Genomic DNA, 57,671 nt, shown 5'->3' on the forward strand with positions numbered 1-57,671 from the left:
ATCCTGCTTGCCACGAGACTGCGCTTGTCGATGTGGACTTGGTTGAACGGTATTTTTATCGCCATGGTGGAATCGGTCAGCACTGCACACGATGTAACTGCTCGTTGGAAGCAAAGCTTGGTCCCTATGGTCTCTATATTCAATGTTGTGGAGTATCACACCATAAATATAAGCTAGATGAAATTTGATTTGCCCTAAACACAGCAATAAAGAGAAACAATTGGTTAATGTAAGCTGGCAAGGTGATGCTCAACAGAAGTAACGAGCAAAGGGGAAGATTGTATGTTTTCTGCATAAGTTCCTTTTGGAAAACTACGACAGAGAATCTTTTTTGAAAAAGAGAATACTTGAATTTGATCACATCGCTGACAAAACTGTGACAGAATATAGCTGGGGCGCATAAGTATAGTACTTCGGACCCAATTGGTCCAAAGTCACAACCTAACTTCCCGACAAGTTGTCGGAAAGTGAAATCTCCACCAATTTATCTGGGATAAAATAATGGAACTCACATTCCGTTCTCGTTATATAAATTCACTTCAGCACAACTTGAGCAGAAGTTAAATCTGGTTATTCTCGGGAGAATCCCCAATTCTGTGTAAACGCTGTATAACAGTGTAGAAAAGAACGATATTTTATGATGAGGGAACAGCATATTTGCTGTTCCCTTGCTCACCCTATAACGGCAATTCCGTTCTGGTGTCAAGGGCAGCGATGTATAGTGGCTCAGTTGTCAAGACAAAAATCTAAGATTTTTATAATGAACTGATATAGTGGACAAGTTACAAGGACCATGGGGAGAACAGTGGAGCACTCCCCAGATTCAATATATGCTAAGCTACATATGGCATCAACATTGCCGGATAGTAGCATTCAGCCGGTGTTTGGTAATCAAGTGCAGAATGGCGCCGCTCAAAGTTGTAGATGTGGATATACTGTCCGATAGCAACTCTTGCTTCCCTGATGTTGTTGTACTGTGTCAGATAGGCTTCCTCATACTTGAAGCTGCGGAACCAGCGCTCAATCATGATGTTGTCTGCCCAGCGACTTTTTCCATCCATACTCTGGCGGATGCCGTTTTCCTTTACAAAGTCAATGTATTGCTGACTTGTAAACTGACAACCCTGATCTGAATTCAGGATTTGAGGTTTTGCTACTTTGAAAGCTTTTTTCAGGGCACTGATAATCATTCTGGTATCAAGTGTGTCATCCACTTCCCAGCCGACAATACAACGGCTGTACCAGTCGATCACGGCTGTCAGATACAGAAATCCGCGCTTGATCGGGATATATGTAATGTCAATAGACCATGCTTGATTTGGCTTGTCTATGACCGCATTACGAAGAAGATATGGACATACTTTCGCCCGCTGCATTCGCTTGGAAAGATTCATCTTTGGATAGATCGGGTAAATATCCATCTCATTCATGTAGCGTCTTGCCTTGCGGCACCCAACCTGGTAACCACGGGCTTTTAACTGTGCAGACATTTGTCTTGCGCCCCAAGTGGGATTATCTGTATGGAGATGATCAATGATCTCTTTGCAGGCCAGTTCCTCATCTGAAATAGGGGCGCCCTTGTAATAAATGCTTGTACGGTTGATGTCAAGCAACCTGGCACCAACGGAAGCCGGAATTTCCTTAGTCGTCAAAAGGTTTTGGACTAAACTTACTCTCGTAGTCAGGTCCACAAATTTCTTCAGATTTTTTTTTGAGCCAGTCAACCTGCATGGTTAACTGACCAACCTTTTTGGCATACTCCGCTTTCTCTTTTCGCTCTTCGGCAAGCTTTTCTTTGAGGTTTTCCTCGCGCTTGTCGTCGAACACAACCGAAGCATTGTTCAGGAACTCCTTTTTCCAGTTGCGGAGCAGATTTGATTGGATGCTATTTTCAGCTGCCAGGGTATTGAGATCTTTCTCACCCTTAAGCAGCTCAATTACAAGGTTTGACTTGAATTTGGCACTAAAACTTCTTCTTTGTCTGGACATGATAATGGATCCTTTCTTACATACTGGTTTATGTATATCAGATTCATTAAAATCTGTACGAAAAAGTGTCTTAATTTATGAGACCATTATATTTGAAGCCTTTACGGAACTGTATATTAACGATGTGAAAAACCGTCTGAAGGAAAATACTTGGCTGACAAAGGAGCATATCATTCGCACGAAGATACTGCCCTACTTTGGCAAACTGAAAATCAGCGAGATTTCCACAAAAGAGATTATCACTTGGCAGAATGAAATGCTTGCTTACCGTGACGAGAAGAAAAAACCGTATTCACAAACCTATCTGAAAACGCTGCACAATCAGTTGTCAGCCATATTCAATCACGCTGTACGCTATTATGAATTGCGGTCAAATCCTGCGGCAAAGGTGGGAAATATGGGAAGCGAGGAACACAAGGAAATGCTGTTCTGGACGAGAGAAGAATATAAGAAATTTGCCGATGAGATGATGGATAAGCCAGTTTCCTTTTACGCCTTTGAAATGCTGTATTGGTGCGGTATCCGTGAAGGCGAATTATTAGCCTTGACCGCCTCCGATTTTGATTTTGACAAGGGAACGGTAACGATTAGTAAATCCTATCAGCGTTTACACGGAGAAGATGTGATTACTACACCGAAAACAAAAAAGAGCAACCGAATAATCAAAATGCCGCAGTTTCTCTGTGAGGAAATGCAGGAATATATCGGTATGCTTTACGGTCTGAAAAAGAAAGACCGCATTTTCACGGTAACAAAAAGCTATCTTCATCACGAGATGGACAGAGGGGCGAAAGCCGCAGGCGTGAAGCGTATCCGCATTCACGACTTGAGACACAGCCATATCAGTTTACTGATTGATATGGGATTTTCGGCGGTGGCGATTGCAGACCGTGTAGGACATGAAAGTATTGAAATCACTTATCAGTACGCCCACCTGTTCCCGTCCAAACAGACGGAAATGGCAGAGCGATTAGACGATTTAGGGAAAGGAGATTTTTAATATGTCAGCGAAAAACAGGGACAACAAAAACCGTTGGAGAAATATCACGGTAGGGTTTCGGGTATCGCCCGAAGAAAGCGAGCAGATAGACAGGGCAGTACGACTTTCGGGGCTTACCAAGCAGGACTATATCACAAGACGGCTCTTATGCCAAGATGTGGTTGTGCAGGGCAATCCGAGAGTGTATAAGGCACTCCGTAATGAGCTTGCTGCCGTCCTTGCGGAATTACAGAGGATTGAAGCAGGAAACGGTATTGATGATGAATTGCTTGACACAATCGAATTGATTGCCGTTATTCTCGGCGGGCTGAAAGGAGAAGATGGGAATGGAGAATAAAAAAGAAATGACTGCCCTTGATGTATCTGCGGCAACAGATACGGAGCAGCCAATTTCAAAATGTACTGACAATAGTATATCCGAAAAAGCAGGAAAAATCAACGACCTTGAAACAATTTCTATGACAGAGCTTTACGACACCGTATATCCAAGCAAGCCGCCGCTGATTGACGGCTTGCTCTATACTGGCACTTATCTCTTTGTCGGTGCGCCGAAGCTCGGCAAAAGTTACCTGATGGCGCAGCTTGCCTATCATATCAGCACAGGCACACCGCTATGGGATTATACCGTCCGAAAAGGAACGGTGCTGTATCTTGCTCTTGAAGATGATTACCGATGCTTGCAGGAACGGCTATACCGAATGTTCGGAACAGACAGCACAGACAATCTTTTCTTCTCTGTTTCAGCCGACAGTCTCGGTAATGGATTGGACGCTCAGTTACAGCGGTTTATGCAGGAACACACCGATACAAGCCTGATTATCATTGACACGCTCCAAAAGGTCAGAGAAGTCGGCGGGGATAATTACAGCTACGCAAACGATTATGAAATCATCACACGGCTGAAACAGTTTGCCGATAAGTACGGCATTTGTATTCTGCTTGTTCATCACACGAGGAAGCAAACAGCGGATGATAAATTTAATATGATTTCGGGAACGACAGGCTTGCTCGGTGCGGCGGATGGGGCGTTTCTTCTGCAAAAAGAGAAACGCACAAGCAACGCCGCCACGCTTGAAGTATCGGGCAGAGATCAGCAAGACCAAAAGCTGTACCTCAATCGCAATACCGAAACTTTGCTGTGGGAGCTGGAACGGACAGAAACGGAGCTTTGGAAAGAACCGCCCGAACCTTTGCTTGAAAAGATAGCGCAATTGCTTTCTTCGGGCAGTAATGAATGGACGGGGACGCCTACGGAGCTTTGCTCTATTCTTCAGCTTGATATTCAGCCTAACGCTCTCACACGAAAGCTGAATATCAATGCGGGGCGTTTGCTAAATGAGTATAAGATTTTCTATGAGAACAGCCGCAGTCGAAGTGAGCGAAAAGTAAAGCTATCCCGATTGGAGCAGGCGTGACGATATGTGACGGTGTGACGATGATTTTAGGGGCGGGTGCGGTATCAAAAATACCGTCACCATCGTCACACACCGTCACAAAAGTTTAGACGGGGTTGTAAGGGTGTCCTTTTCAAAGGACAGCCCTTACCTCTCGGAGAGCGCAAAACCTGCTTGCAGGTTGCATTTTTGTTGGCGAAGCTGACAAAAGTGCTTTTGCGTTACTCTTGGCAAGAGTAACAGAACCACTAACCGAAAAGAAAGGGCGTGATAAAATGCAAAGAACAATTAGTGCAATGGTCGGAAAGGGCTCGATCAATCACAACAGCCGAAAGTTTACAGCAGAGAATGTTGCTCCAGAGCGCACCCACTTGAATATAGATTATTGCAATGAGAACATCGAAAAAGTATATCACAAACTATTTGATGAAGCTCTGAAACGATACAATGATAAGCAGACAAGGGCAGACCGAAAGATAGAAAACTATTATGACAAAATCCGTACAGGCAAACAGGAAAAGCCGTTTCACGAACTGATTTTACAGATTGGCGATAAAGATAATATGAGTGCAGAAAGCGAAAACGGACAGCTTGCAAAGCAGATTTTGGATGAGTATTACAAGGGTTTTCGAGAGAGAAATCCAAACTTATATGTGTTCTCTGTTCATCTGCATATGGATGAAGCAACACCGCATATTCACATTGACTTTGTACCGTTTACAACAGGTAGCAAGCGAGGTTTAGATACAAGAGTGTCGCTAAAACAGGCTCTTGTGGCGCAGGGATTTAAGGGCGGTACTCGTGGCGATACGGAATGGTCGCAATGGGTACTTTCTGAAAAAGAACAGCTTGCCGCCGTTATGGAACGGTACGGAATTGAGTGGGAGCAGAAAGGCACACACGATAAGCATTTGTCCGTTCTTGATTACAAAAAGCAGGAACGGGAAAAAGAAATATCGGCTCTTGACAGTCAGATTGCCGAGAAAACCGATGTGGTGAAATCTCTTTCAGACCGAGTGCAGAATTTTGATGACGGTATTGAGCGATTGCAGGCAATAAGCGATAGCTTAGATACTGCACCTGAATATAATCTACCCGAACCATCGGGGTTAATGACAGCCAAAACCTATAAAACAAAGTTCGCCGAGCCGCTTATCAAGAGGTTAAAATCGCTTATTAAAACCGTATTTGCCCGATGTTTTGAAGCGTGGGACAGTTATCACAGGCTGAACGCAACAAACGCAAGTCTGTATCGTGAAAACCAAGTGTTGAGCAGAAAAAACAGCAGTCTTAACGCTGAAAATGCTGAACTGAAGGAGCAAAACAGGGATTATAAACTACTCCGTAAGGTATTCGGCAGCAAGCAAATTGATGGACTTTTAGAGCAAGCCAAACAGTCTAAACAGCGTGATAAACGCTTTAGAGATAATCAAAATGAAAGGTAGGAATACACAATGACAAAGACGATTTTTGAAGAAATGGGCGGCACTTATATACGGGTTGGAGATTATTTTCTCCCCGATTTGAAACTGCCCGAAACAGAAACACAATCTATCGGCATATGGGGACAGCGGCATAAACGCTACTTGAAAGAGCATAAACGGCTGTTTTATTCTAATTTGTTGACAAGCGGAAAACTGAACAGTTACCTTGCTGATATTGATCGACAGGCAGAGGAAATGTTTTCTCGGCTGGTAAAACAGATGGCAGAATGTGAGGGCGTGACAGAACAGCTAAAGGCAGAAAATCAGCTTGAATGGGTCGGGAAAATGAATAATATTCGTAGCAGAGCAGTAGAGATTATAGATGTAGAATTGATTTGTGTTTAGGAGGACAAAGCGGCAGATATAATGTTAAAAGGTGGTTGCGTGCGCACGCATATTGTGTTATAATACTGGTGGTTAGGAGGAATATATCTATGAAACTATTAAAATGGCTTTCAGTAACAGACCGATTTTACAAAATCTATTTGGACAAGCAACTTGCCCCCTATGGAATCAACAACAGTCAATATATGTTCTTAATCAAAATCTGTCGTTCGCCCGGTATTCTACAAGATTCTTTGTTGAATATGTTCTATGTTCATCCAAGCAATATTGTACGGACGGTTGCGACATTGGAAAAGCAGGGAATGATTACACGTTCTCCCAATGATAATGATAAGCGGACATGTAAATTGTATCCTACAGAAAGAGCATTGTCTATTATTGACGAGATACAGATGATATGCGAAAAGACAGAAGCTCTTTTATTGCAGGGTATGAGCGAATCCGAGCAGAACCTTTTTATGGATTTCTTAATACAGGCGGGCAGAAATATCACATCGGAACTCCATATAGAGAGAAAGGGGGAGGAGTTCAATGACTGAAAATCCTCTGGGCTATGAAAAAATTCCAAAGCTGTTGAAAAATTTTGCTGTTCCCAGTATTGTGGCGTCTCTTGTCGGTTCAATCTACAATATTGTGGATCAGATTTTTATTGGTCAAGGGGTCGGTTATTTGGGAAATGCAGCAACCAATGTTGCCTACCCGTTTTCTACCATCTGCCTTGCCATTGCACTACTGGTCGGAATTGGCAGTTCTTCCCGTGTTTCCCTCTGTCTTGGATGCAAAGAGCCGAAAGCTGCCGCCAAAGCAGCGGGAAATGGTATTGTTCTGATGGGAATTTTCGGAATTATTTATTTGCTGGTTGGAGAAACTTTTCTGCCTTTGCTCCTAAAGGCATTTGGGGCAACGACAGCTGTATTTCCATATGCAAAGCAGTATGCCAGCATAACATTGATTGGAATGCCGTTTCTCATTGTAACGAATGGTATGAGCAATTTGATTCGAGCAGATGGAAAACCAAAGTATTCAATGGCCTGCATGGTTGTGGGAGCTATTATCAATACCATTCTTGACCCCATTTTTATTTTTGTTTGCGATTGGGGAATTGCCGGCGGAGCTTGGGCAACGGTTATTGGGCAAATTTTTTCTTTCACACTCGCACTCCGTTATCTATGGCGTTTCCAAACAATCCATTTTGAAAAAAAGTCGTTTTTATTTGACATTAAAGAAAGCCTGAAAATTTGCAGCATGGGGATAAGCAGCTGCTCAAATCAGATTGCAATTACCGTGATTCAAATCATTCAGTACAATTCGTTGACTTATTACGGCGCATTAACAAAATATGGAACGGATATTCCCTTGGCAGCTTGCGGAATTGTTATGAAAACAAATGCCATAATCCTTGCGATTGTTACAGGAATCTCGCAAGGGATGCAGCCGATTATCGGTTTCAACTATGGAGCAAGGCAATATCATCGGGTACGGGAGGCTTACATGCTTGCAATAAAGTGGAATCTTGTTGTTTCCACTATTGCTTTTATCGCATTTCAATTTTTCCCGCGATCTATCATTTCACTATTCGGAGACGGGGACGAGCTGTATTTTGAATTTGCTGTTTTGTTCATGCGTACCTATATTTTCATGGTGTTGGTAAATGGTGTGCAGTTGCTTTCTTCCGACTTTTTTACCGCAATAGGAAAAGCGTTAAAAGGTGCTCTGTTGGCATTAACAAGGCAGACCTTTTTCTTGATTCCGCTTACCCTGCTGCTCCCGCTTCGTTTCGGAATTATGGGAGTATTGCTAGCGGGGCCTGTTGCTGATTTTTCAGCGTTTGTGCTATCTGTTGTACTGGTCGGTATAGAATTTAAAAAACAAAAAAAACTCGCTTATAATTTAAGCCATAGCATATAACTATTATCCACAGCTACTGAGCAAGTGTTATCAATACCGATAACAAAATGATAACATTAGCTTATATAGGCAGGATAATATGGATATATCAAATAATCAAAGGATTTACATACTCGGCAGAGAATAAATTCTAAACAAAATCAGTTAGGAAAAGTCGAATTTGAACAAAGGAACGGTGAGAAATCATGGCAAGAAGCTACGACAAACATTTTAAAGAAGAAGCATTGAAGCTCTCAGATGAAATCGGAGCAAAGAAGGCGGCGGACCAGCTTGGAATCCCCTACAATACAGTCACAACCTGGCGAGGTAAGCGAAAGAAATACGGAGATCAGGCATTTGTAGGAAGTGGACATAAACAGCTGACGGCAAGCGAGCAGGAACGAAGAATGCTTGAACTGGAGAAGGAAGTCAAAGAGCTCCAACGAGCTAACGATATACTTCAGGAGGCTCTTGTTTTTTTCGCAGCGCGCCGAAAGAAGTCAAAGCGCATGAGCGATACCGCTTTATCCACTCTATACAGACAGATTCACATAAAGAGTGGAGTGTGGAACTATTATGCAGAATTCTTCATGTAAGCGAATCCGGATATTATCGATATCTGAAGAATCTCAGTAAGCCGTCTAAGCACGCGCTTCTTTCGGCGGCAATAGACAGGATTATGAATGAATCCGATTATAATGACAATTATGGAGTGAAACGAATGCAGCTTGCTTTGGCGCAGAACAGATTCCACACAGGAAAACGTAGAATCAGGCGAATTGTGCACGAAAAAGGTCTGATTCACGGCAGACCCAGACGTCCACATGGTTTAACACACGCTGCCACCGAAATTCAAGAGAAGGAAAATCTGATCAAGCAGGATTTTCAGGCTGATGCTCCGTATCAAAAACTACTGGCGGATATCACGCAGATCGGCTGCCTGGACGGAAAACTCTATATTTCCCCGATTATGGATTGCTTTAACGGTGAGATTCTTTCTCTTCAGATGGATGACAATATGCGAAAAGAACTCTGTATCAATACACTCAAGGCAGTTGCCTGCTGGTATCCGATTCGAGGCGCGATACTTCATAGCGATCGCGGAAGCCAGTATACCAGCGAGGCGTTCAAGAAAAAACTCTCTGAATATGGTATGCTGCAGAGCTTAAGCGGTGTGGCACACTGCTACGATAACGCCCGAATGGAAAGCTTTTTCGCAACTTTGAAGAAGGAACTGCTCTATAGAATTCCTACTTACCGAATGCCAATGGCGGAGGTTAAATCTATTATCTTTCGATATGTGTTTATCTACTATAATCGGAAGCGAGTATATACGTCGAATCCCTTAGGACTTCCACCCGCTGTTTATAAGACACATTACCACAATATGTATCATTCATCTGCTGCTTAAAATTTGTGAGTTTTTAGACTGCACTTTTCTTGACAATTCCACAGGCTGACTTGAACGATTAATGTCAAACTTACATTTTGGATTGTCCTTGGGTAAATGGATACCAGAATGATTCAGTCTGAATTTATTGATATAAATATGAGGAGAAAATATTATGTTGCGATTCAAGCCAACAGAGCACCTGACCGGTGTTACCATTCAAGGAGACTTACAGGATTTCTATGAGCTTACGGAATCTATCTACCGTATAACAGGGATAGTAGATGATCCGACTTCTGCATATTATGGAGTGAGGAATACTCTGCTGGCGATTTGCTATGATATTCGTCATGCTTATATGGGCGATCGCGATATTTTTACGGTTGAAAATGGAATGAATCAGGAAATAATGCGATGGCATAAAATGATTACTCCAACCAATAATGTTTATTACAGTGTAAATGTGCTGTTTCCACTGGCAATTTTTGCTGCTGTCTCTATGCAACAGGCGTTCCCAAGTGCAAGGAAGTTTTATGAATCGAAGAATATGAAAGAGGGAGAACATTTGCCGCCGTACTCTGATTATGTTCATGATAAGGCATATCTGAATCAGTTTGCTGCGGGAGTCTGGCAGGCGTTAGGTGAAGTAATCGGTGGCCTTGAATTAGAAAAGATCATTCGTTCATGGGAGAATTCTTATGATAGTTATGCCTGCTATGCGACACAGTATATTGATAAATGCAACATAGAATTATTGAAAGCACCGTTGGAAAAACGCAAAGATAAACTACGTAATATTGCGAAACGATTGGTGAAAGCACCACAGGCATATTATACGTTATTAAGAGATTTGCATGCTGCAGCGAAAGAGTATAACACAGATATTTATTCTCTCCATGATTCCAGACTGGAATATCCGGAGGAGATTGAGTGGTAACTGCAGTCAGTACAGGATTTTACATATACTGATATTACTCTACTGTGGTTAGCATCAGGAAAATACAGGCATATTTTTATGCGTGTCGACATTCCAGCGGAAAGAAGAGTTCACTTTTGAGACTACGAATATCGTTAATAGATATGGTGGTATTCGCAATTTGAAGGTAAATGCTCAATAATCACCCGTTTCACTAAAAATGCCGGATGCGCTCAACTGCACACCCGGCATCATAATATTATATTGTAATCAATCAAATGTCCGCTGTTTCATTTAATGCCTGCATATTCGGATGCCATGGCATCAGCGTTTCCAGCTTCTCTGCGGCAGGTGTCTTGCCAAAACAAGGCAGCCATGTCAGAATGCGCAGCAAATAATCGTATGGCTCCAGTCCGTTTGCCTTAGCTGTTTCGACCAAAGTGTAGATAATTGCACTGGAATCAGCGCCCTTTACACTATCGCAGAACAGCCAGTTCTTTCTACCCACAACAAAAGGACGGATTGCATTCTCCGCCAGATTATTGGAAATATCCACTTCTCCATAATCCAGAAATGTATACAGGCTGGCTTTCTGGTTTCTTGCATAAGTAACAGCTTCCTCAAGTTTGCTGCCCTCTTCCGGATTTACGGTGTTCAGCCACAGATAATACTCTTCGACCAAAGGTTCCAGCTTCAGCTTTCGGAATTCCTTCCGTTGTTCATTGGAAAAATCTTCACATTTCTTCTCCCATGCGAAAATACGGTTGCAATAGGAATATCCAACTGCAGATTTGGAGTTCTTTACGGTGGCACCATCCGGCATAGCTTCACGCCATTTACGCTTCATATGTGCCCAGCAACCACAGCGGATTACTCCCTCAACCTTGTTATAGCCGGAATATCCATCGGTCACCAGACAGCCTTTGAAGCCCTTCAGAAAGGTCTTTGCTCTGTCGCCGGAGCGATCCGGCTGGTACTCGAAACAGCGAATTTGCTTTGAGCAGCGCTTGCCACTGGCATAAACCCACATTCGGGATTCCGAGGTTGCCGGTTTACCTTCTTCGCCGTGTACCTGTACCACTGTTTCATCTGCATGGATGACATTCTGCTCCAGCAGATGCTTCTTCAGCTGTCGATATAGCGGCTTCAGCCAGTTCTGTGTTGTTTGAATCACCCAGTTTGCCAAAGTCGCTCGGGAAAGCTCCAGACCATGTCTCTTCCATATCTTTTCCTGTCTGGCAAGAGGAAGACCATCTGCATACTTCTTCACCATGACATCTGCAACGGTAGAAGGAGATGCAAGACTGTGCTTCATAAGCGAAGGCGGAGCTGCAGCGCAGCGTATCGTTGCATAACCGGTGTCCTTCTCACAGGATGGGCAGGCATAGGTATACGTATAATATCTCAAAATTTTTACTGTTTCAGGAATTAAAATCAACTCGGATTTTACATATTTTTTGCCGATTCGTTTCAGCTGCATGCCGCACTTGGGACAGTTTTTCTGTTCCTCAGATAAGTCAAGAAAGACTTCTTCTTCTGGAAGAGCTTCCAGAAGTTCATTGTAAGTACGTTTTGCCTTCTTTCTGCGCTGATGCATGGCAACTGTAACAGATTCCTCTGTTGGTTCCGGCGCCTTTGGATTTTGCTCAGTTTCAGCTTCATTGAAGAATGACATCTGTTTTGCATTCTTCATGACATATTTCTGCTTTTCACTGGACTGACCAAATCTGGCACGCTGTGCATTTACCAGAAGCTCAGTCAGGCGATCCAGACGCTGCTCCAGTTCCGCAATCTTTGCATCCTTCTGCTTCAATGCATCTTCCAAAGCCTGAATCTGCGCTCTGTTATTCTGTTTTTGAGCAGCACGGTTAGCCATGGCAATCCTCCAAAGGAAAACTTTTATTAAATTAATTATACTATAAATCTAGATAAAAGTACAGAAAACCACATATTTTCTTTAAAATAAATCCTTCTTTATCCCTTTTCGTATTGCTTTGGGCTGTTCAATCTGTAATCCTTCCATAAGCCAGCGGAAAGACTGCGGATCCAGTTTCTTCAATTCTGCTTCGGAACGAGGCCACTGAAAATTACCATTACTGAGACGCTTATACAAAAGCACATATCCGTCTCCAGACCAATACAATGCCTTGATCCGGTCTGTACGTCGTCCGCAGAATAAAAACAGGCTGTCCTCTCGTAAATCCATTCCATATTGGAGTTGGACAATACCTGCAAGACCATCTATTCCCCGGCGAAGATCCGTATAACCACACGCAATATAATAGTTGGTTACCTTGCTCAGATCAATCATAAGGATTGCAGAGATCGCAGGATTGCTATGACAGCTTCGGCATCTGTATTACCCGGCAGATCCAAACGAGCAGAACGGAATTGAATATGAATCATATCATCTATTCTGTTACATTCATCCGTCGTTGACGTAAGCTGTACCAGCGAAGGCTGATTCTGATGCATTGCCGCCTCGCGAAGCTTTCTCAGCCAGTAATAATAACTCTTTATCGATACTCCGTTTTGCTCACAAAATTCCTTATTGCTTAAACCACTCGCTTCACATTCCTGAATAATCTTTGCCCATTCCCGCATTCGATACTGACTGCGTACCTGTATCACTTCTGACATGCTGATCCCTCCATACTTTAATTACTTGAAAAACTCACCTGGAGTTTTTCGACTTTTTAAAGTATTATCCCACGATTTAGAGTCTGGGAATAGGCGTGCGATTATTTTGCACTTACTATCAATGGTCATGCAATGGCATTTGCAGACTTGTCTGGAATGATGTCGGTTTGTACTAAGACTGGTGATAATTCGAGAGTTAATGTACTGAGTGCCTTAATGTCCTTCTCCTTGGCATTAGATGCTGCCAAGGATCACGAAGTTGGTATTATTACTCCGTATCATGCACAATCTCGCTTGCTTCATGCAATGGCACGAGATGTGGCAGATGCGAATCCGGAATTAAAGCCGATTACCTGTGCTACGGTTCACCAATTCCAAGGTTCTGAAAAGGATGTTATTGTTTACGATGCAGTTGACTGTTATCGTATGCCATATCCGGGGATGCTACTTACTTCAACCGGAAACAATTATGCCAACAGACTTTTCAATGTCGCTCTAACCAGAGCAAAGGGTAAGTTTATCGGTGTGGCAAATATCGCCTACATGGACAACAAGAACCTATCTAGTAGCCTTATGTTTGAGCGTATGATTGAAGGGCAACGAAAAAAACCAAGCTGCCTGAGCGGGCAGGAGCTTTCTCAGAGGCGCTCTGCTATCAGCGGAAGCACCATGAGTTTCTTTGATAATGATGATGGAAATCGTCGGTTCCTTAAAGATGTATCTGAAGCCCGACGTGAAATTAGAATAGATATTCCAGACAAGCCTGTGGAAGATGCGTTTTCCGGACAGTTGGCCACAGCGTTGAAGACTGCCATGGGAAAAGGCATTAAGGTTTATCTCAGAGCAGAAAATAAGCAAGGATTGTCTTCTGCTCTGAAGCCCCTTGCAATAGAGAACCCATTTGTCACAAATCCGGTGGTATTGATTGACAAGAAGATTGTGTGGTTCGGTATGCCAAGCTCTGATGCGAAATTCAAATCAGAGGGAAGTATCCTCCAGACAAGATACCGTCCAGTTATCCGCTTTAAGGGTTCACATACAGTGGCTTCTCTCTATGGCTTTATGGAAATGAGTAGGACTGTAGATCAAAGTAAGACTATCAGTACCGATAATGAAGGAAAAATAACTGATACTTTCGCAAGCTATGTGCTGGCAAATAAAAAGTGTTCTTCCTGCGGTAAACCGATGAAGTTGCAAAAAAGTAAGAAAGGCAAGTTCTTCTTAGCCTGCACGGGTTATCCTGCTTGCCACGAGACTGCGCTTGTCGATGTGGACTTGGTTGAACGGTATTTTTATCGCCATGGTGGAATCGGTCAGCACTGCACACGATGTAACTGCTCGTTGGAAGCAAAGCTTGGTCCCTATGGTCTCTATATTCAATGTTGTGGAGTATCACACCATAAATATAAGCTAGATGAAATTTGATTTGCCCCAAACACAGCAATAAAGAGAAACAATTGGTTAATGTAAGCTGGCAAGGTGATGCTCAACAGAAGTAACGAGCAAAGGGGAAGATTGTATGTTTTCTGCATAAGTTCCTTTTGGAAAACTACGACAGAGAATCTTTTTTGAAAAAGAGAATACTTGAATTTGATCACATCGCTGACAAAACTGTGACAGAATATAGCTGGGGCGCATAAGTATAGTACTTCGGACCCAATTGGTCCAAAGTCACAACCTAACTTCCCGACAAGTTGTCGGAAAGTGAAATCTCCACCAATTTATCTGGGATAAAATAATGGAACTCACATTCCGTTCTCGTTATATAAATTCACTTCAGCACAACTTGAGCAGAAGTTAAATCTGGTTATTCTCGGGAGAATCCCCAATTCTGTGTAAACGCTGTATAACAGTGTAGAAAAGAACGATATTTTATGATGAGGGAACAGCATATTTGCTGTTCCCTTGCTCACCCTATAACGGCAATTCCGTTCTGGTGTCAAGGGCAGCGATGATGAAGTGCCCCCAATAGTTGGACGGTTTTCAAGCGACAGAGCCAGCCTGAATAAAGCAATATGCATAAATGCGTCTAAAAAATCTGGTCTAAATTCGGGTCTATTCCGCCAAAAAGTATGCACGCATTTATGTATATATTTTGCGGAAATAGTTCCGAACGAATTTCCAAGGACAACCAGACACACGACAGCAGGAATTCCGGCCGAAAAGAATAAACGCCAAAATTGTTCAGAAACTACACTTCTGATAGCAATTTTGGCGTTTTAACGTGAAAATTATTTACTTGTTCTCACGAGCAGAGCGACAGTCTCGACGTGGCTCGATAGGCTGGAATTGATGTCTGATTTTCCGCGTGTCCGTGGAAACTGCTCTACACCCGAAATAGGCGAGATAAGCCTGACATCAAATCCGAGGTCTAGAACGCGGCAGTTCTTGGGAACGGTTCTGAACCACACTCCCACTACAATATAATATCGGCAGGGGGGAAGGGGGAGGAGCGCCATTGTTTCGACTCTGCCTTTCTGTTTAGGGGATAAGTCCACGGTGACTTATTTCCGCGAACGCCTTATGCACTCAATCCGCAGCAAATGATGTTCCAAGGCTTATTCCTCGATTCTGGTTGATTGGAGATAAAGATAAGGATAACTCTCGATACACATGTAGGATCTATAAAGACGTAATCTTTGATACAAGCCCGGTCGCCGGGAAAGTGTATAAAAATAGCGAAAACCGCAGGAAACAAGGCGTTTCTTGCGGTTTTCGCTGTATTTGTCGGTGTTCAATTTGTCCCATCAGAGCACAGCCGAGGTGCCCCTGACACTGGCATCTGGGCTCCAGCGCGGCTGGCTCAGGGAATAATTAAAAAGTATGCCAAAATTAAATGGTTTGGGCAAAATTAAAAAGTGTTGATGGCTACCTTTCCAAGATGTTATATTTTTGGAACAGTCGAACAAAGAATTCCTTCAGATTTTTGAGCAGTTCTTGCTTTTTGCTGTCTGACTCTGTAGCATTTATAAATTCATATCCGCCAAATCGATACACGTCATAACCATAAAGGCTCATTTCTCGTTGTGCTTTGACCATCTCGCTATAAAGCCTTGGGGACGCTCTATCTCCATCAGCGTAGTGCTGCTTCCCGTCGATTTCGATAACCACCCTATTGCGATGGGAGAATATCATAAGAAAATCCATTTTCTGATGCTCAAATAGCTTATAGCCACGCTCTGCCTGAGTCAGCGGGTCATAGTAAAGGTATACTTGTGGAAGTAGAGCCGGAAAATCCTTACCACACGTTTTCATTAATTCATAGTATGCCTGCATCATCCACGTTTCTGGGCCTGACTTAGCACCGGCAGCTTTAAAGCTGTCATCCAAGCTATCACAAAGTCTTCTGAGTAAACGGTTTTCTACATTGTCAACGACATCATATTTAGCAGCAAACCATTCTACAAGCTCACTCCAAAGAAGGCCATTTTGCGGGATTGACCTATCATATATGAGACACTTGTCGGCGTTTCTCGTGATTCGGATGTCATTGTTGAGCGCATCATCGAACACGATTTCTGGTTTGTATTTTGCAGCGAAAATAATGTTTTTAACTGTTCCCTGAACCCCAGCCCTCATTGATACACATTGATAAAAATCTTTGTCCCCGATGCTATCCTTGATTTCAAGTTGATATTCATCGTGGGCAAGGTATCTATTAATCACTTCAACGAGTTCAGAATTGTGAATTGGCCCTCGGCGCTCTTCTTCCGCACTCCATCTCCAGTGATGGATATTAGGATTGACATATTGTTCAAGAAGAAAGCAAAAGCCCTCATCGGATAGTTGCAGATAATCTATAACTGTATCCAGCAAATAGCTTTCTGGCCAATCATCAAACCTATCCATGTGCCTTGCTATTTCAGAGATTGTTCCCTCACTCAATGATGGGCAAACTAACTTTGCAAATTCATGATACTCCTTATCACCAGTCAGGCTCCCCATAGCGAGGAGGGCATCAATAATAGACCGGCGAGTCTCATCGATAATTCTATGTTCCTGTTTCGTCTCAGAAGACAATTTCATTTCAACACCTCTCAACGCAGTAGCAGTTGCCTTCCCTCGAAAGCACCGGCTTAAGAAAAGTGCTCATCCACAATCGCATTTAGCTGTGCAGCAATCTCAGAGAACTCTCGGTTCAAATCGAGTGTCCGGACGCTGACTTTATTTCCGCTCATGTGGTAGGTGTTATCCGGCTGGATGAGCTCGTCTGTCCGGGCATACAGTAGCATGCCAGAAACCTCATGCGGACGGTCTCCAAATTCCATATCCTTGTTTTTCACATAGGTGAAAATCTGGTACAGGTTATTCGAGTGAAGCGTATGGACATCATATTGTGCCTGCATCGTGTGCGTGTAGTATTTTGCGTCGATAATCAGCACCCGGTTACCCTGCGTGAGCATGATGTCACTCTGCATCACCGGCAGTAAGGTTCCAACGCCATCGTCCAAGGCCCACGGGATTTGTGAGGCCGTTGCTTTTATCTGTGGGCATTCCTTTGCGTAGTATTCGAGAATGAACTTCTCATACAGCCTGCTCATCCGCTGCTCGTCCACAAAGGAGGCCAGCCGGTACTCGCCGCTGTCAGTGCTCATGAGCATTCCTTCCAGTACCAATTGGCACAGGCTGATAAGCATCCGGTAGGTATTATTGTTGCGATGAAAGCGGATGGAGCTCCATCGAATTGAAGCAGGGTCAATGGTGTCCACATTGGAGAAAAAGAGCATCTCTTTCTTCAGGTCGGTTTTATAATCTTCGCTCACCCGTGCATGCCGCAAAAGGAGCATGACCGTCGTTTTCAGAATTTGATTGAGCAGATTATTCTCCGACAGCTCATCGTATTGGCAGGTCAAGACTTGCTTGCGGGCAAGGCGATTCTGAATAGTACCCGGCATATCGATTTTTCCGCGCACAACAGGAAGCGTTTCTGTCCGGTTCATGTACTCCCGGTATAAGCCCTGCTTCAGTTGTCTTCCGATACCTTTGGCCAGTATTGCGGCAAAAAGATTATGGAGATTGTCGAAATCCTCGGTCGCAACATTCTCATAGCCATCCTGATTCAGCGTGGTAAACGCATAGGACAGCATATAGTAAATGTTTTTGATGAGGATGCTCTTATGCTTGTTTGCGCCAGACTGAGACACGTTGCTTCCAGTGATTGGGGTAATAAACGATATCTCAACATGGAGCACCTTAGATCAATGATCATCTCTGCGGAAGAGAATGATATAGCTTCCTAATGCTGGGAAGCGGCTCAATTCTATAGACGAACTATGCGCTTACCGCCCACTGCATGCTACCAGTCTGCCCATTGCCCGTCAAGGACAGGCGTTGTGCGAGCATCCTTGACGGGTATTGCCCAGCCAGGTACATAGCAGTCAAGGCGGTTAAGCTTAGGAATGAATTTGCGAAAAACTATTGACAGCATCTGACAACTTCCGGTGACGTTACACTTCACGTGCCTCGCCTTAAAGGTGTATCCTTTGAAACAGCCTTTATTGAGCGGTATCGCCATCGGGAGAGCAGCGTAGAAGAAGCCCTTATTGAGATGTATCTGGCCGGTGTTTCCGTGCTCCGAGTGGAAGATATCACTGAGGCTATGTGGGGTAGTAAAGTATCCTCTGCCACCATCAGAGAACTGAACAAAAAAAGCCTATGTTCATATCGAGGATTGATATAATTAGGCAGTGCTGTTACAAAATCCTTCAACACAACATTGTTTCTGTTTTATGGCAAACAGCACGACGGAATAAAGATACTGCAATCTGGAACTCAGCAATAACTGTGCTAAGAGGAGCATATCAAGTATTTTCGTGTTTTTGTTAAGTCTACGACATTAGCGGATCAATTGATAACTTTGATTGTCAAATATAATTGGTGGCATTATAGGGAAATATTGATTACTGGCAGTGAATAAGAACATATTTTATATCAAAAGAATTTTTTGTGGACTATTGACAAAAACAGCTCTTTGTGGAATAATGAAAATATAAAAAATATGAAATGGGGAATAAGGATTTGAAATATTGCGCTAATTGTGGGAACCCAATGGAAGATAATGATATCTTTTGCACAAACTGCGGTGAACAGTTCCCTGATGCCATAGTGGAAAATACAGTTTCGCATGAACAGCATACATCCGACAGTGAACCGGAAGTTCGCAAAATCAATTACGAAGAAGAATGGAATTCTGTAAAAGAGAATATTTCTAATACAGCTGGGAAAGCAATTTCAGGAGCACAGGATATTGTCGCCCAGATCAGTCAGAAGGTTGAGGATCGAAAGCAAAGTATTCAGGTTCAGGTTGCGGAAGAAGTTCGTCAGCAGGAAGAAAAGAAAAAAAGCCGGAAATCTGCAACACTATATGGAAATGTTGGAAACAACTATATGTCCTCCACGGAATTATGGAGTTGGCTAAAGAAGGATTCAAAACGTCAGAGGTTTTTCACTGAAGATTTTTCGGAATTAACAGAAGAAGAATTTATGCATAAAATTGCGGATAAGATCAAGGAAAATGGCGTACCGGCTCATGTTGAGAAACGACCGATTCAATGGGATCGCAGCAGTCTGCGAGAAGAGACTTATTTTGTTGAACCGGAAACAACTGCCGTTAATCCCCTGTCTTGTTTGATTCAATTTAATCATATTGGCAAGTTTACTTTTGTAGAGGAGAAAACTTTTATTACACCTCCTGATTTGCCGGAAGTACCCATGAGCCCGCTTTCTGTAGATCCTACTTTGTTGAAAAAAGCTGGCTATCTGATAATGGGTATACTATTATTGATCGTCAGCGTTTGCTTTTTCATGTTAAATGCAGCCGTTGGAATGTTTGGCTTTTTAGCGGTTGTCGCATTTTTAGCAGGAGCGCTGTTAACATTTATTGGATTTAACTCATCTACAAAGCTTAAGGCTATTCGTGAGCATAATCAGAAATGTGAAGAACAAGAAAAAGCATGGAATGCAGCATGGACAAACTGGCAGAATTCGATATTTCTCCATTCCTTTCAGGAAGATATAAATGGCCACCTGAGCCGAATCTTTGATTCTGTATTTGACTGTATTAAGCAGGTAAGTGATGAAGAATTCAAGGGAAGAGTTTCCCAGGAACACGAAGACAGTAATAATATGAACGAGCTTGAGCAACTGATTGCAAGGCGAAAAGAGGACTACAGATAAATATTAAAAGATACATTTGATGCAAGGTAAATGTTTATTATGTGGGAAAACAATAATAGACATTTACCTTTTGTTATGTGATGAGGGAAATACGATGGCAAGACTTCTCAACTGGGAATCCGTAGATAAAACGACATGGTCTTATAAGCAGGAAGATAAATATTGTACCTATTTGGCTTATCAGCTGACAAAACTGCCGAATTTTACAGATCATCGGTTTCTATATTTATGTAAAGAAGTAGATGGACGGGCGATGGAAGTTGCTAAGAAACAGTTTCTTATGATTCGTCAATTCCACAGTCTTGGTACAAAATGGGCGATAAGCCTACGATTACTCAAAGCAAATGACCGTATTACTCTGTATCTCTTGTTTAGATATGCAGACGTACGTCCGATTTCTGAAGCAGAACTGAATCAGTCAGATAGTCGTATTCGAAATGCTCTGATGAACAATGAGTATTCTTTTCGGAAGATAGACACTATGGCAGAAACAGAACTCTGCCTTGACACCTCATGGGCAACCGAAGTGGCAGAAATAATTAAAGATGAACAAGAATATCAGGGAGACGAGTATCCGACTAAATCTGGCGGACATCTTTCCTTTTATTCTCCCAATATGTGGACAGCCGCCGACAATAATATGGAACATATCTGTCGGGCGTTGATAAACCATAAGGGTACGGCAACTGTTGAAGTTACTATTCAGCCGACAAGCTATCTGGAGGCAGAAAAGCAATGGATCAATGTCAGCATAGGTAATCTGAAAGAATGCATGAACGGCGAGACGCTGAAACATCCAGAGACTGGGAAGATACTTTGGAGAGGGAAAAAACTTCCGATACTGAAAACACCGATTGACAATTTTGAAAAACTGAACAAACAATATGAAACAAGCAGGATTTTTCTGACTTCTGTTCGGGTATTTGCAGAGGAAAATGCAGAAACACTGGCACAGGCATTTCTTGCTAACAGTGTAAAAAATGAAGGACGAACAATCCTTTTTCGCAAGCCATTCGGAAAATACCAATATTTGGAGGAATGTTACAGGTATGCTGTAGCTTCGGCAGATATTCATACTCCGTATTGGAATAGGAACAGAAATAATGCACCATTTAGGGCACAGCGCCTTTGCCGGATTGCTAGCGTGGAGGAAATTGCAAACTTTTTCCGTATTCCAATTCCAACAAGATCAGGATTTCCAGGATTTCTGCTTGATACCGGGCTGGAAGGTTCTGCAACGAGAAAACCAGCAAGAAGTGTCATTCGTCTGGGCAATTATATGGATGAAGCAGGAGATAAAAAAATTCCAGCAGAATTTGACAGTCAGCAGTTCGCAAAGCATGGTTTAATTGTTGGTGTGCCGGGAAGTGGCAAGACGACAGCGATGTTTAATATTCTGTATCAATTTTGGGCTGTACCGGAGGAACAACGAATACCGTTTATTATTTTAGAACCTGCAAAGACAGAATATCGTGCATTGAAGATATTGCCCGAGTTCAAAGATGATTTGCTGGTATTTACATTAGGCGATGAAGGGGTAAGTCCTTTCCGCTTTAACCCTATGGAGGTATTACCGGGAATTAAGATTGAAAGTCATATTTCTAAGTTGGAAGCCTGTTTTATAGGTGCATTTGATTTATTTGATCCACTGCCGCTTTTTCTTGATCAGGCGATTCGGCGCACATACAGAGAAAAAGGATGGTATGATGATAGCTGCGGCGGCGAAGAAGGACTTGAGACTCCTACATTATCTGATCTTTGCCGCAATGCGGAATACATTGTGGAACATACAGATTTTGATGCCAGGATGAGAAGTGATTTTAAGGCATCGTTATTGGAACGACTGAACTCTCTGCGAAGAGGCTCGAAGGGACGAATGCTTGATACGCCGCACTCAATCCCGATGGAGGATTTAATGGGGCGGCCTGTTGTGTTGGAGCTTGACAGTTTGAATGGAGATGAAAAATCTCTCATGATGATGTTCCTGTTGAGTTATGTTTATGAATATTGCAAAGTAAAGAGAAAATCTGGTTCTCCGTTGAAGCATATGCTTCTGGTTGAGGAGGCACACAATCTAATTGGTTCACAGGGAAACAGCAATGACAGTCGGGCAAATCCCAAAGCGCAAACGATAGAACTTTTCACAAATATGCTGGCAGAAATGCGTGCACTTGGTCAGGGCATATTAATTGCAGATCAACTTCCGACGGCAATTGCACAGCAAGCGGTAAAACAGACGAATGTAAAAATTCTGATGCGCGTTACTGCAAAGGACGACCGTGAAGAAATCGGAAATACAATGGATCTCGATGAAGAACAGATGCATCAGGTAGTCAATTTTAAGACCGGACATGCATATCTGTACCATGAAGGTGAGGATCGTGTCAGAATGATTCGCATGGTAGATTTTAAGGGAGAGCACGATGTGGAGGAACCTCCATCTGATGATGAATTAAAGGACATGATGTGTCTCTATCAGCAACTACATAGTGAGATGTATCTTCCGTATCCGGAATGCAGTGGAGTGTGCGTAGTTTGCAACAGACGAGCTCGCAATCAGGCAGAGAATTTTGTACATCAGATTCTTCTGGAAAAAGGCGCAGATCCATATATGTTGGCGTTCCCACCGGCAGATAGAGAGACTTTCAGAAAGACGCAGGGAATTGCCGGTGTTTGTAGATTACTCGCAAAGCGAGAATCCATGCGTATTCGGAAACGATATGGTAAATTGGGCGAATGCTTTGGTCCCTGCGTGTATATACATATGCTGAATCAGGCATCAGATAAGCTGGGTGCCAGCACCAATGAAAAACAAAAGACTGAAAATATAGAAAAATTTAAACAGATTAGCAAGTAAAGGGGAAATATACGATGGCAAGATTGGAACAACTGGAACAGTTTACAGAAGAAATTGAATCCAAGGAAACAGAGGTTGAAGAAACAGACCAGAAACTTCAGGAGGCGAATGAGCGTCTGAGCAGCCTGGAAAGTGCAGTTAATCAGTTATCGGAGGATCAGGAGGTTTCCGAGTCGCTGGAATCCAATAAGCAGGAAGCAGAACAGGAGAAAACAGAAGTTGAAGAAAAACGCTCCCAGTTGTCAGAGAAACTGCAAAGTATGCAGGGCGAAATGGAAGATCTGAACGAGATCAATGAAAATTCTGCATCTGTTCTGAGCGAATTGGCAGAAATCGGAGAGGATATAAGCGCATCTGAATCTATTATAGAAAATAGAAGGAGTCAGATATCATCGTATCAGGAAAAGATTCAAGAACTTCTTGAGAGACTGCAATCACAGGGATAAAACTCAAAATGAAAATTGAACTGAATGAACTGGCTTCCCGAATGGAAGAAATAGAGCAGGATGAGGATCGCTTAGAACAAGAAAAGGAAAAAACAGAAAATCGGGAAAAAAAACTGCAATTAGCAATGCTTAAACTGGAGACAGATGTTCAAATTGCGGAACAGTTAAAGAAAAATCAGGAAGCTGCACAGGAGGATGTGCGGAAACTGGAAGCAAGAACAGAAAACTTACGGGCAAAATGGAAGATCATGCAAGAGGAATTGCTGCAGATGCTGGAACAGGACAGAGCCAGTATGCAGGTGTTGAGTGAATTGGAGGAGCTGGGGGAGGATGTATCTGAAAGTAAGACAATTTTGAAAGAGCGTAATATCATTATGGGGGAATGCCGCAGACAGCTGAATGCTCTGGCAGAGCGCCTGGGTGTCAACAATACAGACAGCGGGTCTGCTGACCTCAAACAAATTGATTTTGAACACACAATGAATACTCCTTCGGAATTGAAAATATTGGAGGAAATGCGAGCTTCCGATGGACGGGAGGACGAAGTATTGGAAAATGATATCAAGGAACCGAAGGAAAGAAAACCGCGGCTTCCATCTGGAAAGCATGGACGATTGTTAACCAGGGAAGGCAGACTGGAGTATATACCAGATGATCCTGAAGTGCAGAGACTCTTACAGGCATATGGAAGGGGCTCTGTAGAATATAAGGACAATTATCCTGATTTTTCACCATTTATAATGCATGAATTTCCGGACAGTATAAAAATAAACTGTCAAGTGAAAATTGGATATATGGGAGTTTATCGTGAAAACCCTGGATGGGAGATAGGACGCCGTAATACAAAGGACAGCTATAATTTGTCGGCTGAGCTTGGAAACTACAGGCAGGCTGATGTGGCGCTATGTGATCTTATTTTGAAACAGAATCCTGAGCTTGCCCGTGAATGGAATACAGAAGAACAAATTCAAATCGGAAGATTGGATTTATGCAGAAGGATAACGAAATATCGTCAGATCAATCATCTTACATGGCATGAATGTGAAGATGGGGTCACCATGCAGCTGATTCCGGCAAAGATTCATGATGCATGTGCACACAATGGCGGTGTTGCATGGCAGAGATTTGTTTTTGACTGTATTGATTTTGATGATATCCAGGGAGAACTTTATGAGAAGTGATATTCATTCGGAAACAGAATTGCTGGAACAGAAGACGGAAGAGGAAGAACAGGAAAAAGAAACGCTTGAAAACAGGGAGATTATTTTAAGGACTGCGCTTGGACAACTGGAAGAAGATATTCAGGTTTCAGGTATTCTTGAGAAAACATTTGAGTCTGTCGAAAAAGACAGACAGGGAGTGCTCAAAAAACTAGAAGAATTCAGGGAATATGTGCAGAGCTTGCATTTTCAGATGAAAGAAACTGTAGATGAGACACAACGAAGTTGGAAAACCATTCAGGAATTAAAGGAATTGGACGAGGATGTTTCGGAAAGTGAAGGCATTCTGTTAGATAGAATGGTTCTGCTAGAGGAAACACATAAACAACTGGAAGATGTTGCGGTACGTCTGGGCATGCAGTTGGATGCGATGGAGTGTAGCTTTGAAACAGATGTTTCCGGAAGAAAGGTATCTCAACACATGAAACCAAGGCATACAATTGGAGATCTGATAGCAGGGATATTTGGAAAAAAAGAACGCCAGGAAAGTGGTAAGGAAAAGCAGGAAAATCAGCGCAAAATACAAGATTTTTCAGGGTTTGTTGTTGCAGAGATGAGACCGGGACAGTGGAATATTATTGGAGGAACGGGGTTTGAAGCATATTCTGCCTATGATAAGAATATTGACCAATATACTGTAGATGGTACTGGATATGAGAACGATGTTGTTCAGATGGTGGATATCAATTCAATAGAAGGAATCTATTTATGGCAGGATGATATAGATAACCCGGAAAGATTTTGGAGTCAGCATCATTCGGAGGGAACGAAGGAATCTTTTGTAGAAATTGCTTCTCATATTCCAGAAGTGCAGGAGCAACTGAATTGTGGGGTCCCGCTCTATAAACTGCTTGAGAATGAGCGACTGGGAGCGTGTGCCTCTTTATATTTTGATCCGTTGCGGTCAAATGCTCCAACTCTTTTGCAAGGAGACGGATTTTATGTATTTCAGTCTAATGGTCGTCATCGAGTTCTCGCTGCAAAAGAGTTGGGGTACAGCTTTCCGGTGCGGATTACAGGAAGACTGATCAAAAAAGATTAAACAAATATTGAGGTGGGGAAGATGCTTTGCGAAAAGCAGGAATGCAGCTAAATATTGCTCTAAACGGATAAAACATAGGAGAATACAATGTATTGCAGAAATTGCGGACTGGAATTAAGAGATGGTGCCAAATTTTGCCCAAAGTGTGGAGCACCACAGAGTGAGCGGGTGGAAAAGAAAAGTCGAAAAACGAGGTGGTATGTGGTTGCCTCAGGTCTTGCAGCATTAGCGCTTATTGCCGGTTCTGCTATAGGACTATTTGAACGGCGAAGTTAGTGCTGCTGATGCGCATAATAATATGCTTGAATGGGTAATTGAAATAAATCCAGATTTTATGAATGACGAAGATGAAACTGAGATAGATATGCAATTGGCGGAATATACCCATGATATCGCAGACCATATTCTTGAGGAACTGGATCAACCAGAGCCAGATATTGAGCAGATTAGGAAATATAATGATACATTGAAGAAGATACTCGAAGAGGAATTGAATAATCAAGAATATGCAAATATTCTTGGAAGATGGAGTATAATGGTCTCATAAATTAAGACACTTTTTCGGACAGATTTTAATGAATCTGATATACATAAACCAGTATGTAAGAAAGGATCCATTATCATGTCCAGACAAAGAAGAAGTTTTAGTGCCAAATTCAAGTCAAACCTTGTAATTGAGCTGCTTAAGGGTGAGAAAGATCTCAATACCCTGGCAGCTGAAAATAGCATCCAACCAAATCTGCTCCGTAACTGGAAAAAGGAGTTCCTGAACAATGCTTCGGTTGTGTTCGACGACAAGCGCGAGGAAAACCTCAAAGAAAAGCTTGCCGAAGAGCGAAAAGAGAAAGCGGAGTATGCCAAAAAGGTTGGTCAGTTAACCATGCAGGTTGACTGGCTCAAAAAAAAATCTGAAGAAATTTGTGGACCTGACTACGAGAGTAAGTTTAGTCCAAAACCTTTTGACGACTAAGGAAATTCCGGCTTCCGTTGGTGCCAGGTTGCTTGACATCAACCGTACAAGCATTTATTACAAGGGCGCCCCTATTTCAGATGAGGAACTGGCCTGCAAAGAGATCATTGATCATCTCCATACAGATAATCCCACTTGGGGCGCAAGACAAATGTCTGCACAGTTAAAAGCCCGTGGTTACCAGGTTGGGCGCCGCAAGGCAAGACGCTACATGAATGAGATGGATATTTACCCGATCTATCCAAAGATGAATCTTTCCAAGCGAATGCAGCAGGCGAAAGTATGTCCATATCTTCTTCGTAATGCGGTCATAGACAAGCCAAATCAAGCATGGTCTATTGACATTACATATATCCCGATCAAGCGCGGATTTCTATATCTGACAGCCGTGATCGACTGGTACAGCCGTTGTAATGTCGGCTGGGAAGTGGATGACACACTTGATACCAGAATGGTTATCAGTGCCCTGAAAAAAGCTTTCAAAGTAGCAAAACCTCAAATCCTGAATTCAGATCAGGGTTGTCAGTTTACAAGTCAGCAATACATTGACTTTGTAAAGGAAAACGGCATCCGCCAGAGTATGGATGGAAAAAGTCGCTGGGCAGACAACATCATGATTGAACGCTGGTTCCGCAGCTTCAAGTATGAGGAAGCCTATCTGACACAGTACAACAACATCAGGGAAGCAAGAGCTGCTATCGGACAGTATATCCACATCTACAACTTTGAGCGGCGCCATTCTGCACTTGATTACCAAACACCGGCTGAATGCTACTATCCGGCAATGTTGATGCCATATGTAGCTTAGCATATATTGAATCTGGGGAGTGCTCCACTGTTCTCCCCATGTTTCTTGTAACTTGTCCACTATATCAGTTCATTATAAAAATCTTAGATTTTTGTCTTGACAACTGAGCCACTATAGAATGTCCAAATGCTGTCTGGTGTTCCGATATTACCTATATCTGGACAAGAGATGGTTTTGTATACCTGACCAGCATTATGGATTTATATTCCCGAAAAATTATGGCATGGACACTTTCCGATTCCATGGATGTATCCTGCGTAATTGAAACCGTAAATAAAGCTAAAATCCGCCGTAAAATTGATCAGCCTTTGATTATTCATTCTGATCGTGGCAGTCAGTACATATCCAGAGAATACAAACGGGTTACTGCTGGAATGCAGCGCAGTTATTCAAAGAAAGCATTTCCATGGGACAATGCCTGTATCGAATCTTTTCACGCTATTATCAAGCGTGAATGGTTGAATCGTTTTAAAATTCTCAACTATAACCACTGTGAAACCGGCTGGTTCTGTCTTGCCTCCACAGGATATTTTCCCTATAATAATGGTGTAGAGGGAGGCTTGACACTATGGCTGTAACACTGAAAACCCTTGCCGAACACACTGGCTTTTCCATTGCCACGATCTCCCGTGTCCTGAACAATGACCCGACCATGACAGTCAGCGAGGAAACACGGCGTATGATCTTTGATACGGCACACAAACTGGGTTATACCGGCGGTTCCGGCCGCCGATCCCAGCGTATTGTCACGGATACCATGGTGATCGGCATTGCCGAAATGCTGTCTCCTGCGGAGCAGATGACCGATCCCTATTTTCTCTATTTAAAAAATTTCGTCGAACAGACCTGCTTTGAGCAAAAGCTGCAAAACGTCACCCTGCGGGAGGATGCGGATGGCTACCATGCCCTGTCCCCCTCCGGGGTTGACGGCATCATTGCTATCGGTTATTTTTCCGATCAGCAGATTGCGTCCCTGCAGTACCTGAGCAGTAACATTACCTTTCTGGATTCCTCGCCAAACGAGCTTCTGTATGATTCCGTCGTGCTGAATTTCGAGCTGGGCATCCATCAGGCGTTGGATTACCTGCGTTCTCTGGGACATGCCCGCATCGGCTTTCTGGGACCCAAGCGCCTGGGAGATGAACACCGGCGCATTGTCCTGGAGCCCCGGCGGCGGTATTTTGAGCATTATATGCGGGAAGCCGGCCTGTATCGCAGTGAGCTGGTTGTAGAAGTCCCCATGCGTGACCAGTTGGCTGTGGAAGAGGAATTTTTCATGCGGATGCGCACCTGGAATCCCCAGACCATGCCCACCGCAGTGGTAGCAGTCAATGAGGAATGCGCCATCGGTGTCATCCATGCCCTGCGCCGGCTGCAGCAGCAGGTTCCGGAGGATATGAGTATTGTCAGCTTCAATGATACTGTCATGTCCTCTGTGGTGGAGCCTGCCCTTACCAGCATCAGCCCCCATCTGGATTACATGGCGGCAACCGCTGTCCGCCTGGTACAGCAGCGTGCTTCCACCCCGGCCCACCAGCCGGAACGCCGGTTCCCCCAGAAGGTTGTCATACCGCCCACGCTAACCGTGCGCCGCAGTACGGCAGAATGCCGCGAAATCATGGAATAATAAAAAACCCGCCTGTTTTCCCGAAGCTTTTCCGGGTACAGGCGGGTTTTTTATATGGATATTTTGCGTTATCTGTCTTATCTGCCGCTGCGCAGATCTCGGATACTGTCAGTTGCAGCCCGGTTCTTCTGCATGCCGGTATGCAGCATAGTGCTGCACAGACACAGCGCACCGATTTCCTTCCAGGCATTGTTTTTCATGCTATGCGCCTCCTTTCCGGTCTCTGCCGGTTTGGTTTTCCTGTTTACAGGCACAGTATAACGCAACATTCCTATGAATACAATCGCCAAATCCATCGAAATCATCCCCGGGTAAACCCAGGTAAACTGTATCTGTTCCCTTTTACCATAATCCCTGTTTTGTTTGTCTCAAACAGGGATTTTTACCAAAGAAACCTCTTGATTCGCGGGTAAAATACCGCTTTAATCTAGTAAAATTTACTAAAATTATATAAAACAGTGAAAATCTGCAATTTTATTTTTATTTCCAGTTAACATTTTCACTGGTATTTGGTGCAAATCAGGCTGTTTTCTTTTGCAGCAATATTTTATACTATGTAACAGAAAAAGGGGATAACGTGCACGAAACTCCTTCTATTCGAACCAAAAAGTTCACTAACATGGAGGTAACGAATTATGGCAAATGAAAACAATACCGGCAGACTGCCGGCCCGCCAGAAATATGCGTTCGGCATCGGCGCAATCGGCAAGGATGCAATCTGTAATCTGGTAGGCGCATTCCTGATGCTGTATTTCACCGATACGCTGGGTCTGAATCCGGCATTCGTCGGCGTACTGTTCGCAGTTGCAAGAATCTGGGACGCAATCAATGACCCGATGATGGGTATGATCTGCGACAACACCCGCACCCGCTTTGGCAAATTCCGTATCTGGCTGACCATCGGCACGCTGGTCAACTCGGTATTCTTTATTCTTCTGTTCACCACACTGGGCATTGAAAAAGGCTCCACCACCATGTACATCTACGTTTCCGTTATGTACATCCTGTACGGCATGACCTATACCATCATGGACGTTCCGTACTGGTCCTGGCTGCCGAACCTGTCCTCCAATCCCCACGAGCGCGAAAGCATCTCGGTTATTCCGCGTATCTTCGCTTCCTTTGGCGGCTTTATCGTCTGCACCTTCGGTCTGCGCTTTATCAACATGTTCAACAATATGTTCGGCGACAACTCCGTTATGCAGGAGCAGGCTGACGGTTCCTTCCTGAACATTTCCGAAACCGGCTTTACCGCAATTGCTGTCTGCATCGTTGTTCTGTTCATCGTGTGCATCGGCATCACCGTATTCAACGTAAAGGAAAAGCCCACCACCGGCGCCGGTACAGCAAACAGGACCGGTCTGAAGGAGACCTTCTCCATCATCATCCACAACGATCAGCTGGTTGCCTTCATCGGCCTGCTGCTGACCTTCAACCTGGCTACCCAGCTGCTCAAGGCATTCTCTGTTTACTACTTCAAGGAAGTGTGCCTGGCTGCTGACCTGTACTCTGTATTCGGCTTCACCATCATCTTCGAGATGATCGGCCTGTTCCTGTTCCCGGTTATTGCACGCCATCTGGCACGTGAAAAGGTTTACTTCCTGGCCTGCGGCCTGCCGGTTATCGCAATGGCTGCCCTGGCAATCTGCGGCTACATCTGCCCGACCAGCTATGCTGCTGTTATCGCATGCTGCGCATTCCTGTTCTTCGGTTCCGGCCTGTCCCTGGGCACCACCACCTGCTGCATCGCTGACGTTATCGACTACGGCGAAGTGAAGTTCGGCAAGCGTAACGAAGCAATTACCTGCTCCGCGCAGACCTTCCTGATGAAGGCTGCACAGGCTGTTACCGGTCTGTTGTCCGGTGTTGGCCTGTCCCTGGTTGGCTACAACGCAGCCATGGCCGGTCATCAGTCCGCCGGTACCATTCTGGGCATCCGCGTCCTGATGTTCGTCATCCCGATCATTCTGTGCGTCATCAGCTTCCTCATCTTCAAGTGCGTTTACAAGCTGAAGGGTGAGAGACTGTCTGAGCTGACCAACGAGGTCAACGCTCTGCACGCTGCTCAGCCGGCTGCTGAATAATTTCATTCACCAACCCGTTCCTATCTATCCATACATAAGGCTTTGGGAAGGGCAGAACATGCCCTTCCCGGAACCGAAATAAGTCAGAAGAACAACTTTTTTGTAAAGAGAGAGGCGATCCCATGCAAATCCTGTACCATGAATCCAGCCGCACCTTCCATCTGTGCAACAACAGCATCAGCTATATCATCAAGGTTCTGCCAAACGACCAGCTGGGAAACCTGTATTTTGGCAAGGCCATCCGTGACTGTGAATCCTTTGACCACCTGATGGAGATGAATCATCGTCCGATGACCTCCTACGTGTTTGAAGGTAACAAGACATTCTCACTCGATCATATCAAGCAGGAATACCCGTCCTACGGTACCACGGATTACCGGCACCCCGCATTGGAGATCGTGCAGCCCAACGGCAGCCGCATCACCAACTTTACCTATATCTCCCATTCGATCACCCCCGGCAAGCCGGCGCTGGAAAACCTGCCGGCTACCTACACCGAACAGGAGGATGAGGCACAGACCCTTACCTTCCATCTGCGTGATGCGCTGCTCGGTGCAGAGCTGGATTTATACTATACCCTGTTCGCTGACCGTCCGGTGATCACCCGCAGCGCCCGTTTTGTCAACAACGGCAGCATGGATCTGCATCTGACCACTGCCATGAGCCTGAATCTGGATCTGCCGGATTCCAACTATGATTTCGTACATTTTTCCGGCGCATGGGCACGGGAACGGCACATGAAAACCCGCCATCTGGAGGCAGGCATCCAGAGTGTGGAATCCACCCGGGGCACTTCTTCCCACAACCACAATCCCTTTATCATCCTCAAGCGCCCGGAAACCACGGAATTTTCCGGCGAAGCCATTGGCTTCAGCCTGGTATACTCCGGTAACTTTCTGGCACAGGTAGAGGTGGACAGCTGGGATACCACCCGTGTTACCATGGGCATCAATCCCTTCCAGTTCGACTGGAAGCTGGAACCGGGCGAGCATTTCCAGACCCCGGAGGCTGTCATGGTTTACTCCACCGAAGGCCTCAACGGCATGAGCCAGACCTTCCACAAGCTGTATCAGAAGCGTCTGGCACGGGGCTACTGGCGTGACCGTCCCCGTCCGATTCTGATTAACAACTGGGAAGCTACCTACTTTGATTTTACCGAAGATAAGCTGGTCAAAATCGCAGAAACTGCCAAGAATGACGGCGTGGAGCTGTTCGTTCTGGACGACGGCTGGTTCGGCGCACGCTGCAACGACTTCGCCGGTCTGGGTGACTGGGTTGCCAATCCGGATCGTCTGGCAAACGGCATCACTGGCCTTGCGGAACGCATTGACCAGTTGGGCTTGAAGTTTGGTTTATGGTTTGAGCCGGAAATGGTCAACAAGGATTCCGACCTGTTCCGTGCCCATCCCGACTGGCGCATCTGTACGCCAAACCGCCGGGCTTCCCATGGCCGCAATCAGTTTGTCCTGGATTTCACCCGCCAGGAGGTTGTGGATGCCATCTATGAGATGATGGCAAAGATCCTGTCCGAGGCAAAGGTATCCTACATCAAATGGGATATGAACCGCTGCATTTCTGAAGCCTTTTCCGCTTCCCTGCCGGCTGACCGTCAGGGTGAGCTGTTCCATCGCTATATTCTGGGTGTTTATCAGCTGTATGACCGTCTGACCACCCGTTTCCCTCATGTGCTGTTTGAATCCTGTGCATCCGGCGGCGGACGCTTTGATCCGGGTCTGCTGTACTACGCACCCCAGGGCTGGACAAGTGATGATTCCGATGCCATTGAGCGTCTGAAAATCCAGTACGGCACCTCCATGTGCTATCCCATCAGCAGCATCGGCGCACATGTTTCCGCCGTTCCGAATCATCAGATTTTCCGCACCACGCCCATTGACACCCGTGCCAATGTGGCGCACTTCGGCACCTTTGGCTATGAGCTCGATTTGAACAAGCTCTCCGATGAGGAGCGGGAAAAGGTACGTGAACAGATCAAATTCATGAAGGAATATCGTGAAGTGCTGCAGTTCGGTACATTCTACCGCCTTATCAGCCCGTTTGACAACAGCAATTTCGCTTCATGGATGGTTGTCAGCGAGGATAAGAAAACCGCACTGGTAGGTTATTATAAAATTCTCAATCAGGTCAACGCAGGCTATCACCGTGTCAAGCTGTGCGGCTTGGACCCGAATCTTTGCTACAACGTAACGGGCTACCGTGAGAACCCTGCATCCTGTCATTATGGTGACGAGTTGATGCATGTAGGTCTGCTCACCACTGACGGCGCATCCGGTCAGCCGGATGAAAGCAAGGAGCATGTCAGTCATGATTTCGACTCCTGCATCTTTGTGCTCCGAGCACAGTAACAATTGCTTATCTCTCTTCTTTCTATTTTTTCTCTCTTTTTAGATGCAAAACCGACACAGGAAACTGTGCCGGTCTTGCGTCATCAAAATTGTTTTTTTCTGCGCATCTGCTCAATACTCATGTGCTGAATTTCACGGGTCGTCTTGCGGTACTGGGATGGTGTCATACCGGTTTTGAGCTTAAATGCCTTGGAAAACACCAATGGGTCACGATACCCGCACATACTCGCAATGGTCCCGATAGGCAATGCCGTAATGGTCAGCTGTTCTTTGGCACGGGTCAGACGGAAATTGGCCAGATATTCGCTGGGCGAGGTATGCAGGATAGTCTGGAACAACGTGGACAGGTAATTCCGGCTGATCTCCAGATGCTCTGCAATGTCCCGTACCCGGATATCCTCCGCATAGTGCTCCTGAATGTATTCCACCGCCGTGCGTACATAATAATTCTGCTGCTCCGGATAAACCATATCCCGCTGTCTGGATAAATCCCGTGCCAGATGGGCAAAAAAGCGGTACAGCAGGGACTCCATCTCCAGCATGTCCGGCAAATCCTCTGCCTCACAGTGCAGCATGGATTTCACCACATCCAGCAGCTGCTCCCCGCAGTCCCCATGGAAGGTGGGCATGCTCACGGTCAGTCCCATTTCCTCCAGCAGCTTTTTGGCACGGGTACCGTCAAAGCCAATCCACAGGTATGTCCATGGATCGGCTTGATCAGCTTCATAGAACGTCATGACATTGGGTTCAATCAGAAAGCCCTGATCCTTCTCCAGTTCATAGGTCCGGCCGCCGAGCTGATATCTCCCTTTTCCCTTTAGTACATAATGCACAATATAATTGGGACGGACCGCCGGTCCGAAGCTGTGTCCCGGCTGGCACAGGGAATACCCGCAAAAGCACAGATACAGCTCCTGATTCTGTCGTTTCCTTTCCATTGTCCGTACATAGGATTCCTCCACCGGACATCCCTCCTATCCCCAAAATCGTTTTATTATATAGTGTAACATAAACCCTTGATAAAATCTACCTGACAAAAAAACGAGGTGAATGGTCTTGATTCTTTTGGAACAAGCAGAACTTACTTTACGAACCGGCGGCATGGATGCTGCCATCAGCAGCGTGTATGGCTGCAGCACGGAGGCGGTAGACCCTTACCGCGGCCGTCTGCTGCATGTCATCGACGGCTATCGTACTGCTTTCGGACGCACGGATGAAATCGAACTGTTCAGTGCACCGGGACGTACCGAGCTGGGCGGCAACCATACTGACCACCAGCACGGCAATGTGCTGGCGGCAAGTGTCAATCTGGACATCGTCTCCTGTGCAGCACCCAATGACAGCATGGTCATCCGTATCCAGTCGGAAGGCTATCCGGCAGATGAGGTAGATCTGACCGACCTGACGCCCCATCCGGAGGAAACCAACCGTACCGCCGCCCTGATCCGTGGTGTTGCGGCAGCAGCCCATAAGCGCGGCTTTGAAATCAAAGGCTTTGATGCCTATATGACCAGCAACGTACTCAGCGGCTCCGGTCTGTCCTCTTCTGCGGCATATGAAACCATCATCGGTGTCATGATTAACCGTTTCTTCTGCGGCGGTGAGCTGACTGCTATTGATATCGCCAAAATCGGACAGTATGCGGAAAATATTTACTTCGGCAAGCCCTGCGGTCTGATGGATCAGATGGCATCCTCCGTGGGCGGCATTGTGGCAATTGATTTCCAGAATGAAGCAGAACCGAAGGTGCAGCGCATCAGCTATGACATGCATGCCAGTGAGCATTCCCTGTGCATCATCGACACCGGCGGAGACCATGCAGAACTGACCAGCGATTATGCCGCTATCCCCCGTGAAATGGGCGAGGTTGCCGCAGCCTTTGGCAAAACCGTCCTGCGGGATGTACCGGAAGCGGATTTTGTCCGTTCCATCCCGTCCCTGCGCCGTCAGCTGGGTGACCGTGCCGTCCTGCGTGCCATGCATTTCTTTGCGGAAAACCGCCGTGCCGTAGCGGAAAAGGAAGCACTGGAAATGGGCAACTTTGAACGATTCCGCCAGCTGGTTCGCCGTTCCGGACGTTCCTCTGCCATGTACTTACAGAATGTCTACACCGGTGTCAATCCGGAGCATCAGGATATGTCCATTGCACTGGCACTGGCTGAAACCATTCTGGAAGGCCGTGGTGCAGTACGTGTCCATGGCGGTGGTTTTGCGGGTACCATTCAGGCCTTTGTCCCCAATGACATGGTACCATATTTCAAGGCAACCATTGAAGCGGCACTTGGGAAAGATATGTGTCATATCCTGACCATCCGTCCGGCAGGCGGCGTAGTTCTCATGACAGAATAACATACAGGGAGGAAATATTATCATGGCAATTCTCGTATTAGGCGGTGCCGGTTACATCGGCTCTCATACCGTATATGAACTCATTGACGCAGGCAAAGAGGTCGTCATTGCAGACAATCTGGAAACCGGACATATCGAAGCTGTACATCCCAAGGCAAAATTTTATCAGGGCGATATCCGTGACAGAGCATTTGTTGATTCTGTTTTTGACAATGAACAGATTGATGGCGTCATCCATTTCGCTGCAAATTCTCTGGTAGGCGAGTCTATGACCAATCCGCTGAAGTATTATGACAACAACCTGTGCGGTACCAAGGTGCTGCTGGAATCCATGGTGGCACATGGCATCGACAAAATCGTATTCTCCTCCACTGCTGCTACTTATGGCGAGCCGGAGCGTGTGCCGATTCTGGAAACCGACCGCACGGAACCCACCAACTGCTACGGTGAAACCAAGCTGTCCATGGAAAAGATGTTCAAATGGACTGGTCTGGCTCATGGTTTACGGTTCGTGTCTCTGCGGTATTTCAATGCCTGCGGCGCCCATGTTTCCGGCAAAATCGGTGAGGCACACAACCCGGAATCCCATCTGATTCCGCTGATTTTGCAGGTGCCAAATGGCAAGCGTGAGTTCATCTCCATCTTTGGTGACGACTACGACACCAAGGACGGCACCTGTATTCGTGACTACATCCATGTCACCGATCTGGCTCAGGCACATATTTTGGCGATGGATTATCTGATGAAGGGCGGCGAAAGCAACATCTTCAATCTGGGCAACGGTGTCGGCTTTACCGTAAAGGAAGTCATTGATACCGCACGTGAAGTTACCGGTCATCCGATCCCGGCAAAGACCACACCCCGCCGCGCAGGCGACCCGGCTCAGCTGATTGCCTCCAGCGAAAAGGCACGTTCTGTACTGGGCTGGCATCCGGAGCATGCTGACCTGCGGGAAATCATCGAAACCGCATGGAACTGGCATAAAAACCACCCGAATGGCTTTGCGGACTAAGGAGGATCATATGCTGGATTATATGAGTGTAAAAAAGCTGGTTACCTATGGCATCCGTACCGGCATGCTGTCCCCATCCGATGAAGTGTGGGCAGTCAATCAGCTGCTGGAGGTCCTGCAGATGGATTCCTATGAGGACCCCCAGGAGGAAATCGGTGACATCGACCTACCAGAGATACTGGATCGATTATGTGACTGTGCGCTGGAATCCGGTGTGCTGACAGAAAACAGCATTGTCTACCGTGACCTGTTTGACACAAAACTGATGGGGGCCATCACGCCGATGCCGAGCCAGGTACAGAAAAAATTCTTTGATCTGTATGAGGAAAACCCGCAGGCGGCTACCGACTGGTACTACAAATTCAGTCAGGATACCAACTATATCCGCCGGGATCGCATTGCGAAGGATGTCAAGTGGGTAGCTCCCACAGAATACGGTGATCTGGACATCACCATCAACCTGTCCAAGCCGGAAAAGGACCCGAAAGCGATTGCAGCGGCAAAAAACATGCCGGCTGCCTCCTATCCCAAGTGCCTGCTGTGCCGGGAAAATGAGGGCTATGCAGGACGGGTCAACCATCCGGCACGCCAGAATCATCGCATCATTCCGGTGACCATCAATGACAGTGACTGGTTTATGCAGTATTCGCCTTACGTATACTACAATGAGCACTGCATTGTGTTCAATTCTCAGCATACCCCGATGAAAATTGAACCGGCAACCTTCCGCAAGCTGCTGGATTTCGTCAAGCAGTTCCCGCACTATTTTGTGGGCTCCAATGCAGACCTGCCCATTGTAGGCGGCTCGATTCTGGCACATGACCATTTCCAGGGCGGACATTATACCTTTGCCATGGAAAAGGCACCGGTGGAAACACCGCTGACCTTTGATGGCTTTGATAATGTGGAGGCAGGTATTGTCAAGTGGCCCATGTCGGTCATCCGTCTGCGCAGCAGTGATGACAACGCACTGGTGGAGCTGGGCGCAAGCATTCTGGCTGCATGGCGGGGCTATACCGATGAATCTGCCTTTGTTTTCGCAGAGACTGACGGCGAGCCCCATAACACGATTACCCCGATTGCCCGCATGAGGGATAGAAAATATGAGCTTGATCTGGTATTGCGCAACAATATTACCACAGAGGAGCATCCTCTGGGCGTGTATCACCCCCACGCGGAGCTGCACCATATCAAGAAAGAAAACATCGGTCTGATTGAAGTCATGGGTCTGGCAGTCCTGCCGGCACGTTTGAAGGAAGAATTGCAGGTTCTGGCAGATGCACTGGTTTCCGGCGGGAATATCCGGGCAGACGAACGCATTTCCAAACATGCGGACTGGGCAGAGAAACTGAAAACACGCTATACCTTTACCACGGACAATGTCATGGACATCGTGCAGAAGGAAGTGGGCATCGCGTTCTCCAAGGTATTGGAGCATGCAGGCGTATTCAAGCGTGATGAGGCAGGCCATGCTGCATTCCTCCGCTTTATCTCTTCGATTGGCTAATTCCTTATTCCACACCGCCTGTGTTTTGCGGAATGACCGACACAAACGCAGGCGTCATAAACACCCATCCCCTCCCTGCTTCGGAACAGCTCCGTCGGGGAGGGGATTCTTCTGTAACGGGTCTATGTATTCCCTTATACTGACTTGATCTGCCATATAATCTTCTTCCAGATGATTCCGAATATATTGTTTGATAATCTTTTCATTCTTTCCTACGATATCGACATAGTATCCTCTTGCCCAGAAACTTCTTCCTCCGTATTTATATTTGAGGTGATGTTGTATCATTTTAGTTGACAACTTATTCTCAGGATTAAAAATATAATCAAGAGAAAAGGAGACAACAACGATGCCACAAAACAGAACCTAAGTGCATATCTGCGGGTGTGTTGCCTGAGGTTCTGCATCGGGATGATGTAGAACTGGAAGTCGTGAAACGCAGGGAAAAAGGAAGCGGTTTGTATCTGGATAAAGAAACCGGAGAATTGGTTTCATACGCAGAAATGAAAGCAATGGGCGGATTGGAAACGGTGCCTGTAGAAGTAAAACGGGATTCGCCGTTACAGGCGTATTTTAAACGCGATATTGAAAAGGATATCGTCATCTGCCCGATGGGGCAGACCCTGTTTTATGCCGGCCCCGGACAACCAAACGGTAAAAAGGATCCAACCATCCGTAGGTATCACAGGCTCTCGGCTTGCTCCAAATGCCCCAACAAATGCACACTGGGTAAAAGGCGAATCATCTCGTTCAAAGAGGGCGAAACACGGAAAGACGAAAACTTTTATGCCAAAGCCAGAGAAAATAAGATCGTTCGAAAAACAAATCATCGGTTCAAAGCGATCACGTTATCCGAGGAAGAAAGCTCGTGGGACGAATGGGTGATTCTACGATTCTATCCTAACCAGCAGCACTTACGAAAGCGAAACACCATAGTTGAACATCCATATGGAACTGTGAAGAGATGGTACGGTGCCGGTTACCTTCTTACAAAGGGGAAAGTGAAGGTGGCTGCTGAAACCGCGCTTTCTTTCCTTGCCTATAATTTCCGAAGGGTGGTAAATCTCCTCGGTATAAACGGGGTCATGGATATGGTTATGGCCTGATAGAGGCCTTTTCCTTTTGAAATTGACCCACCTACAGGCCCAATAAGCAAATAATCGCTGCCGCCGCCGGTTTGTCAGTTGTAGACAATACTCTGGCGGTATTTTCTACGCCATTTTTTCTTTGTTTTCGGACGATCTCCTTGCTATCATGTGCCTTTAGAGCGAATATGTGACTACCCCAAAGGGGAAAACACAAAGGAGGATTTCACTATGGAAATCAGATTTAACGTTACTGGCAGCGATCGCAAGAATATGGTCGGAATCATTTCCAACATCATTGGTATGAAAGCAGTGTACAAATTCATGCCCACCTGCGCATATGTCATCGATAATCTGACTGTAAGTAAGGATGGAACTTTGATTGCCGATGAACGTACTGACATCGAAACCATTCGTAGGGTTCTGGAGGCTCTGGAGAGCGCCGGCTTTACCGCCGAGGCCCTTCCCGAAGAACTGACCGAAGACACCGAAGAAGTTGCTCAGGAGACCGACCCTGCTGATGAGAAGAGCGACAGCCTTGTGGTTTCCATGCCGTTGGACGGCTTCACAGAAAACAGCCTCGCAAACCTGAGGAAGCTGATCGACAGCAAGCAGGGCCTTATTAAGAAAGCTCTGGGAACCGACAACTTAGCGATCGAAGTGACCGATACCCGCGTTTCCTTCCCTTGGTTTCAGAGAACCTTTGATGAAGACACCACGCAGGCATATATGCACTTTATTGTCAACCTGTGCGCGATGGCAAAGAACGCCAAACGTGTCACCGCTACGGAGAAGCCTGCCGATAATGAAAAGTATGCTTTCCGCTGCTTTCTGCTGCGATTGGGCTTTATTGGTAACGAGTATAAGGTCTACCGTAAAATTCTGCTCAAGAACCTGACTGGCAGTTCCGCATTTCGGAGCGGTGGTCCTGCTGCAAAGGAGGCATCTGAACATGCGATTTCCCAATAAGGCTATTGTTGAGTACCTGCGTCAGCTCTATCCGTCTGGCACACGGGTGGAGCTGATCCGGATGGAGGATGCTCAGGCTCCTCCAGTTGGTACAATGGGCACCGTATACGGTGTAGATGATAGTGGCAGCCTTATGGTGCACTGGGATAACGGCTCTGGATTGAATGTCATCTATGGTGTTGACCGCTGTCGGAAGGTCGTGATTTGGATGAAGCATAAGATTCTGGAGGACTTCTTCTACGGCAATATACATCCAAACGAGGAAAGCTTTCAACGCAGCGCAGAGTATGGAAAAGCAGCGGAATGCTTGGTTAACGAAGAAGCACAGCTTCGTGCTATGCTCAACCAGCAGGGAATGGATTCTCTCGAAAGACTTATTTCCGCACAGATTACGGTTACTGCGCTTACCTCTGAGGGCTATTATATCGATGGCCTGAAAACGGGATTTCGACTCGCACTCGCCCTTCTGGATGACGAAACAGACTTTTCCGTTCCATAACTCCAAGACATAGAAAATCACTTATAACTACCAAAATTGAATTTTCCCGGATACGGAGCCGATTGGCTCTGTATCTCGTCACAGAAGTCGCTGAAAAGCGGCTGCTTTTTGTGCCATTCGGAGGTGAGAAATGTGCGAAAACTGAAAAAATACAAGCCGACGAAGTTCAAAGCAAGGGACTCCGTGTATAGCAAGGAGACGGCGGATTATGCTGTTTCCTTCATTGAATGTCTCTGTCACACAAAAGGAACCTGGGCAGGAAAGCCCTTCGAACTGATTGACTGGCAGGAACAGATTATCCGCGACATTTTCGGTATACTCAAGCCGAATGGATACCGCCAGTTTAATACCGCATAACTTTGTCGGGGAAATCCCGGAGATTGCAGCATAAAGACAGTACAGCCCTCCCCGTACCGGGGAGGACTTTTTGATATTTGGAAAAGATAAAAATGTATGTGTTATTTATAGCATCCTAAAAGGCCATTGTTTCCAAAATACCGGTTTTAAGATTTTGAGCAGCAGCGCTCAATGGACGTTTCCTGTCATATACCATACAAATCTGACGTTCAGGGATTGTTTCCCGCAGATGAATCTGGACGATCTCACGTTGCTGAAGTGCTTCCTTCGCCATTGGTTCTGGAAGAAAAGCTAGCCCTAATTCCGCTTTTACCAAATGTAAAATCTGATCTGTGGTAGCTGCTTCCGTGTCTGGTATCAACTCCAACCCGTGGGACAGGAACAATTTATGATAAAAATTCCAGGTCATAGTTTCTTTTCCGAGGCAAATCAACGGATAATTTTTTAGTTCGGCAAGTGTCAGCTCCTGGCTGCCCAGTGCCGTAAAAGTTTTGCCGCCCACAAGAATTTCACGGAAGGGCCGCAAATGCAATTCCTTCAAAGGGGTATCCACGTTGGTCGGCGTTGATACAACAGCAAAATCAACTTCACCGTTTTTAACAGAGCGGATGGCTTGCGGAGTGGAATGGTTATATATTTTCAAGCGAATACCGGGATGCTTCATGTGAAAGGGCTTCAATATATCCAGCAGGTAGATATTCAATGCGGTTTCGCTGGCTCCGATTGAAATACTTCCATGCTCCAAACCACTGTGCGCATTTAGTTCGGTTTCGGCTGTTTGTATCTGAGAAATGGCAGCTTCGACATGAGTGAACAACATTTCTCCTTCTGGGGTCAGTTGAACACCTCGATTGGTGCGTATAAATAACGTACAGTGCGTTTGCTGCTCCAGGCAGTTCATGGCGCGGGTAACGTTGGGCTGTCCGCTGCCCAGTGCATGAGCCGCTTTTGTGAAATTCTTGTATTTGGCTACATAATAAAAAACCTTGTAATATTCAAAGTTGACATCCATCCAGGCATCCTCTTTCTGATATGCTAATTGCTGATGATCACTATATCAATAATACTTTTTACATATTCCTGCCTGTCCAGTATAATAGATTTTGGTTCCAAAAACAAGTGAAGGAGTGCTTTAGTATGAGTGAAATCAAAAAAGTTGTGCTGGCATATTCCGGTGGTCTGGATACCTCCGTTATTATCCCGTGGCTGAAAGAACACTATGACAACTGTGAAGTGATCGCTGTCTGTGGAAATGTTGGACAAGACGATGAATTGGATGATTTGAAACAGCGAGCAGTGGCTTCTGGAGCCAGCAAACTTTATGTCGAGGATTTAACGGATGAGTTTGTTAATGAGTTTGTTATTCCTACTATGCAGGCGGGAGCTGATTATGAAGGGTATTTATTGGGAACCAGCCTTGCCCGCCCTATTCTGGCTAAGCGTGTCGTGGAAATTGCAAAGGCAGAGGGGGCGGATGCTGTTTGCCACGGCAGCACCGGAAAGGGCAACGATCAGGTGCGATTTGAGCTGGCCATTATGCACTTTGCGCCGGAAATGAAAATCATTACACCGTGGCGGGAATGGGATATTCAAAGCCGCAATGAGGAGATTGATTACGCCGAAGCCCATCATATTCCTTTGAAAATAAATCGAGAAACCAATTACTCAAAGGATAAAAATCTTTGGCATCTTTCTCATGAGGGATTGGATTTGGAGGACCCAGGTAATGAGCCGCAGTATGAAAAAGAAGGTTTTCTGGAAATGAGCGTTTCTCCACTGAAAGCGCCGGATACTCCTACATATGTGGAGCTGGACTTTGAAAAAGGCGTACCTGTTAAGTTGAACGGCAAGGCAATGAAATCATCAGACATTATTTCTAAGCTAAACGAGATTGGCGGCTGTAATGGTATTGGCCTGTACGATGTGGTGGAAAACCGTCTGGTTGGTATGAAAAGCCGAGGAGTGTACGAGACACCGGGCGGAACCATTCTGTATAGAGCGCATGAGATATTAGAAACACTGACATTGGACAAAAAAACTGCCCATAAGAAAAAGGAATTGTCTATTTGCTTCGGTGAGTTGGTTTACGACGGACAGTGGTTTTCTCCGCTGCGCAAAGCGTTGTCTGCATTTGTGACAGAGACGCAGCAGACCGTCACCGGAAAAGTACGTCTGAAGTTATATAAGGGCAACATTATCAATTCAGGTGTGTGGTCCCCATATTCTTTGTATAGCGAGGATATTGTCACATTTAATGAAGGAGAGGGCTATCAGCAGTCCGATGCTACTGGCTTCATCCGTCTTTTGGGGCTGCCTACCCGTATACAGGCGTCTGTAAATGCCCGAAATAGAAGGGAGGCAGAAAAATGCTGACTGCGGTGACAGGTATCAACTGGGGGGATGAAGGGAAAGGACGGGTTATTGATCTGCTGGCAGAGCGGGCGGATATTGTCGTGCGTTACCAGGGGGGAAATAATGCCGGGCATACGGTCGTAACCAAACAGGGAAAATTTATTCTGAATCTGCTACCATCCGGGATTCTTCATCCCAATGTGGTGTGTGTTCTTGCGGATGGTATGGTAGTTGATTTAGAGCATCTCTCCAATGAAATTGCCGATATTCGCGGCAAAGGGGTGTCTGTAACACCTCAAAATTTCAAACTGTCCGCTCGTGCAACCATCTCCATGCCGTGGCATCGGATACAAGATGATTTGGAGGAAGAACGTCTTGCGCAGAGCGGAGTTGCTTTCGGCTCTACTCGCAGGGGAATAGACGAACTATGCGCTTACCGCCCACTGCACGCTACCAGTCTGCCCAATGCCCGTCAAGGACAGGCGTTGTGCGAGCATCCTTGACGGGCATTTCCCAGCCAGGTACATAGCAGTCAAGGCGGTTAAGCTTAGGAATGAATTTGCGAAAAACTATTGACAGCATCGGCAGGGAGGAGGAGTGACGGATTTCAAACAAAAAGTATCTGATTTCTGAACTTTCCAGACAGGAAAGTACCATATAACATGAGCAAACACTCGATAACAGCAACTTTAGCCAATTGGTAAGGATGAGGTCGACAGTTCGAATCTGCCTAGCAGCTCCATTTAAAGCCTGATTTCATGAGAAATCAGGCGCTTTTAGTGCTTTTAGAGGTTCTTTATTTGAGCAGTTTCGCTTGCGGGAACATTTGGGAACAAACTGATGCCAGCGGCGCTGCGCTTGCTGTTCCATACACATACAATTCGTGATATAATAAAAAATTATATAATAAACAATGATAGATAAGGGTGATGGAATGAGAGCCTTGGGGAAATTGTCGTCACGGACTATCGGTGTGATAGGGCTTAGCATTGTTACAGGCATATTACTATTGTGGCTTCAAATGGAAGAGATAGAACCCGAACCACAACATCCGGTAATGGGGATTGTATCAACTTTAGCCGAGGATCAGCGGAAGGATGCACAGATGGCTGAGCTGATACAGACTGCCGAACAGGATGGATTTGATGTACTGCCGATGCCAGTTGAACGTACACAGGCCTCACAAATTGAAGCGATCCGTGCACTAATTGTTTATCAGGTAGATGTCATTGTGTTTGTACCGTTGGTGGAAGACGGATGGGAAAATGTAATGCATGAGGCCGATACAGCAGGAATACCGCTTTTAGCCATAGATAAATCGATGGAAGACAGCATCTGGGGGCAAGCGAAACACTATGTGGGATATGACTATTGCACGCTTGCTGAACAGGCTACAGATGCATTGATACAACATGGACCGTCCAATAAGGGGGTAATTGAGCTATATGGCACATTAAATTCCTATGATGCCAGAGAAATTGCACGTGGCTGCCGGGAGGGACTGGAACTTCAGGGAAAAGAAATCCTGTACAGCTTGTGTGGGGATGGTATGCGTTCCCGGGGCTATGAGATTATGGAGAGTCTGCAAGATCATCTGGATGAAATCGGGTATGTCATTTGCCATAACGATGCAATGGCTCTTGGGGCATTGGATTATCTGGAGGAAAGTGGACGTATACCTGGAAAAGATGTTTTTTTATGTGCTTTTGGTGGCGGAGAAGATACATATGATGCCTTTAAGGACGGGCGTATCCAGGTACTGGTACAATTGGATGATCGTATGCTGGCAGAAAAAGCAAGCCAGGCAGCATACAAAATGATAGCTGCACCAAGGGCATCATTTGACTGGATCGTATCAGGGAAGGTACTGACAAAGGGGAATGGCGCATGATAAAAGGCAAAAAAACGCAAGAAATGCGCAGCATTCAAATCATGCTGCGTCAATCTCTTTTCCGAATCATCATTTGCATGGTCGTACCGCTTATTTTCTTGACGGCACTTCTGATAGGCTTGATTCTGCGATATGATGCCATGATTGCGGATCTCACATGTGCTTCACAGGCTACTGAAATTTTGGAGCAGGATTTAACCAATGAAGTCTGGCTGGTTATTTCAGGCCGTACTCCGTTTACAGAAGGCAAACAGAATGAATTATTAAACAATCTGCAAGATCAGTTGGAACAAATGCAGAACCAGTCAGCGGGTGAGGAGCAACGATATCTGAGTGCTGCTATACGCGCTACCAGAACAATAGAAGATTATCTGGAACAGCTTGAGAGACAAATGGCACAAGGGGAGGCAGTGAGCCGCAACGAAACCTTATATCGGGAAATTCATAATGTGGCACATCTGGCTTCTTCTATGATTAACCGGTATATGGAGACCCAAATTGTTAAAATGGGCGAGCTCAACGCACGGATTAAAGTTGGCATGTTGGTTGCTGCTATCCTGCTGCTGATATTTCTTGCTTCTATCATCCGTGCAGCCGTGCGTGATTTATTTACCGTTGATACCTCTATTCGGGAACCGATTTTTCAGCTTGAGAAAATGGCATCGCGTATTGCACAGGGTGACTTATCTGCCCGTGTACCACCGGCCAGGATTGAAGAGCTTTATCAGCTGACCGAAGATCTCAATACAATGGCATATCAGATTGATTGCCTGCTTCATGAAAGGATAGAACAGGAACAGATTGTAAAAAAAGCCGAGCTTCGGGCTTTGCAGGCACAGATTACCCCCCATTTTGTGTATAATACACTGGAAACGATTGTATGGCTGGCAGAGGAACAGCGCAACCGGGAAGTCATTGAAATGACAATGGCATTCACTGATTTTCTCCGGATTTCACTCAGCCAGGGACAGGATTTTATTACGGTGGAAAAGGAAACTCAGCATGTGCAGAACTACCTCAAAATCCAGTCCCTCCGTTACGGTACGATCATGCAGTATGAAATTGCCATTGACCACGGGATTGCAAAGTATAAAATGTTAAAGCTTATGCTGCAGCCATTAGTGGAAAATGCAATTTACCATGGCATCAAGTGCAAGAGGGGACGAGGGACGATCCGGGTGAACGGATACTGTAAGGATGGACAAATGCACTTTACTGTGAAAGATGACGGCCTTGGGATGACACCGGAACAACTGGATAAATTAAGACGCAGTCTGCGCGACCCGCATAAACATGATCCAAATAAAAAAGGCGGCTATGGGTTGCGCAATGTGGAGCAGCGCCTGCAGCTATATTATGGAACCGGTTTAACTATTGAAAGCGAGTACCGCAAGGGGACAACCGTACATTTCTGCGTGCCCTGCATGGAGGGAGAAGGATGAAGATATGATGAGAATATTTATTGCCGATGATGAGGAGATCATTCGGGATGGGATTCGGAACTGCATTGAAAAGGAAAAGGAACGGTTTCTGTTTGTAGGAGAGGCATCAGATGGGGAAATGGCACTCCCTATGCTGATGGAGATGAAACCTGATGTACTCATTGCAGATATTTGCATGCCATTTATGGATGGATTGGAACTGGCAAAGCTGGTGCGCCGTGCCATGCCATGGATGCGGATTATATTTTTAAGCGGGCATGATGAATTCGAATATGCACAACAGGCGGTTTCCATTCGGGCAGATGCCTACCTGCTCAAACCGATTGATTCTCTCAAGCTGGTGCGTACGCTTGAGGAGGTTGCCATGCGCATGGAACAGGAACAGCGGCAATATTTTAACGCAGCACAGAATGCGAGCCGTACGGAACAGGAATCTGAAGCACTGCGGGAGCACTTTTTGAATGCCTTGCTGTCCGGAGAGATCTCTGCAGCGGATGCAGCAGAACAGGGGATACAGTGGGGATTGCCGCTGGCGCCACGGCAATGTATCGTGTGCCTGATGCGTTTGGAACAACCGGGAAACACGGTGCAGGTGCGGGCATTGGCTGCACGTACATTTGAGAATCAGGAGGGAGTAATCTGGTTTTTCCGGGGAGGAGAGCGATTGATTCTGTTGCTTTGGGGAGAAACGGAAGAGGAAATTCGTGAGCGGGCATATGAGGCCGCACAGAATTTGCGCCATGAGATCCGACAGTTTTTGAATCAGGATACACTGACGGCCATCGGTATGCCCGTTGGCCGTGTCAGCGCGCTGCGTGAATCTTACCGTACTGCGAAAGAGGCGCTTTGGAGTGCCGCTGCCTGTGCTGAAGGCGGTGTGTTTGGCTATACGGATATTAAGTCAGGTAAACCACAGAAAAGCAACTTCGATTATTTTGCAGGAAGCACTTTACAGGATAAGCTGCGCCACATTACGCTGGAAGATGTGTCGCAGTTCGTAGATATTTACTTCGGCAATACCACGGAGCAGGATATGCAAAGTATGCTGTACCGGTATTATCTGCTGATGGATCTGCTGGTGACTGCGGCGCGGGTGGCAGGTGAGTTGGACAGTGGGGAAATTACAGCGCCCAATGATCCTCAGGCGGTGCTGCAATGTGCTGCTACGCTGGAGGGTACCAAAGAATATGCAGCTGAGGTGCTCGGACAGCTGGCACGCCTGTGCTACCGCCATCAGAACATTCGCTATAGTGCGGAAATACAACGTGCAAAGGAATTCATTCGTGCCAATTATAGCGACAGCAGTCTGTCATTACATATGGTTGCTGCCGAAGTCGGGTTTAGTCCCAACCATTTTTCTACTATTTTTTCGCAAGAGACAGGGCAGACCTTTGTGGAATATCTGACGCAGATCCGTCTGGAGGCCGCGAAGGAGCTGCTGCTGCAAAGTGATAGCCGTATGAGCGATATTGCTTTTACAGTGGGATACAGCGAGCCGCATTACTTCAGTTATCTGTTCAAAAAGCACGTCGGTATGACTCCACGGGATTACCGGGCTAGGAAAGACGAAGTAAAGGTATAAATTTTTTTCGGAAAATATTGTAATTTACGATAGCATATGTCAAAGGGAAGATAATTTATCGGAGCGTGCTCGGTAGAGTACGGGACGAGTATTTATTACACTTTAGGGGCAGGGATAAACCATCTTTGCCCCGCTTCTGTCGAGGTAGAAAATATGAAAAAGATACTGTTATGTATTGTCTTTATGGGATTTCTTACCGGATGTGCTGTCCATACAACAGTTACCGAGCCGGAATCCGAACCCAGCGTGTCCACTGGACGGCCGGAGCCGGCCTATGACCGTTTATCCATCTACAGCGCTCTGCCGGAGGAAGAAATATTGGTTTATCTCAATGCATTTCGTAAAGATACGGGCATTACAGTAGACTGCCAGAGGCTTTCCGCGGGCGAGATGATTGAGCGGGTTCAGCAGGAGAGAGAGAACCCGAGGGTCTCGGTGATTCTTGGCGGTGCAGCAGATCATTATGTGCAGGCCAATGAGGAGGGCCTGCTGATACCATATCAAAGTCCGGAACTGAGCAATGTCCCGGAGCCCTGTCTGGATCAGGCACAGGTATGGAATCCGATTTATATTGGTGTGATCTGCTTTGCCTGTAATGAGGACTGGTTTTTACAAAAGAACCTGCCGTATCCGACCTGTTGGGATGATTTGACTGCGCCGGAGCTGGAAGGGCAGATTGTACTTGCATCCCCGGAGACATCCGGTACATCCTACACAATGCTCGCCGCACTCATGCAGCAGCGTGGCGAAGAAAAGGCATGGGAATACTTGCAGATGCTGGATGCAAATGTTGGATGCTATACCCATTCCGGCATTGAACCGGTAGAAAAAGTCAAGCAGGGGGAATTTGCTGTTGGAATTGTGTTCTCCCATGACGGACGCCGCGCTGCGTTGGACGGCTACCCTGTTATGCTGTGTTATCCGGAAGATGGCACCGGCTATGAGATCGGTGCATGTGCGTTGGTACGCGGCGGCCCTGTGAAAGAGCGGGAGAATGCAGAACGGTTCATTGACTGGATGACTTCGCAGCGTGGGCAGGAATGCTATATTGAAGCAAAGAGCAGCCGACTGCCTGCAAACAGTACGGCACGATCGGCGGACGGCCTGCCTGCTATGAAGGACATCAAAACAGTGGAATATGATTTGGAATGGGCAGGGAGCAATCGGACACGGCTGATTGACGAATTCCAGAGACGGTTTCCAGGCGCGCAGACTCGAAAGAGTTTATCATAAACGCGGCGGTGCGGCAGAAGCCGGGCCGTAACAAACAGAAAAGGAGAGAAGAAAAATGAAACATCATTTGTCGTGGCGAAGGCGGCTGCTCAGTATGCTGCTGGCTCTGGCGATGGTAGCCACTGTCGTGCCGGCAACTGCCGGAGCGATTGGGGCAGAAGACACTGGAGAATTCCTTAACGGCCCATATCTGATGACTCCGAAGTCGGACAGTATGGTTGTCGTCTGGGAACTGGATGAGCCCGTGAAGTCCACCATTACATACGGCACCGGAGCAGATGACATGCAGACGGTTGACGTACCGGTAGAGGAGGGCGCAGAATATAAGGGAGAAGCGATGCACATGTATCGCGCCCGTCTGACCGGATTAAAGCCGGGAACAACATATTCGTATACGGTCGCTACCGAAGATGGACAGACAATGGAAGGCCATTTCCGCACGCTGAGTGAAAATCCGGATGAGGTTCGCTTTGTGGTGGTCAGTGATACCCATCGTTTTGAAACCGCTGAGCAGGTTTCCGAGGCGATTGAAGCGTTCGACCCGGACTTTATCCTGCATACCGGCGATATGGTTGAGGGTACCGGATCCCAGAAGGATCAGTTTTCTTATTGGTTCCGCAATGTTGGAAGTTTCCTGCACAATGTGCCGGTAATCTACAACAGCGGCAACCATGATTACGGCGTGTATTTCGACGAATATGTAACCAAGGTACAGAAGGAGCAGTATCACTCCAATGAAACCGGACGCAATGTATCCTTTAGTTACGGTTCGGTTCATTTTGCCATGGTGGACAGTAACCCGTGGTCGCTGTTTGAACTGAATTCGTCGGCTGGCGGACAGGTTGACCCGTCGACCAAAGCAGTTGTCGATGAGTCGCTCAACTGGCTGAAGGATGATCTTGCATCTGATGCAGCCAAGACAGCAGATTTCCGCGTGCTGACCATGCATCATCCGTACGATGATAGCCTGACCCGCAAATACATTCCTTCGATTGCAGAGGAAGGCAATGTCAACATCATGTTCAGCGGACATACACATCTGTATTTCCGCTACGCGTCCGCAAACCCGGAACGCGGTACGAACACGCTCTATGTGACACAGGGCGATGCGCGTATCGGCGATGGCAAGATTGATACTGGCAAGGCGGATCAGCGCTTGGATGACAATTACCCGAACCTTCTGGCAACCGGCAAGGGAGATATGCTGGAGGTCACCGTCAAGGACGGTAAGATGACCTATTCCAATATCGGCATGAAGGGCGATACAGAAGAGGTATATGAGACTGTTTCGCTGTCTAAGGATGGCCAGCAGCTTGCATATGACAACATTTCGATCACTCCGGACAGCATTCAGTCGGGTGATAAGGTGACTGTTTCTGCCAAGGTAACCAACATCGGCACCGGTCTGGCAGCTGCACGCATGTGCATCAACGACAACGGAAACAAGCGGTGGCTGTACCAGTTTGGACAGGCAGGCAAGGAACGCGTCGTCGCGCTGGAACCGGGAGAATCGGCAGAACTGTCGGCGCAGCTGGAGCTGACTGAGTTGGGCAAGCACACACTGGAGTTTGCTGGTTATACCCGTGCAGTCAATGTTACGTTCCGCGAGGCAACCTATGTGTACAACAATCTGCGCACCAAACTGGGTGACGGTGAGGTCAGCGATCCGAACAGTGACCTTCTTTGCGTAAAGGCAGATGTGAAGAACATCGGCAACGAAGTCGGCACTGCGACAGCAACCCTGCTGGTAAATGATAAGGAAATCGAGAGCAAGCCGGTTCATCTGGAAGCAGGACAGACTCGTTCCGTTGAATTCCGGTATACCTTCCCGGCTGGCGGAACATATACTGTAAAGATTGGCTCCTCCGCAGAGCAGAAGGTTACCGTTCTTGGTTCCATTCAGGGCACCCCTATCGTCAGGGATAAGTCTGGTTTGGGCAATGATGGTATCATCCGCGGTAACCCGACCCTTGTCAAGTATGATGGTGGCTGGGGACTGTCCCTTGACGGTGTAGATGACTATGTTGAAATTCCGGATAACAGGAATTATGTGATTGATAACGGCGTAACCGGTATGGTCTGGGCGAATGTCGATCGTCTGGCAATGGGAGATGAATGGGATCATAACCCGCTGCTGATGAAGGGCGCCTCTATCAGTTATGGTACAAACTATCTGTTCCGCATGGCTGTCCGCAAGACAGGCATGGTTACTTATGGCATTGGATTCGACAATGATAATGGCGAATATTTCTGGAATGATGATGAGTCAATTGAAGGTGCAGGCGTGCAGCTTGGCAATTGGGTACAGTATACCGGCGGCTTTGATCGCGCAACCGGCGGCACAAGCTGGGAAAATACCAAGCTCAGCGGCCAGATTGACGCGCCGGATTTCGATTCCGTCATTAAAAACTGGGAAGGCAAATCTATGTATTCCGGTTTTTCCTTCCACCGCCACCTGCTCAGCAACCGGGGCCGCGGCAAGACCCATACCATGCTGACTGGTGATATCGGCCAGATCCGCTTCTACAATGCAAAGCTGAGTGAAGAATCCAATAAGACTATTTACAGCAATCCTTCCGACAAGGGACCGCAGGGCGAAAACCTGGTTGTATGGCTGGATTTTGCACCGGAAAATATTGAGACCGATGGCATGCATGTCACCGAATGGCGTCCGGTTATCGGTAATCTGAAGGAATTCTCCTATGAAACCGAAATTACCGGCGCTGCTTCGGCAAAGGCTGTCATTGAAATCTCAGACGATGGCGAGACTGTCAAGGCATCCAGAGAAGTAGATCTGGCAAACGGCAAGGGCACACTGGATTTGACCGAACTGGGGCGTGCAAAATATGTTCGCGTCTGTTCCAGACTCCATTCTTCTGTTACAGAGGATGCAACCGATGTACCGGTTCTCAAGTCGTATACGGTTGTTGCAGGCAACTGCAATACCTGGAGTACACTGGCAGACTGGAACAGAGGAACCTTTACCGGTGCCGCTGGTTATGAATCTGACGACGTATTCAATGATTATGCAAACGATTATGACGACTATTCCGGCGATGCTGATGTATCCGAAATCCCTGTTGGCAGCGATGTCGCAAAGGACCATTGGGCATATCCGTACATTCAGAAGCTGATTGAACAGGATGTGCTGCATGGTGACAGCGGAACCGGCAATATCCGTCCGAATGACCCCATTTCACGGGAAGAAATTGCAGCCGCATTGCTGAATGCATTGGATATTCCGGTCGACAAGACTGGCGAGATTGCCGCAGGAGACAAGTCCTCAGAATGGGCAAAGGATGTCCTTGCAACAGCCAAAGCTTATGGCGTTATGGTAGGTGATGAAAAGGGCCACATGAATGGCCAGCTGAATGCAACGCGTGCAGAATTTGCTGCCATGATCGTCAGTGTTACTGGAATTAAGGCGGCTGATACTGCTGACCTGAAGAAGTTCTCGGACAGCACATCCGTTCCCAAATGGGCGCGCAACAGCATGACAGCAATGGTTGAGAAGGGGATTCTCTCCGGATATCCGGACAACACGCTGCGTCCCAATGCACCAATTACCCGTGCAGAAGCTGCTACCCTGATCCTGAAGGTAATCAGTAATAACTGGTAACTGGTGAACATGAAATCCATTCACGTATAAAAGAGCCGCCATGCCGGTGCAGTCGTGCACTGACATGGCGGCAAACTTATTTTAGCATATACCATCCTTGCCTGAGTTCCAACGTAAATGGTAAATAACACGTCATCTTCCACAGATCCGAAAAATCGGAGATAATAGTGTGTAAAGTGTAAAAAGTGTGCGACACACTTTACACGAAAGACACGACAGGAGATGACGATAATGAACACCAAGTTAGCCACTCGACAAATACGATTAAACGAATGGGCGGCAGAAAGTCCCTCGGCATATCTGCCGGATTTAGCAATGAGTTGCAACAATCTGGGCGTTTTGTATAGACAGACAAATCGGCTGAAGGAAGCAGAGGCGGAGTATCTGCGTGCGAAGGAGATATACGAACAACTGGCGGCAGAGAATCCATCGGCATACATGTTTGATCTGGCGAGTACATACTATAATCTCGGTTTGTTGTATATGACGCTTAAGGATATTGAACAGGCAGTTGAATATTTTCGTAAAGCAAAGGAAGGCTTTATACAGACAGCAAGAGGCAATCCGGCTTATGAAAAATATGTGCAGTTGGCACAGAGCCAATTATAGCAATCCAAATAAATAGTGCACTCTCTTGACAAAGGTATTATGATTAAATCAAGAGGTGATTATTATGTTGCACAACGAAGCCAGAAAATTGTTGATTGAAGCATGGAATAGAACGCATAATGCAAAAGAAGTAGCAGAATGTTTTGGTGTAAATACAAGCACAGTCTACCGTTTGGTAAAGCGGATGAGAGAGACCGGTTCTGTTGAAACGAGGACTTCCCTGCGTGGACGCAAACCTTCTCTGAGCCGGAAAGATATTCAGAATATTGACTGTTTGATCCAGCAACAGCCGGATATTACAATTAATGAGATTATTGATACACTCCAACTCCATGTAAGTGATGAAACAGTACGTAAAACAATTTTGAAGCTTGGATATGTCTATAAAAAGAAGTCTCTGCATGCTTCGGAACAGGAGCGTCCCCGATGTACAGCAAAAACGGAAAAATTGGGAGCAGCTTATACCGGAGAACGCCGCAAACAGCCTGGTATTTCTTGATGAAAGCGGAGTCAACACAAATATGACAAGGCATTATGCCCGTGCCCGGAAAGAAAAACGAGCAATTGACAGCACTCCTGTCAATACAGTCACAACCTGGCGAGGTAAGCGAAAGAAATACGGAGATCAGGCATTTGTAGGAAGTGGTCATAAACAGCTGCCGGCAAGCGAGCAGAAACGAAGAATGCTTGAACTGGAGAAGGAAGTCAAAGAACTCCAGCGAGCTAACGACATACTTCAGGAGGCCCTTGGTTTTTTCGCAGCGCGCCGAAAGAAGTAAAAGCACATGAGCGATACCGCTTTATCCGGGAGGGGGCTGCAGACAAAAAGTTGGACTCCAAAAGGAGGCAACTGAATGTATACAAAAGAGCAGGAAGAAATCGCGCTAAGAGAATACGAGCGGCTGGGGTCAATAGCTGCTGTAATCCATCAGTTGGGATACCCGAGTGAATCAACGCTTTACCGCTGGTATGAGCGCAAGAAAGCCGGGTTGGAGAACAGGCATGGCCAAATAGCAGAGACTACCGCAACGACCGGACATCACTGCAACACACCGGGGCATCCAAGGCATCCCTCAGCAGAATTCAAATATGAGGTAATTCACCGTTGCTTTGAATTAGGCGAAGATGTAGAATATGTATCAAGGGAAATCGGATACAGCCGTATGAGCATATACGTCTGGCGCAGGAAATATCTGAAGTATGGGATGGTGGGTCTGATGGCGAAGAGAAAAAGCATACCAAGGGAGCCGTTGTCTCAGGATCATGCATTGCCTGAATTTGAGGAACTGGAGAATCTTCGAACGCAACTCCAGGAACTGCAGTTTGAAGTAGATGTGCTGAAGGAGACCATTTCAGTCTTAAAAAAAGACCCCGGCATCGATCTAACGGTACTCAGAAACCGTGAAAAGGCAGTGATCATCGATGCCTTGAAGGGGAAATATGCACTGCCAGCGCTGCTGTCCCGTCTTAAGATGGCCAAAAGCAGTTACTATTACCAGCAAGCTGTTATGAACAAACCCGACAAATATCTATCCCAGCGGGTACAAATCACCTCAATTTTTCACGAAAACAGGGGCATATATGGTTATTGTCGCATTTATCTGGCACTGAAGCGCAAAGAAATTATGCTCTCCGAAAAGATCATCTGCCGGATCATGAAAGAAGAAAAACTGTTGGTTTTGTGCTCGAATAAACGAAAACAGTTCGTATTTGGGGGAAATAATGCGCGAAGTAGAGAACATGATCTTACACGATTTCCATTCAAATCAGCCGTATGAGAAGTTGTGGGCGGATATCACAGTTTTTTCCCTTTCGAACGGCAAGCTGTATCTCTCCGCCATTATCGATTGTTTTGATGAAATGGTTGTGGGCTAGACGATCGGAACCTGCCCTAATGCCGATCTGGTCAACACCATGTTGGATCAAGTGATTGCTGATCTGCCAGAGGGATGTCATCTAATTGTCCATTCTGACAGGGGCTGCCATTACCGATGGCCGGATGGATTGAACGGACTAATGGGGCCGATCTCATTCGCTCTATGTCTAAGAAGGGCTGCTCCCCCGATAACGCAGTCTACGAAGGTATCTTTGAAAGGGTCAAAACGACATGTTCTTTGGCTGCTTTTGGACAGAAGTCTAGCTTGACGATTTTAGCCGGGAGATTGACCGCTATATCAATTGTTATAACCATAAACGCATCAATTTATCTTTAGGCGGGCTGAGCCCGATTGAGTATAGACATCATCTTGGTTTTGTTGCATCATCAGTCCAAGTGTTTGTCCGCACCCCCCTCCCTAGGTGCTATGCTCTTGAAAAGCTTCCAAATACCGAAATCGAGTGAACTCATCAATAAATGTGTATTGATACCATTTACAACCAGCTTCTTGCCCTACAATACAAGAAGCTGGAACAAATTTTACGTCAATCTGAACACGTTGTCCTGGATAGCGCATCTGCTCATAAGGCTTCGGAATGTATTTGGGATTTGGCAGTTTCGCTGCCATCATTCCCTGTTTCTTAAGAAACCGATACAGACCGGAAATAGAGCGAGTGTATCCACGCATGCGTAGCTTTACCCAGAATACTACCAGACCAGCATGAGGGTTTCTGCGCCGCATGTCATTGATGAGCTTGATTTCCTCTGGGGTATGCTGATTGGGATGGCTATGCGGTCTGTGTGATCGATCTGCCAGCGATTGCAGTGTGCCGTCGTAGCGATTCTTCCATCGATAGACATATTGACGGTTGACATTGTATCGGATAGCAGCCTTGGTTGCTCCATGTTTCAATGCGTATTCAACTATTGCTTGCCGAAACCGCATCTTCTGTGTTATTGTATTCATGGCGAATATAGTGCACCTGCCCTTCGGTTTTGTCTCGACAACTTAACCTTATCACAGGTTCGCTCTATATTCGCTTTTTATTTTTACTTTTTGTCACGCATCATTGTAACACCTACATACTGATTTATAGTTTGCGAGCATTTACTGTTGACAGTCACTTAATATTATGATATGCTATATACGAGGTGGGGATTATGCTACATGGTAATATTATGGAATTGAATTTCTTTGCTCATAATGTTAGCAAAGAATGCACTTCTTTACTTTGTTTTGTTTTAATAGATCAGTTGTTCAAATATGATTGAATGAACAGAGCAGAGTAAATGATATGTTACGATTAATATATTTATGAATAGCTCTGACTTTCTTTTTGAATGTCAGAGTTTTTTTGTGGAAATATATGAAATTAATGATCTTTGAATAAGTTACTTTTAAAAATATGTGCAACAAGAAGAGCAAAAAAAAGAATGGAACAATTTTCTACAAAGCAAATAAAATACTCATAATTTCAATAGGCATATTTGCTTTTTTTGAGCTTATTTCAATGTTTTATTTTGATATAACTAAGCATAATTGTTCTTTGATAATATTCGATTTGATTTTCGAAGCTTTGTATGATGATTATTCAACGTGGTTTGGCTTTTTAGAAACGACAACAACAATGGTTGTTGCAATTGTTGTTCT

Annotated in this window: 54 protein-coding genes and 5 pseudogenes (2 of these 59 running past the window's edge); 47 read left to right on the plus strand and 12 right to left on the minus strand. The window is 45.8% G+C overall.

What is annotated here, in order from left to right:
- Positions 1–188, plus strand: partial view of an AAA domain-containing protein gene (locus tag CBW42_RS03990; RefSeq protein ID WP_087018012.1) — the 3' portion only. Its footprint begins 2,731 nt before the window's first position; only the last 188 of its 2,919 coding nucleotides appear in the window; the start codon falls outside the window, past its left edge; it ends in the stop codon at positions 186–188.
- A gap of 645 nt (positions 189–833) precedes the next feature.
- Here CBW42_RS03990 and CBW42_RS03995 read toward each other — a convergent pair.
- Positions 834–1,691, minus strand: a complete 858-nt coding sequence (locus CBW42_RS03995) for an IS3 family transposase (RefSeq protein ID WP_242969780.1) — start codon at positions 1,689–1,691, stop codon at positions 834–836.
- Entirely contained in the window at positions 1,642–1,989 is a 348-nt protein-coding gene (locus CBW42_RS14930; RefSeq protein WP_242969781.1) for a transposase, read from the minus strand. The genes CBW42_RS03995 and CBW42_RS14930 overlap by 50 nt, the downstream gene beginning before the upstream one ends.
- A 91-nt stretch (positions 1,990–2,080) precedes the next feature.
- Here CBW42_RS14930 and CBW42_RS04000 point away from each other — a divergent pair.
- The 10 genes and pseudogenes from CBW42_RS04000 to CBW42_RS04045 form a co-directional block, all read left to right on the plus strand.
- A pseudogene (locus CBW42_RS04000) lies at positions 2,081–2,989 on the plus strand (tyrosine-type recombinase/integrase); the annotation flags it as partial.
- 1 nt (position 2,990) lies between these two features.
- On the plus strand, positions 2,991–3,326 hold the full coding sequence (locus CBW42_RS04005) for a plasmid mobilization protein (RefSeq protein ID WP_087018014.1): 336 nt from the start codon (positions 2,991–2,993) through the stop codon (positions 3,324–3,326).
- Complete coding sequence (locus CBW42_RS04010; protein WP_087018017.1) at positions 3,316–4,404, plus strand: helicase RepA family protein; 1,089 nt, start codon at positions 3,316–3,318, stop codon at positions 4,402–4,404. The genes CBW42_RS04005 and CBW42_RS04010 overlap by 11 nt, the downstream gene beginning before the upstream one ends.
- 206 nt (positions 4,405–4,610) lie before the next feature.
- Complete coding sequence (locus CBW42_RS04015) at positions 4,611–5,828, plus strand: plasmid recombination protein (RefSeq protein WP_456236392.1); 1,218 nt, start codon at positions 4,611–4,613, stop codon at positions 5,826–5,828.
- Positions 5,829–5,837: 9 nt separating this feature from the next.
- Positions 5,838–6,212, plus strand: a complete 375-nt coding sequence (locus CBW42_RS04020; RefSeq protein WP_087018019.1) for a TnpV protein — start codon at positions 5,838–5,840, stop codon at positions 6,210–6,212.
- Between the two features lie 89 nt (positions 6,213–6,301).
- Positions 6,302–6,751, plus strand: a complete 450-nt coding sequence (locus tag CBW42_RS04025; protein WP_087018021.1) for a MarR family winged helix-turn-helix transcriptional regulator — start codon at positions 6,302–6,304, stop codon at positions 6,749–6,751.
- Positions 6,744–8,120 carry an MATE family efflux transporter gene (locus tag CBW42_RS04030; protein WP_087018023.1) on the plus strand — a complete coding sequence of 459 codons (1,377 nt, stop codon included), beginning with the start codon at positions 6,744–6,746 and terminating at the stop codon, positions 8,118–8,120. The genes CBW42_RS04025 and CBW42_RS04030 overlap by 8 nt, the downstream gene beginning before the upstream one ends.
- 185 nt (positions 8,121–8,305) lie before the next feature.
- Entirely contained in the window at positions 8,306–8,695 is a 390-nt protein-coding gene (locus CBW42_RS04035) for a transposase (RefSeq protein WP_242969782.1), read from the plus strand.
- Complete coding sequence (locus CBW42_RS04040) at positions 8,665–9,510, plus strand: IS3 family transposase (protein ID WP_087018025.1); 846 nt, start codon at positions 8,665–8,667, stop codon at positions 9,508–9,510. The genes CBW42_RS04035 and CBW42_RS04040 overlap by 31 nt, the downstream gene beginning before the upstream one ends.
- 154 nt (positions 9,511–9,664) lie before the next feature.
- Complete coding sequence (locus CBW42_RS04045; RefSeq protein WP_087018027.1) at positions 9,665–10,426, plus strand: DUF6904 family protein; 762 nt, start codon at positions 9,665–9,667, stop codon at positions 10,424–10,426.
- A 253-nt stretch (positions 10,427–10,679) separates the two neighbouring features.
- Here the strand turns inward: CBW42_RS04045 and tnpC are convergent, their stop codons facing one another.
- The 3 genes from tnpC to tnpA all read right to left on the minus strand — a co-directional run bounded on the left by tnpC (position 10,680) and on the right by tnpA (position 13,045).
- Positions 10,680–12,281, minus strand: a complete 1,602-nt coding sequence (tnpC, locus tag CBW42_RS04050) for an IS66 family transposase (RefSeq protein ID WP_087018029.1) — start codon at positions 12,279–12,281, stop codon at positions 10,680–10,682.
- Between the two features lie 81 nt (positions 12,282–12,362).
- Positions 12,363–12,716, minus strand: coding sequence for an IS66 family insertion sequence element accessory protein TnpB (tnpB, locus tag CBW42_RS04055; RefSeq protein WP_133058253.1), 354 nt, complete (start codon positions 12,714–12,716; stop codon positions 12,363–12,365).
- On the minus strand, positions 12,713–13,045 hold the full coding sequence (gene tnpA / locus CBW42_RS04060; protein ID WP_087018033.1) for an IS66 family insertion sequence element accessory protein TnpA: 333 nt from the start codon (positions 13,043–13,045) through the stop codon (positions 12,713–12,715). The genes tnpB and tnpA overlap by 4 nt, the downstream gene beginning before the upstream one ends.
- A 132-nt stretch (positions 13,046–13,177) precedes the next feature.
- Here tnpA and CBW42_RS04065 point away from each other — a divergent pair, with 132 nt between their 5' ends.
- The gene (locus CBW42_RS04065; RefSeq protein ID WP_087018035.1) at positions 13,178–14,470 is read left to right on the plus strand and encodes an AAA domain-containing protein; all 1,293 of its coding nucleotides are present in this window, start codon (positions 13,178–13,180) and stop codon (positions 14,468–14,470) included.
- A gap of 1,443 nt (positions 14,471–15,913) precedes the next feature.
- On the opposite strand, the gene CBW42_RS04070 is transcribed toward CBW42_RS04065, so the two are convergent.
- A complete protein-coding gene (locus CBW42_RS04070; protein WP_087018037.1) occupies positions 15,914–17,071 on the minus strand; it encodes an AbiJ-related protein in 1,158 nt (385 codons plus the stop codon).
- 50 nt (positions 17,072–17,121) lie between these two features.
- Positions 17,122–18,132, minus strand: coding sequence for a 5-methylcytosine-specific restriction endonuclease system specificity protein McrC (gene mcrC / locus CBW42_RS04075; RefSeq protein ID WP_087018105.1), 1,011 nt, complete (start codon positions 18,130–18,132; stop codon positions 17,122–17,124).
- A gap of 18 nt (positions 18,133–18,150) precedes the next feature.
- Here mcrC and CBW42_RS15525 point away from each other — a divergent pair.
- The 13 genes and pseudogenes from CBW42_RS15525 to CBW42_RS04130 form a co-directional block, all read left to right on the plus strand.
- Positions 18,151–18,285: pseudogene (locus CBW42_RS15525) on the plus strand (IS256 family transposase); the annotation flags it as partial.
- A 191-nt stretch (positions 18,286–18,476) separates the two neighbouring features.
- A pseudogene (locus CBW42_RS04080) lies at positions 18,477–18,717 on the plus strand (transposase); the annotation flags it as partial.
- Positions 18,718–19,048: 331 nt separating this feature from the next.
- Positions 19,049–20,221 carry a zinc ribbon domain-containing protein gene (locus CBW42_RS04085; RefSeq protein ID WP_108721042.1) on the plus strand — a complete coding sequence of 391 codons (1,173 nt, stop codon included), beginning with the start codon at positions 19,049–19,051 and terminating at the stop codon, positions 20,219–20,221.
- Positions 20,222–20,315: 94 nt separating this feature from the next.
- Complete coding sequence (locus CBW42_RS04090; RefSeq protein ID WP_087018041.1) at positions 20,316–23,078, plus strand: ATP-binding protein; 2,763 nt, start codon at positions 20,316–20,318, stop codon at positions 23,076–23,078.
- 14 nt (positions 23,079–23,092) lie between these two features.
- A complete protein-coding gene (locus CBW42_RS04095) occupies positions 23,093–23,524 on the plus strand; it encodes a hypothetical protein (RefSeq protein WP_087018043.1) in 432 nt (143 codons plus the stop codon).
- 8 nt (positions 23,525–23,532) lie between these two features.
- Positions 23,533–24,705, plus strand: coding sequence for an HNH endonuclease (locus CBW42_RS04100; protein ID WP_087018045.1), 1,173 nt, complete (start codon positions 23,533–23,535; stop codon positions 24,703–24,705).
- Complete coding sequence (locus tag CBW42_RS04105) at positions 24,695–25,786, plus strand: hypothetical protein (protein WP_087018047.1); 1,092 nt, start codon at positions 24,695–24,697, stop codon at positions 25,784–25,786. The genes CBW42_RS04100 and CBW42_RS04105 overlap by 11 nt, the downstream gene beginning before the upstream one ends.
- Before the next feature lie 87 nt (positions 25,787–25,873).
- Positions 25,874–26,062, plus strand: coding sequence for a zinc-ribbon domain-containing protein (locus tag CBW42_RS15315; RefSeq protein WP_087018049.1), 189 nt, complete (start codon positions 25,874–25,876; stop codon positions 26,060–26,062).
- A 22-nt stretch (positions 26,063–26,084) separates the two neighbouring features.
- Positions 26,085–26,333 (plus strand): hypothetical protein, encoded by a 249-nt coding sequence (locus CBW42_RS04115; RefSeq protein ID WP_087018051.1) that lies wholly within the window; start codon positions 26,085–26,087, stop codon positions 26,331–26,333.
- 75 nt (positions 26,334–26,408) lie between these two features.
- Positions 26,409–26,756, plus strand: a complete 348-nt coding sequence (locus CBW42_RS14935; RefSeq protein WP_242969783.1) for a transposase — start codon at positions 26,409–26,411, stop codon at positions 26,754–26,756.
- Positions 26,707–27,564 (plus strand): IS3 family transposase, encoded by an 858-nt coding sequence (locus CBW42_RS04120; RefSeq protein WP_242969784.1) that lies wholly within the window; start codon positions 26,707–26,709, stop codon positions 27,562–27,564. The genes CBW42_RS14935 and CBW42_RS04120 overlap by 50 nt, the downstream gene beginning before the upstream one ends.
- A gap of 113 nt (positions 27,565–27,677) precedes the next feature.
- On the plus strand, positions 27,678–28,142 hold the full coding sequence (locus CBW42_RS04125; RefSeq protein ID WP_278308580.1) for a DDE-type integrase/transposase/recombinase: 465 nt from the start codon (positions 27,678–27,680) through the stop codon (positions 28,140–28,142).
- Complete coding sequence (locus CBW42_RS04130) at positions 28,133–29,191, plus strand: LacI family DNA-binding transcriptional regulator (RefSeq protein ID WP_087018053.1); 1,059 nt, start codon at positions 28,133–28,135, stop codon at positions 29,189–29,191. The genes CBW42_RS04125 and CBW42_RS04130 overlap by 10 nt, the downstream gene beginning before the upstream one ends.
- Positions 29,192–29,268: 77 nt before the next feature.
- Here the strand turns inward: CBW42_RS04130 and CBW42_RS15150 are convergent, their stop codons facing one another.
- On the minus strand, positions 29,269–29,391 hold the full coding sequence (locus CBW42_RS15150) for a hypothetical protein (RefSeq protein WP_278308577.1): 123 nt from the start codon (positions 29,389–29,391) through the stop codon (positions 29,269–29,271).
- Positions 29,392–29,826: 435 nt separating this feature from the next.
- Between CBW42_RS15150 and melB the strand changes: the two genes are divergently transcribed.
- Both melB and CBW42_RS04140 read left to right on the plus strand, forming a co-directional pair.
- Positions 29,827–31,275: a melibiose:sodium transporter MelB gene (melB, locus tag CBW42_RS04135; RefSeq protein WP_087018055.1), complete on the plus strand. Its 1,449-nt coding sequence runs from the start codon at positions 29,827–29,829 to the stop codon at positions 31,273–31,275.
- 122 nt (positions 31,276–31,397) lie between these two features.
- On the plus strand, positions 31,398–33,638 hold the full coding sequence (locus tag CBW42_RS04140) for an alpha-galactosidase (protein ID WP_087018057.1): 2,241 nt from the start codon (positions 31,398–31,400) through the stop codon (positions 33,636–33,638).
- Positions 33,639–33,721: 83 nt separating this feature from the next.
- Here CBW42_RS04140 and CBW42_RS04145 read toward each other — a convergent pair whose 3' ends face one another.
- Complete coding sequence (locus CBW42_RS04145; RefSeq protein ID WP_087018059.1) at positions 33,722–34,600, minus strand: AraC family transcriptional regulator; 879 nt, start codon at positions 34,598–34,600, stop codon at positions 33,722–33,724.
- Between the two features lie 139 nt (positions 34,601–34,739).
- Here CBW42_RS04145 and CBW42_RS04150 point away from each other — a divergent pair, with 139 nt between their 5' ends.
- Genes CBW42_RS04150 through galT form a run of 3 tightly spaced genes read left to right on the plus strand, consistent with a single transcriptional unit; the run spans position 34,740 to position 38,506 of the window.
- Positions 34,740–35,987: a galactokinase gene (locus CBW42_RS04150; protein WP_407922949.1), complete on the plus strand. Its 1,248-nt coding sequence runs from the start codon at positions 34,740–34,742 to the stop codon at positions 35,985–35,987.
- A 22-nt stretch (positions 35,988–36,009) separates the two neighbouring features.
- A complete protein-coding gene (galE, locus tag CBW42_RS04155) occupies positions 36,010–36,999 on the plus strand; it encodes a UDP-glucose 4-epimerase GalE (protein ID WP_087018063.1) in 990 nt (329 codons plus the stop codon).
- A 10-nt stretch (positions 37,000–37,009) separates the two neighbouring features.
- The gene (galT, locus tag CBW42_RS04160; protein WP_087018064.1) at positions 37,010–38,506 is read left to right on the plus strand and encodes a UDP-glucose--hexose-1-phosphate uridylyltransferase; all 1,497 of its coding nucleotides are present in this window, start codon (positions 37,010–37,012) and stop codon (positions 38,504–38,506) included.
- A 54-nt stretch (positions 38,507–38,560) separates the two neighbouring features.
- On the opposite strand, the gene CBW42_RS04165 is transcribed toward galT, so the two are convergent.
- On the minus strand, positions 38,561–38,794 hold the full coding sequence (locus CBW42_RS04165; protein ID WP_087018065.1) for a transposase: 234 nt from the start codon (positions 38,792–38,794) through the stop codon (positions 38,561–38,563).
- Positions 38,795–38,937: 143 nt separating this feature from the next.
- Here CBW42_RS04165 and CBW42_RS04170 point away from each other — a divergent pair, with 143 nt between their 5' ends.
- The 4 genes and pseudogenes from CBW42_RS04170 to CBW42_RS04190 all read left to right on the plus strand — a co-directional run.
- Positions 38,938–39,612 (plus strand): transposase, encoded by a 675-nt coding sequence (locus CBW42_RS04170; RefSeq protein ID WP_133058255.1) that lies wholly within the window; start codon positions 38,938–38,940, stop codon positions 39,610–39,612.
- A 210-nt stretch (positions 39,613–39,822) separates the two neighbouring features.
- The gene (locus CBW42_RS04175) at positions 39,823–40,560 is read left to right on the plus strand and encodes a virulence protein (protein WP_087018069.1); all 738 of its coding nucleotides are present in this window, start codon (positions 39,823–39,825) and stop codon (positions 40,558–40,560) included.
- Positions 40,544–41,059, plus strand: a complete 516-nt coding sequence (locus CBW42_RS15225; RefSeq protein ID WP_330395841.1) for a DUF4314 domain-containing protein — start codon at positions 40,544–40,546, stop codon at positions 41,057–41,059. Before CBW42_RS04175 ends, CBW42_RS15225 begins: the two co-directional genes overlap by 17 nt.
- 132 nt (positions 41,060–41,191) lie before the next feature.
- Positions 41,192–41,413: pseudogene (locus CBW42_RS04190) on the plus strand (terminase large subunit); the annotation flags it as partial.
- A gap of 118 nt (positions 41,414–41,531) precedes the next feature.
- On the opposite strand, the gene CBW42_RS04195 reads toward CBW42_RS04190, so the two are convergent.
- Positions 41,532–42,428, minus strand: a complete 897-nt coding sequence (locus tag CBW42_RS04195; protein WP_087018071.1) for a LysR family transcriptional regulator — start codon at positions 42,426–42,428, stop codon at positions 41,532–41,534.
- 125 nt (positions 42,429–42,553) lie between these two features.
- Here CBW42_RS04195 and CBW42_RS04200 point away from each other — a divergent pair, with 125 nt between their 5' ends.
- From CBW42_RS04200 to CBW42_RS14940, 12 genes and pseudogenes are all read left to right on the plus strand, one after another.
- Positions 42,554–43,789 (plus strand): argininosuccinate synthase, encoded by a 1,236-nt coding sequence (locus CBW42_RS04200; RefSeq protein ID WP_087018074.1) that lies wholly within the window; start codon positions 42,554–42,556, stop codon positions 43,787–43,789.
- Positions 43,783–44,187 (plus strand): annotated as a pseudogene (locus CBW42_RS04205) (adenylosuccinate synthetase); the annotation flags it as partial. The gene CBW42_RS04200 and the pseudogene CBW42_RS04205, both read left to right, overlap by 7 nt.
- A gap of 602 nt (positions 44,188–44,789) precedes the next feature.
- Positions 44,790–45,659 carry a substrate-binding domain-containing protein gene (locus CBW42_RS04210; RefSeq protein ID WP_165761048.1) on the plus strand — a complete coding sequence of 290 codons (870 nt, stop codon included), beginning with the start codon at positions 44,790–44,792 and terminating at the stop codon, positions 45,657–45,659.
- Complete coding sequence (locus CBW42_RS04215; RefSeq protein ID WP_087018078.1) at positions 45,656–47,101, plus strand: sensor histidine kinase; 1,446 nt, start codon at positions 45,656–45,658, stop codon at positions 47,099–47,101. Before CBW42_RS04210 ends, CBW42_RS04215 begins: the two co-directional genes overlap by 4 nt.
- A 4-nt stretch (positions 47,102–47,105) precedes the next feature.
- Positions 47,106–48,683, plus strand: coding sequence for a response regulator (locus tag CBW42_RS04220; RefSeq protein ID WP_087018080.1), 1,578 nt, complete (start codon positions 47,106–47,108; stop codon positions 48,681–48,683).
- 153 nt (positions 48,684–48,836) lie between these two features.
- Complete coding sequence (locus CBW42_RS04225; protein ID WP_087018082.1) at positions 48,837–49,916, plus strand: ABC transporter substrate-binding protein; 1,080 nt, start codon at positions 48,837–48,839, stop codon at positions 49,914–49,916.
- A 55-nt stretch (positions 49,917–49,971) separates the two neighbouring features.
- Positions 49,972–53,535, plus strand: a complete 3,564-nt coding sequence (locus CBW42_RS04230; RefSeq protein ID WP_087018084.1) for an S-layer homology domain-containing protein — start codon at positions 49,972–49,974, stop codon at positions 53,533–53,535.
- 231 nt (positions 53,536–53,766) lie between these two features.
- Complete coding sequence (locus CBW42_RS04235; protein ID WP_165761049.1) at positions 53,767–54,144, plus strand: tetratricopeptide repeat protein; 378 nt, start codon at positions 53,767–53,769, stop codon at positions 54,142–54,144.
- 64 nt (positions 54,145–54,208) lie between these two features.
- Complete coding sequence (locus CBW42_RS04240) at positions 54,209–54,643, plus strand: helix-turn-helix domain-containing protein (RefSeq protein ID WP_087018087.1); 435 nt, start codon at positions 54,209–54,211, stop codon at positions 54,641–54,643.
- A 22-nt stretch (positions 54,644–54,665) separates the two neighbouring features.
- On the plus strand, positions 54,666–54,923 hold the full coding sequence (locus CBW42_RS04245) for a hypothetical protein (protein ID WP_087018090.1): 258 nt from the start codon (positions 54,666–54,668) through the stop codon (positions 54,921–54,923).
- Between the two features lie 75 nt (positions 54,924–54,998).
- On the plus strand, positions 54,999–55,922 hold the full coding sequence (locus CBW42_RS04250; RefSeq protein ID WP_242969786.1) for a transposase: 924 nt from the start codon (positions 54,999–55,001) through the stop codon (positions 55,920–55,922).
- Between the two features lie 395 nt (positions 55,923–56,317).
- Positions 56,318–56,485: an IS3 family transposase gene (locus CBW42_RS14940; RefSeq protein WP_242969790.1), complete on the plus strand. Its 168-nt coding sequence runs from the start codon at positions 56,318–56,320 to the stop codon at positions 56,483–56,485.
- On the opposite strand, the gene CBW42_RS04255 is transcribed toward CBW42_RS14940, so the two are convergent.
- Positions 56,439–56,987 (minus strand): helix-turn-helix domain-containing protein, encoded by a 549-nt coding sequence (locus tag CBW42_RS04255; protein WP_087018092.1) that lies wholly within the window; start codon positions 56,985–56,987, stop codon positions 56,439–56,441. The genes CBW42_RS14940 and CBW42_RS04255 overlap by 47 nt on opposite strands.
- Before the next feature lie 544 nt (positions 56,988–57,531).
- On the opposite strand from CBW42_RS04255, the gene CBW42_RS04260 reads away from it, so the two are divergent.
- Positions 57,532–57,671 carry part of the coding region annotated (locus CBW42_RS04260; protein WP_133058256.1) for a hypothetical protein on the plus strand (this coding region is incomplete at its 3' end). The annotated region continues 916 nt past the right edge of the window, so 140 of the 1,056 annotated nt are shown.

It is taken from the genome of Butyricicoccus porcorum, from assembly GCF_002157465.1.
Lineage (GTDB): Bacteria > Bacillota > Clostridia > Oscillospirales > Butyricicoccaceae > Butyricicoccus_A > Butyricicoccus_A porcorum.

Bases quoted from the DNA above. Each gene is read 5' to 3' on its own strand.
- CBW42_RS04095 (WP_087018043.1), top strand. From the start codon at position 23,093: ATGGCAAGATTGGAACAACTGGAACAGTTTACAGAAGAAATTGAATCC.
- CBW42_RS04175 (WP_087018069.1), top strand. From the start codon at position 39,823: ATGGAAATCAGATTTAACGTTACTGGCAGCGATCGCAAGAATATGGTC.
- CBW42_RS15225 (WP_330395841.1), top strand. From the start codon at position 40,544: ATGCGATTTCCCAATAAGGCTATTGTTGAGTACCTGCGTCAGCTCTAT.
- CBW42_RS04105 (WP_087018047.1), top strand. From the start codon at position 24,695: ATGAGAAGTGATATTCATTCGGAAACAGAATTGCTGGAACAGAAGACG.
- CBW42_RS04165 (WP_087018065.1), bottom strand. From the start codon at position 38,794: ATGATACAACATCACCTCAAATATAAATACGGAGGAAGAAGTTTCTGG.
- CBW42_RS04230 (WP_087018084.1), top strand. From the start codon at position 49,972: ATGAAACATCATTTGTCGTGGCGAAGGCGGCTGCTCAGTATGCTGCTG.
- CBW42_RS15150 (WP_278308577.1), bottom strand. From the start codon at position 29,391: ATGAAAAACAATGCCTGGAAGGAAATCGGTGCGCTGTGTCTGTGCAGC.
- CBW42_RS04240 (WP_087018087.1), top strand. From the start codon at position 54,209: ATGTTGCACAACGAAGCCAGAAAATTGTTGATTGAAGCATGGAATAGA.
- CBW42_RS04235 (WP_165761049.1), top strand. From the start codon at position 53,767: ATGAACACCAAGTTAGCCACTCGACAAATACGATTAAACGAATGGGCG.
- CBW42_RS04130 (WP_087018053.1), top strand. From the start codon at position 28,133: ATGGCTGTAACACTGAAAACCCTTGCCGAACACACTGGCTTTTCCATT.
- CBW42_RS04200 (WP_087018074.1), top strand. From the start codon at position 42,554: ATGAGTGAAATCAAAAAAGTTGTGCTGGCATATTCCGGTGGTCTGGAT.
- CBW42_RS04250 (WP_242969786.1), top strand. From the start codon at position 54,999: ATGTATACAAAAGAGCAGGAAGAAATCGCGCTAAGAGAATACGAGCGG.
- CBW42_RS04065 (WP_087018035.1), top strand. From the start codon at position 13,178: ATGGCATTTGCAGACTTGTCTGGAATGATGTCGGTTTGTACTAAGACT.
- CBW42_RS04150 (WP_407922949.1), top strand. From the start codon at position 34,740: ATGGATGCTGCCATCAGCAGCGTGTATGGCTGCAGCACGGAGGCGGTA.
- CBW42_RS04020 (WP_087018019.1), top strand. From the start codon at position 5,838: ATGACAAAGACGATTTTTGAAGAAATGGGCGGCACTTATATACGGGTT.
- CBW42_RS14930 (WP_242969781.1), bottom strand. From the start codon at position 1,989: ATGTCCAGACAAAGAAGAAGTTTTAGTGCCAAATTCAAGTCAAACCTT.
- CBW42_RS04045 (WP_087018027.1), top strand. From the start codon at position 9,665: ATGTTGCGATTCAAGCCAACAGAGCACCTGACCGGTGTTACCATTCAA.
- CBW42_RS04215 (WP_087018078.1), top strand. From the start codon at position 45,656: ATGATAAAAGGCAAAAAAACGCAAGAAATGCGCAGCATTCAAATCATG.
- CBW42_RS04220 (WP_087018080.1), top strand. From the start codon at position 47,106: ATGATGAGAATATTTATTGCCGATGATGAGGAGATCATTCGGGATGGG.
- CBW42_RS04085 (WP_108721042.1), top strand. From the start codon at position 19,049: ATGGGGAATAAGGATTTGAAATATTGCGCTAATTGTGGGAACCCAATG.
- CBW42_RS04100 (WP_087018045.1), top strand. From the start codon at position 23,533: ATGAAAATTGAACTGAATGAACTGGCTTCCCGAATGGAAGAAATAGAG.
- tnpC (WP_087018029.1), bottom strand. From the start codon at position 12,281: ATGGCTAACCGTGCTGCTCAAAAACAGAATAACAGAGCGCAGATTCAG.
- CBW42_RS14935 (WP_242969783.1), top strand. From the start codon at position 26,409: ATGTCCAGACAAAGAAGAAGTTTTAGTGCCAAATTCAAGTCAAACCTT.
- melB (WP_087018055.1), top strand. From the start codon at position 29,827: ATGGCAAATGAAAACAATACCGGCAGACTGCCGGCCCGCCAGAAATAT.
- CBW42_RS15315 (WP_087018049.1), top strand. From the start codon at position 25,874: ATGTATTGCAGAAATTGCGGACTGGAATTAAGAGATGGTGCCAAATTT.
- CBW42_RS04225 (WP_087018082.1), top strand. From the start codon at position 48,837: ATGAAAAAGATACTGTTATGTATTGTCTTTATGGGATTTCTTACCGGA.
- tnpA (WP_087018033.1), bottom strand. From the start codon at position 13,045: ATGTCAGAAGTGATACAGGTACGCAGTCAGTATCGAATGCGGGAATGG.
- CBW42_RS04090 (WP_087018041.1), top strand. From the start codon at position 20,316: ATGGCAAGACTTCTCAACTGGGAATCCGTAGATAAAACGACATGGTCT.
- mcrC (WP_087018105.1), bottom strand. From the start codon at position 18,132: ATGCTGTCCTATGCGTTTACCACGCTGAATCAGGATGGCTATGAGAAT.
- CBW42_RS04005 (WP_087018014.1), top strand. From the start codon at position 2,991: ATGTCAGCGAAAAACAGGGACAACAAAAACCGTTGGAGAAATATCACG.
- CBW42_RS04195 (WP_087018071.1), bottom strand. From the start codon at position 42,428: ATGGATGTCAACTTTGAATATTACAAGGTTTTTTATTATGTAGCCAAA.
- CBW42_RS04140 (WP_087018057.1), top strand. From the start codon at position 31,398: ATGCAAATCCTGTACCATGAATCCAGCCGCACCTTCCATCTGTGCAAC.
- CBW42_RS04115 (WP_087018051.1), top strand. From the start codon at position 26,085: ATGCTTGAATGGGTAATTGAAATAAATCCAGATTTTATGAATGACGAA.
- CBW42_RS04210 (WP_165761048.1), top strand. From the start codon at position 44,790: ATGGAAGAGATAGAACCCGAACCACAACATCCGGTAATGGGGATTGTA.
- CBW42_RS04255 (WP_087018092.1), bottom strand. From the start codon at position 56,987: ATGAATACAATAACACAGAAGATGCGGTTTCGGCAAGCAATAGTTGAA.
- CBW42_RS04245 (WP_087018090.1), top strand. From the start codon at position 54,666: ATGACAAGGCATTATGCCCGTGCCCGGAAAGAAAAACGAGCAATTGAC.
- CBW42_RS04070 (WP_087018037.1), bottom strand. From the start codon at position 17,071: ATGAAATTGTCTTCTGAGACGAAACAGGAACATAGAATTATCGATGAG.
- CBW42_RS04035 (WP_242969782.1), top strand. From the start codon at position 8,306: ATGGCAAGAAGCTACGACAAACATTTTAAAGAAGAAGCATTGAAGCTC.
- CBW42_RS04025 (WP_087018021.1), top strand. From the start codon at position 6,302: ATGAAACTATTAAAATGGCTTTCAGTAACAGACCGATTTTACAAAATC.
- CBW42_RS04030 (WP_087018023.1), top strand. From the start codon at position 6,744: ATGACTGAAAATCCTCTGGGCTATGAAAAAATTCCAAAGCTGTTGAAA.
- galE (WP_087018063.1), top strand. From the start codon at position 36,010: ATGGCAATTCTCGTATTAGGCGGTGCCGGTTACATCGGCTCTCATACC.
- galT (WP_087018064.1), top strand. From the start codon at position 37,010: ATGCTGGATTATATGAGTGTAAAAAAGCTGGTTACCTATGGCATCCGT.
- CBW42_RS04010 (WP_087018017.1), top strand. From the start codon at position 3,316: ATGGAGAATAAAAAAGAAATGACTGCCCTTGATGTATCTGCGGCAACA.
- tnpB (WP_133058253.1), bottom strand. From the start codon at position 12,716: ATGATTGATCTGAGCAAGGTAACCAACTATTATATTGCGTGTGGTTAT.